Annotated in this window: 50 protein-coding genes (1 of these 50 running past the window's edge); 30 read left to right on the top strand and 20 right to left on the bottom strand. The window is 54.9% G+C overall.

The genetic code is table 11. The features are described 5' to 3' along the window. Positions 1-3,935 carry the 5' portion of a malto-oligosyltrehalose synthase gene (gene treY, locus ACO2Q8_RS14935; RefSeq protein WP_423345633.1) on the bottom strand. 289 nt of this gene lie to the left of the window's left edge, so the window shows 3,935 of its 4,224 coding nt (coding positions 1-3,935); the start codon lies at positions 3,933-3,935; its stop codon lies off the left edge, out of view. Between the two features lie 249 nt (positions 3,936-4,184). Further along, positions 4,185-4,703: a ferritin-like domain-containing protein gene (locus ACO2Q8_RS14930; RefSeq protein WP_423345632.1), complete on the bottom strand. Its 519-nt coding sequence runs from the start codon at positions 4,701-4,703 to the stop codon at positions 4,185-4,187. A gap of 215 nt (positions 4,704-4,918) precedes the next feature. On the opposite strand from ACO2Q8_RS14930, the gene ACO2Q8_RS14925 reads away from it, so the two are divergent. After that, on the top strand, positions 4,919-5,521 hold the full coding sequence (locus ACO2Q8_RS14925; protein WP_423345631.1) for a cysteine hydrolase family protein: 603 nt from the start codon (positions 4,919-4,921) through the stop codon (positions 5,519-5,521). Positions 5,522-5,616: 95 nt separating this feature from the next. On the opposite strand, the gene ACO2Q8_RS14920 is transcribed toward ACO2Q8_RS14925, so the two are convergent. Further along, positions 5,617-6,864 (bottom strand): glycosyltransferase family 1 protein, encoded by a 1,248-nt coding sequence (locus tag ACO2Q8_RS14920; RefSeq protein WP_423345630.1) that lies wholly within the window; start codon positions 6,862-6,864, stop codon positions 5,617-5,619. Between the two features lie 376 nt (positions 6,865-7,240). On the opposite strand from ACO2Q8_RS14920, the gene ACO2Q8_RS14915 reads away from it, so the two are divergent. Genes ACO2Q8_RS14915 through ACO2Q8_RS14905 form a run of 3 tightly spaced genes read left to right on the top strand, consistent with a single transcriptional unit; the run spans position 7,241 to position 12,153 of the window. Further along, the gene (locus tag ACO2Q8_RS14915) at positions 7,241-10,282 is read left to right on the top strand and encodes a SusC/RagA family TonB-linked outer membrane protein (protein ID WP_423345629.1); all 3,042 of its coding nucleotides are present in this window, start codon (positions 7,241-7,243) and stop codon (positions 10,280-10,282) included. Positions 10,283-10,293: 11 nt separating this feature from the next. After that, on the top strand, positions 10,294-11,745 hold the full coding sequence (locus tag ACO2Q8_RS14910; RefSeq protein ID WP_423345628.1) for a RagB/SusD family nutrient uptake outer membrane protein: 1,452 nt from the start codon (positions 10,294-10,296) through the stop codon (positions 11,743-11,745). A 48-nt stretch (positions 11,746-11,793) separates the two neighbouring features. Then, on the top strand, positions 11,794-12,153 hold the full coding sequence (locus tag ACO2Q8_RS14905; RefSeq protein ID WP_423345627.1) for a four-helix bundle copper-binding protein: 360 nt from the start codon (positions 11,794-11,796) through the stop codon (positions 12,151-12,153). Between the two features lie 188 nt (positions 12,154-12,341). Here the strand turns inward: ACO2Q8_RS14905 and ACO2Q8_RS14900 are convergent, their stop codons facing one another. The 4 genes from ACO2Q8_RS14900 to ACO2Q8_RS14885 form a co-directional block, all read right to left on the bottom strand. Next, positions 12,342-12,818, bottom strand: a complete 477-nt coding sequence (locus ACO2Q8_RS14900) for a response regulator (protein WP_423345626.1) — start codon at positions 12,816-12,818, stop codon at positions 12,342-12,344. A 132-nt stretch (positions 12,819-12,950) separates the two neighbouring features. Next, positions 12,951-13,721: a LytTR family transcriptional regulator DNA-binding domain-containing protein gene (locus ACO2Q8_RS14895; protein WP_423345625.1), complete on the bottom strand. Its 771-nt coding sequence runs from the start codon at positions 13,719-13,721 to the stop codon at positions 12,951-12,953. Positions 13,722-13,808: 87 nt separating this feature from the next. Beyond that, positions 13,809-14,120: a hypothetical protein gene (locus ACO2Q8_RS14890; RefSeq protein WP_423345624.1), complete on the bottom strand. Its 312-nt coding sequence runs from the start codon at positions 14,118-14,120 to the stop codon at positions 13,809-13,811. A 163-nt stretch (positions 14,121-14,283) separates the two neighbouring features. Continuing rightward, positions 14,284-14,928, bottom strand: a complete 645-nt coding sequence (locus ACO2Q8_RS14885; protein WP_423345623.1) for a hypothetical protein — start codon at positions 14,926-14,928, stop codon at positions 14,284-14,286. Positions 14,929-15,269: 341 nt separating this feature from the next. Between ACO2Q8_RS14885 and ACO2Q8_RS14880 the strand changes: the two genes are divergently transcribed. Then, on the top strand, positions 15,270-16,244 hold the full coding sequence (locus tag ACO2Q8_RS14880) for a glycosyltransferase family 4 protein (protein WP_423345622.1): 975 nt from the start codon (positions 15,270-15,272) through the stop codon (positions 16,242-16,244). Here the strand turns inward: ACO2Q8_RS14880 and ACO2Q8_RS14875 are convergent. The 6 genes from ACO2Q8_RS14875 to ACO2Q8_RS14850 all read right to left on the bottom strand — a co-directional run bounded on the left by ACO2Q8_RS14875 (position 16,210) and on the right by ACO2Q8_RS14850 (position 23,158). After that, entirely contained in the window at positions 16,210-17,211 is a 1,002-nt protein-coding gene (locus ACO2Q8_RS14875; protein ID WP_423345621.1) for a glycosyltransferase family 9 protein, read from the bottom strand. The genes ACO2Q8_RS14880 and ACO2Q8_RS14875 overlap by 35 nt on opposite strands. A 113-nt stretch (positions 17,212-17,324) precedes the next feature. Then, positions 17,325-18,293 carry a glycosyltransferase family 2 protein gene (locus ACO2Q8_RS14870; RefSeq protein WP_423345620.1) on the bottom strand — a complete coding sequence of 323 codons (969 nt, stop codon included), beginning with the start codon at positions 18,291-18,293 and terminating at the stop codon, positions 17,325-17,327. Between the two features lie 2 nt (positions 18,294-18,295). Beyond that, positions 18,296-20,095 (bottom strand): carbamoyltransferase, encoded by a 1,800-nt coding sequence (locus ACO2Q8_RS14865; RefSeq protein WP_423345619.1) that lies wholly within the window; start codon positions 20,093-20,095, stop codon positions 18,296-18,298. A gap of 11 nt (positions 20,096-20,106) precedes the next feature. Further along, a complete protein-coding gene (gene waaF, locus ACO2Q8_RS14860; protein WP_423345618.1) occupies positions 20,107-21,243 on the bottom strand; it encodes a lipopolysaccharide heptosyltransferase II in 1,137 nt (378 codons plus the stop codon). After that, on the bottom strand, positions 21,221-21,832 hold the full coding sequence (locus ACO2Q8_RS14855; RefSeq protein WP_423345617.1) for a D-glycero-alpha-D-manno-heptose-1,7-bisphosphate 7-phosphatase: 612 nt from the start codon (positions 21,830-21,832) through the stop codon (positions 21,221-21,223). Before ACO2Q8_RS14855 ends, waaF begins: the two co-directional genes overlap by 23 nt. Positions 21,833-21,835: 3 nt before the next feature. Then, positions 21,836-23,158: a glycosyltransferase family 4 protein gene (locus ACO2Q8_RS14850; RefSeq protein ID WP_423345616.1), complete on the bottom strand. Its 1,323-nt coding sequence runs from the start codon at positions 23,156-23,158 to the stop codon at positions 21,836-21,838. Between the two features lie 384 nt (positions 23,159-23,542). On the opposite strand from ACO2Q8_RS14850, the gene ACO2Q8_RS14845 reads away from it, so the two are divergent. From ACO2Q8_RS14845 to ACO2Q8_RS14805, 9 genes are all read left to right on the top strand, one after another. Further along, the gene (locus ACO2Q8_RS14845) at positions 23,543-25,906 is read left to right on the top strand and encodes a hypothetical protein (RefSeq protein ID WP_423345615.1); all 2,364 of its coding nucleotides are present in this window, start codon (positions 23,543-23,545) and stop codon (positions 25,904-25,906) included. Further along, the gene (locus ACO2Q8_RS14840; RefSeq protein WP_423345614.1) at positions 25,849-26,604 is read left to right on the top strand and encodes an SDR family oxidoreductase; all 756 of its coding nucleotides are present in this window, start codon (positions 25,849-25,851) and stop codon (positions 26,602-26,604) included. Before ACO2Q8_RS14845 ends, ACO2Q8_RS14840 begins: the two co-directional genes overlap by 58 nt. Positions 26,605-26,617: 13 nt before the next feature. Further along, positions 26,618-27,745 carry a glycosidase gene (locus ACO2Q8_RS14835; RefSeq protein WP_423345613.1) on the top strand — a complete coding sequence of 376 codons (1,128 nt, stop codon included), beginning with the start codon at positions 26,618-26,620 and terminating at the stop codon, positions 27,743-27,745. 211 nt (positions 27,746-27,956) lie between these two features. Beyond that, positions 27,957-28,460: a DUF2231 domain-containing protein gene (locus ACO2Q8_RS14830; protein WP_423345612.1), complete on the top strand. Its 504-nt coding sequence runs from the start codon at positions 27,957-27,959 to the stop codon at positions 28,458-28,460. Positions 28,461-28,511: 51 nt separating this feature from the next. Continuing rightward, the gene (locus ACO2Q8_RS14825) at positions 28,512-29,666 is read left to right on the top strand and encodes a zinc-dependent alcohol dehydrogenase (protein ID WP_423345611.1); all 1,155 of its coding nucleotides are present in this window, start codon (positions 28,512-28,514) and stop codon (positions 29,664-29,666) included. Positions 29,667-29,798: 132 nt separating this feature from the next. Continuing rightward, positions 29,799-30,299 carry a hypothetical protein gene (locus ACO2Q8_RS14820; RefSeq protein WP_423345610.1) on the top strand — a complete coding sequence of 167 codons (501 nt, stop codon included), beginning with the start codon at positions 29,799-29,801 and terminating at the stop codon, positions 30,297-30,299. A gap of 513 nt (positions 30,300-30,812) precedes the next feature. Next, positions 30,813-32,720: a malto-oligosyltrehalose trehalohydrolase gene (gene treZ / locus ACO2Q8_RS14815; protein ID WP_423345609.1), complete on the top strand. Its 1,908-nt coding sequence runs from the start codon at positions 30,813-30,815 to the stop codon at positions 32,718-32,720. Between the two features lie 81 nt (positions 32,721-32,801). After that, positions 32,802-33,767 carry a TIGR03885 family FMN-dependent LLM class oxidoreductase gene (locus ACO2Q8_RS14810; RefSeq protein ID WP_423345608.1) on the top strand — a complete coding sequence of 322 codons (966 nt, stop codon included), beginning with the start codon at positions 32,802-32,804 and terminating at the stop codon, positions 33,765-33,767. A 98-nt stretch (positions 33,768-33,865) separates the two neighbouring features. Then, entirely contained in the window at positions 33,866-34,117 is a 252-nt protein-coding gene (locus ACO2Q8_RS14805; RefSeq protein ID WP_423345607.1) for a hypothetical protein, read from the top strand. A 29-nt stretch (positions 34,118-34,146) separates the two neighbouring features. Here the strand turns inward: ACO2Q8_RS14805 and ACO2Q8_RS14800 are convergent, their stop codons facing one another. Then, positions 34,147-34,395 carry a hypothetical protein gene (locus ACO2Q8_RS14800; protein WP_423345606.1) on the bottom strand — a complete coding sequence of 83 codons (249 nt, stop codon included), beginning with the start codon at positions 34,393-34,395 and terminating at the stop codon, positions 34,147-34,149. A gap of 564 nt (positions 34,396-34,959) precedes the next feature. Between ACO2Q8_RS14800 and ACO2Q8_RS14795 the strand changes: the two genes are divergently transcribed. Next, positions 34,960-35,868: an LEA type 2 family protein gene (locus tag ACO2Q8_RS14795; RefSeq protein ID WP_423345605.1), complete on the top strand. Its 909-nt coding sequence runs from the start codon at positions 34,960-34,962 to the stop codon at positions 35,866-35,868. A 10-nt stretch (positions 35,869-35,878) separates the two neighbouring features. Then, positions 35,879-36,355 (top strand): isoaspartyl peptidase/L-asparaginase, encoded by a 477-nt coding sequence (locus tag ACO2Q8_RS14790; RefSeq protein WP_423345604.1) that lies wholly within the window; start codon positions 35,879-35,881, stop codon positions 36,353-36,355. A gap of 221 nt (positions 36,356-36,576) precedes the next feature. Here the strand turns inward: ACO2Q8_RS14790 and ACO2Q8_RS14785 are convergent, their stop codons facing one another. After that, positions 36,577-37,032 carry a hypothetical protein gene (locus ACO2Q8_RS14785; RefSeq protein WP_423345603.1) on the bottom strand — a complete coding sequence of 152 codons (456 nt, stop codon included), beginning with the start codon at positions 37,030-37,032 and terminating at the stop codon, positions 36,577-36,579. A gap of 258 nt (positions 37,033-37,290) precedes the next feature. Here ACO2Q8_RS14785 and ACO2Q8_RS14780 point away from each other — a divergent pair, with 258 nt between their 5' ends. The 5 genes from ACO2Q8_RS14780 to ACO2Q8_RS14760 all read left to right on the top strand — a co-directional run bounded on the left by ACO2Q8_RS14780 (position 37,291) and on the right by ACO2Q8_RS14760 (position 40,501). Further along, positions 37,291-37,455, top strand: coding sequence for a hypothetical protein (locus ACO2Q8_RS14780; protein ID WP_423345602.1), 165 nt, complete (start codon positions 37,291-37,293; stop codon positions 37,453-37,455). 3 nt (positions 37,456-37,458) lie between these two features. Next, complete coding sequence (locus ACO2Q8_RS14775) at positions 37,459-37,749, top strand: hypothetical protein (protein WP_423345601.1); 291 nt, start codon at positions 37,459-37,461, stop codon at positions 37,747-37,749. A gap of 149 nt (positions 37,750-37,898) precedes the next feature. Continuing rightward, entirely contained in the window at positions 37,899-38,504 is a 606-nt protein-coding gene (locus tag ACO2Q8_RS14770) for a DUF4136 domain-containing protein (RefSeq protein ID WP_423345600.1), read from the top strand. A 145-nt stretch (positions 38,505-38,649) separates the two neighbouring features. Beyond that, positions 38,650-39,510, top strand: a complete 861-nt coding sequence (locus ACO2Q8_RS14765; protein WP_423345599.1) for a manganese catalase family protein — start codon at positions 38,650-38,652, stop codon at positions 39,508-39,510. 160 nt (positions 39,511-39,670) lie between these two features. Next, a complete protein-coding gene (locus tag ACO2Q8_RS14760; protein ID WP_423345598.1) occupies positions 39,671-40,501 on the top strand; it encodes a hypothetical protein in 831 nt (276 codons plus the stop codon). 107 nt (positions 40,502-40,608) lie between these two features. Here ACO2Q8_RS14760 and ACO2Q8_RS14755 read toward each other — a convergent pair whose 3' ends face one another. The 4 genes from ACO2Q8_RS14755 to ACO2Q8_RS14740 all read right to left on the bottom strand — a co-directional run bounded on the left by ACO2Q8_RS14755 (position 40,609) and on the right by ACO2Q8_RS14740 (position 47,134). Then, positions 40,609-41,838 (bottom strand): sialidase family protein, encoded by a 1,230-nt coding sequence (locus ACO2Q8_RS14755; RefSeq protein WP_423345597.1) that lies wholly within the window; start codon positions 41,836-41,838, stop codon positions 40,609-40,611. A gap of 190 nt (positions 41,839-42,028) precedes the next feature. Then, positions 42,029-43,552: a RagB/SusD family nutrient uptake outer membrane protein gene (locus ACO2Q8_RS14750; RefSeq protein ID WP_423345596.1), complete on the bottom strand. Its 1,524-nt coding sequence runs from the start codon at positions 43,550-43,552 to the stop codon at positions 42,029-42,031. Positions 43,553-43,577: 25 nt separating this feature from the next. Beyond that, the gene (locus tag ACO2Q8_RS14745; RefSeq protein ID WP_423345595.1) at positions 43,578-46,697 is read right to left on the bottom strand and encodes a SusC/RagA family TonB-linked outer membrane protein; all 3,120 of its coding nucleotides are present in this window, start codon (positions 46,695-46,697) and stop codon (positions 43,578-43,580) included. Positions 46,698-46,987: 290 nt separating this feature from the next. After that, positions 46,988-47,134: a hypothetical protein gene (locus ACO2Q8_RS14740; RefSeq protein ID WP_423345594.1), complete on the bottom strand. Its 147-nt coding sequence runs from the start codon at positions 47,132-47,134 to the stop codon at positions 46,988-46,990. Positions 47,135-47,220: 86 nt separating this feature from the next. Between ACO2Q8_RS14740 and ACO2Q8_RS14735 the strand changes: the two genes are divergently transcribed. Beyond that, a complete protein-coding gene (locus ACO2Q8_RS14735) occupies positions 47,221-47,565 on the top strand; it encodes a DUF892 family protein (RefSeq protein WP_423345593.1) in 345 nt (114 codons plus the stop codon). Positions 47,566-47,664: 99 nt separating this feature from the next. After that, complete coding sequence (locus ACO2Q8_RS14730) at positions 47,665-48,042, top strand: SPW repeat protein (protein WP_423345592.1); 378 nt, start codon at positions 47,665-47,667, stop codon at positions 48,040-48,042. A 66-nt stretch (positions 48,043-48,108) separates the two neighbouring features. Here ACO2Q8_RS14730 and ACO2Q8_RS14725 read toward each other — a convergent pair whose 3' ends face one another. After that, positions 48,109-49,299, bottom strand: coding sequence for an amine oxidase (locus ACO2Q8_RS14725; protein ID WP_423345591.1), 1,191 nt, complete (start codon positions 49,297-49,299; stop codon positions 48,109-48,111). 230 nt (positions 49,300-49,529) lie between these two features. On the opposite strand from ACO2Q8_RS14725, the gene tkt reads away from it, so the two are divergent. The 7 genes from tkt to ACO2Q8_RS14690 all read left to right on the top strand — a co-directional run bounded on the left by tkt (position 49,530) and on the right by ACO2Q8_RS14690 (position 57,610). Continuing rightward, the gene (tkt, locus tag ACO2Q8_RS14720) at positions 49,530-51,539 is read left to right on the top strand and encodes a transketolase (RefSeq protein ID WP_423345590.1); all 2,010 of its coding nucleotides are present in this window, start codon (positions 49,530-49,532) and stop codon (positions 51,537-51,539) included. A 105-nt stretch (positions 51,540-51,644) separates the two neighbouring features. Further along, positions 51,645-52,091, top strand: coding sequence for an RpiB/LacA/LacB family sugar-phosphate isomerase (locus ACO2Q8_RS14715; protein WP_423345589.1), 447 nt, complete (start codon positions 51,645-51,647; stop codon positions 52,089-52,091). Between the two features lie 108 nt (positions 52,092-52,199). Next, entirely contained in the window at positions 52,200-53,303 is a 1,104-nt protein-coding gene (tal, locus tag ACO2Q8_RS14710; RefSeq protein WP_423345588.1) for a transaldolase, read from the top strand. Positions 53,304-53,384: 81 nt separating this feature from the next. Beyond that, the gene (gene gndA, locus ACO2Q8_RS14705) at positions 53,385-54,812 is read left to right on the top strand and encodes an NADP-dependent phosphogluconate dehydrogenase (RefSeq protein WP_423345587.1); all 1,428 of its coding nucleotides are present in this window, start codon (positions 53,385-53,387) and stop codon (positions 54,810-54,812) included. Further along, positions 54,809-56,323, top strand: a complete 1,515-nt coding sequence (gene zwf / locus ACO2Q8_RS14700) for a glucose-6-phosphate dehydrogenase (protein WP_423345586.1) — start codon at positions 54,809-54,811, stop codon at positions 56,321-56,323. Before gndA ends, zwf begins: the two co-directional genes overlap by 4 nt. Then, positions 56,323-57,063 carry a 6-phosphogluconolactonase gene (gene pgl, locus ACO2Q8_RS14695; RefSeq protein ID WP_423345585.1) on the top strand — a complete coding sequence of 247 codons (741 nt, stop codon included), beginning with the start codon at positions 56,323-56,325 and terminating at the stop codon, positions 57,061-57,063. The genes zwf and pgl overlap by 1 nt, the downstream gene beginning before the upstream one ends. Positions 57,064-57,130: 67 nt before the next feature. Then, entirely contained in the window at positions 57,131-57,610 is a 480-nt protein-coding gene (locus tag ACO2Q8_RS14690) for a hypothetical protein (protein ID WP_423345584.1), read from the top strand. Positions 57,611-57,671 lie beyond the last annotated feature (61 nt).

The raw sequence follows: 57,671 nt of genomic DNA, 5'->3' as shown, positions 1-57,671 counted from the left end.
CCCCGGGTCGTGTTGTTGTCGTGCGTACCCGTGTAGGCGACGAAATTAGGACTGTAATTGTGCGGACTGTGGGGTGAACGCGCCAGGTCGGACGTGGCAAACTGAATGACTTTCATGCCCGGCAGACTGAACTGATCCCGGAGTTCATACACATCTTCCGTAATGTCGCCCAGGTCCTCGGCCACGAACGGTAAGTTGCCCAGTTCTTTTTGAACTTCCCGGAAAAAATCCGCGCCCGGCCCGGTTTGCCACTGGCCGTTGATGGCGGTTTTTTCGTCGGCCGGTACTTCCCAGTACGACGACAGCGCCCTGAAATGATCGATCCGGACGAGATCGTAGAACTCGACATTTTTCCGGATGCGCTGAATCCACCACTCGTAGTTTTGCTCTTTCAGGCGGTCCCAGCTAAAAACCGGCATGCCCCATAATTGCCCGTTGGCGTTGAAGTAGTCGGGAGGAACTCCGGCAACTGTAGTTAGACGCCCTTTGTCATCCAGGCTGAATAAATCCGGGTGCGCCCAGACATCGGCCGAGTCGTAGCCGACGTAGAACGGAATATCCCCCAGTAAATGAATATCGACGTTGTTGCAGTACGATTTAAGCCGGTGCCATTGCCGGGCGAAGATGAACTGCAGCCAGCGGACTTTTTCCAGCGCGTCGGCCTGTTGCTCCGAAAACCGGGCCAAGGCATCCGGATTTCGCAGCCGGAACGGTTCCGGCCACTGGTGCCAGGGCTGGCCGTTGTGGTTCTGTTTGAGGACTACAAAAAGGGCAAAGTCGTTGAGCCAGTGGTCCTCCCGTTGGCAAAATACCTGAAAACCGGTTTTTAATTCTGGAAAATCACCCAGCGAAAAAGTTCGAAACGCCTGCTCGAATAATTCCGTCCGGATGCGTTCGGCTTCGTCATAATCGACCCGATGGGAGGCCGGAAGAGCGTATTTTTGAACGGCTTCCGGGTCCAGTAAACCGTCTTGTGCCAGGGCTTCCGGACTGATCAGGAGTGTGCTTCCCGCCAGGCTGGCGTACGTGCTGTAGGGCGAATGCCCGGCCCCGGCTTCGGTCGGATTGAGCGGCAGCAACTGCCAGTATTTCTGTCGACTCCGGCTCAGAAAATCGGCAAACGCATACGCTTCCGGCCCCAGATCGCCGATGCCAAAGGCCGACGGCAGCGAACTGACGGCCAACAGTACACCCGCGCTGCGGTCGGTGGTGGATCGCTGGAGCTTCAACACCGCCAGCGGCAGGTGCTTAAACAGGTCGTTGACAGCAATCGTATGTTCGTGCTGACCGCTGGTTTTGAGCAGCACATGGTTCCAGTCGTCCGGTGCATTGGCGGGCAACACGATGCGCGTATCTTTCCAGTCGAGGTCGACCGGGCTCCGTTTCTGCTGTTGGCTCATGACGGCCAGGTGCAGCGGAACCGCCACCACGGCCCACGACTGCCGGTAGCGCCGGGCAAACGCCAGCACATGGTCCTGATAACGACCTTCCACCGACAAGGGAAGGTAGTCGCCTTCGGCAAACAGATCGGGTTGCTGTTTGCGCTCGTTCAGCAGCGTGTGTGTCAGCCAGAGTTTGATGCGGGCGTCGTAGCGGTTTTCCCACAGGTGTTGCAAAAGCGTTTCCACCGGCTCGGATTCGGCGCTGAGCAGTTCGTCGAGCCACTGCTGCCGTTGTTCGTAATCGACCGGTCGGCGGTTGTCGGGATCGACCAGGCTCAAATCCCACAGTTCGCAGCCCTGGTAGATGTCGGGAACGCCGGGGCAGGTAGTTTTCAACACCAATTGCGCCAACGAATTGATGATGCCAAAGTCGGCCAGTTCGCGGTGGAATTTTTGGAAGCTTTTCCAGAACGGTCGTTTCTTGTCCAGCAAACCAGTCGCGAAGGCTTTGGCGGCTTCCTCGTAATTGGTGTTGGGCGAGTTCCAATCCGAATGCCGTTTGGCTTCCCGCAAGGCTTTTTCGAGGTATTGCGCCAGCCGGTTTTCAAAATCATCTTCCGGCTGACCGGGCATTGGAAAGGCTCCGGTTAATGTCTGGTAAATAAAGTATTCGTCGTTCGGGTCGGGCGCGCCGTTTTGCTTTAGATCGATGTTCATCCGCTGCCATTCCCGCACGGTTTCGATCCAGCGTTCGGGCCGGTCGGTCAGCGCATTCAGCCGAGCTCGCACATCTTCTCCGCGCTTGGTGTCATGGGTCGAGGTGCCGTTGAGGGCCAGCGGCCAGTGGCGCTGGCGTTCCTGCATGGCCCGGTGGAAATCCGAGGGCGTAAACCCAAACACGTCCGGTGAATCACCCACCTCGTTGTGACCGATAAACCGGTTGTAGGTATACATCAGCGTATCTTCCACGCCTTTTGCCATCAGCGGACCCGTAAACTGCATACACCGCTGGTAAAACCGTGTAACGCGCTGGTTGTAGGTTTCGTCGCCGTTCTGCGGTTTTTGCAGAAAAATAGTTTTCAGGAGGTTGGCCGCCGTGGAAAGCTCTTTGTGGGCTTTGATGACATTATCCAGAATAGTTGCAACCGCCTGGGCTTCGGGTTCATTCAGCGGAAAGCAGTTACCGTAAAACCGGTACACCGGACATTGAATCAGGAACGCGCCAATGGCCGCTTGCAACGTATCCGGGGGTAACAACGCCAGTTCATTTTCATCGACCAGATTCAGCTCCAGAAAAAGATGGTAGAGGTTGTCCAGTTCACCCCGCATGTGCTGGTTCAGAATGTGCGCTTTCTTGGTTAGAATCTGCTCCGGAACAGGCGTGTTGTCGCCGACGAGTTGGTCGTAAAACCGGGTGAACGGTTCCTCACTGGCCGGTTGGGTAAACACATTGTTTACCTGCGCCAGGTAGTCGTACCCGCTCGTGCCGTGCACCGGCCAGTCGGTGGGCAGCGGTTCGCCGGGTTCCAGAATTTTTTCAACTACGATGTAAGTTTGCTCTCCGGCCAGTTCGCGAAGTTGTTCCAAATACCGGGTTGGGTCGTAGAGCCCGTCGATGTGGTCGATGCGCAGCCCGCTGAAAAGGCCTTCGTCGAGCAGCGTTTTTATATAGGCGTGAAAATGGCTGAATACCGCTTCATTCTGCATGTTCAGGCCCATCAAACTACTGACCGTGAAAAACCGCCGGAAATTGATCCGCTGGTCGGTTTCGGCGTAGTGCGCCAGCCGGTACACCTGCTCGTCGGCCAGTTGCTGCAACAAATCCGGTTTTCGGTTGAGGGTTTTCAGCGTTTGATCAACGTACTTTTTAATACCATCGTTTTGCAACAAAGACTTCAGTTGCTGCCGGAATTCGTCCATCGCCAGGGCGTAAGCTTTGGGGTCTTCGACCTGGTGAATAAGGTGTGTGTGGTCCAGCAATTGCCGGATGGCTTCCGGAACCGGGTCCGCCCCGGCCTGCAAAACCGTTGCGTACGAGCGGAGGTGCAGCGGATACCGGGCGTCAAAATACCTCAACATCAGTCGCCCGTCCTGGATAATTACCTGTAGTTCAGTACTCTGAATTACTTCTTGCAGGGAAGCACCCAGAAACGGAACCATCAGTCGCCCGTGGAAAAGCTCACTTGTCCAGGCCGAATCAAAAAACGAAATATACTGCGACAATGGGCCTTTTTCGAGCACATCCATCAACCAAGGATTGTTGGTGTGAAAGGCCATGTGGTTTGGCACAATGTCCTGAAGCCAGCCTATACCCAGTTTATTCAATCGCTTACTGAGCGTTCGAAACTGTTTTTCCGTGCCGATTTCGGGGTTGATGCGGTGGGGGTTGATGCCATCATACCCATGCAGACTGCCCGGTACCGATTCGAAAATTGGCGATGCATAGAGTGTGACAACACCCAGTGTGTGCAGGTATTGAATTATTTTTTCAAAATCCCGGAAGGTAAACTCATGGTGGAACTGAATGCGGTACGTGGTAACGGGATTCATCATGTTCAATTGATTCGTGCTAGCTTGTGGATAGTTTCTATGAAAACGATGTCCGATTGATTCGAGTGATGTGGCTTTTACAAATCATCCCCCGGTAATCGACGAGCCGTTTACAGTAATAAGCCAAATAGAGGGTCAAAGGTTTTGGCGTTTCAAACCGGGAATGAGCAAGTGGTCCGTTGGCACTATTCGAAAAACAATCGGCCAGCCCCCGGAAAGAGAACTGGCCGATCCGTGCTATTCCTGATTGATTTACTCGTCTTTGGCTCCTTCGTTGATGGAACTTTCGGCGATGTCGGTCAGGAGGGAATCCGTTTTTTTCTCTTCGCCCAGTGTAGCTTCCAGCAGTTTGACGGCTTCGGGATAGCCCAGCACCCCAGCCAGCGTTTTCAGCGTTCCGTACGAGGCAATTTCATAGTGTTCCACTTTCTGGGCCGCCGAAATGAGGGCCACATCGCGGGTCAGGCCGCCGTCTTCGGTGTCTTTGATGAGTTCTTCGGCTTCCTCAATCAACCCTTCCATTGCTTCACACTTTTTGGCCGAGGCTTTTTCCCCCACGGCTTCAAACACCTGCTCCAGTCGTTTGACCTGGTTTTCGGTTTCGGCCAGGTGGGTTTCGAATGCTCCCCGTAACTGATCCGAGGTAGCTGATTTCGCCATCTTGGTCAGGGCTTTGGTCAAATGTTTTTCCGCCCAATAAATGTCCTTCAACTCGTCCACGAACAATTCTTTCAATTCACTCTGATCGGTCGTTTCTTTTGACTTTGCCATGACTTTTTTGCTAGTTGGTTTACGGTTTTTCCAACCGTGAAGCCGTTTTTTTGTTTCTAACGAAGCAAAATCGGTTAGCTTTTGGGGCAGCAGTTGGTGAATGCCCCAATGGTGTCTGCGACTCTTTTTGCCGATAACCCGCTGATTACCGGCCGAATCGGCGTAAGCGTAGTTCCAGGGCGTCGGTTTTGCATCGGATCTATTTTTTTACGACAATGAGCGAAGACCTGCACGGCAACGTTCCGGATTCCTTTCCGGTCGCGCTGCTGATTATCGACATGATTAATGACCTGGATTTTCCGGATGGAGAAAGGTTTCTAAAACCGGCTTTGGCGGCAGCCGAACGAATTGCTGCCCTGAAAAAACGGGCCCAGAAACAGAATATCCCGGTGGTGTATGTCAACGACAATTTTGGCCGATGGCGGTCGGATTTCAGCGAAGTAGTCGAGCATGTGCTGAAGGATGGGGTGCGCGGGCAACGGCTGGCCGAGTTGCTGCATCCAGCCCAGGATGATTATTTTGTGCTGAAACCCAAGCACTCGGCGTTTTATGCCACCACGTTGGCAACACTGTTGGAATACCTGAAACCCAGTCAGTTGATCATTACCGGCCTGAGCGCCGATGTCTGCGTATTGTTTACGGCCAGCGACGCCTACATGCGGGAGTTCAAGCTGTTCATTCCCGCCGACTGCGTGGCCTCCGGCTCGGACGAACACACGAAAACCGCCCTGGCGTACATGGAGCGTGTGCTGAGCGCCGATGTCAGGCCTTCGGAAGAGCTGGATTTGGGGGCGCTGTGCGCGGTGAATAAATCGTAAAAAGCAAAAATGGCACCCGCAAACTGCGGGTGCCAACCAAAATGATCGGGCAGCGCCAGGCCTTTGCTCGGTCGTAGAACCTGACAGTGATTAAATTAGTGGACAATGGCAGCGGAAGCGGACGGACCCAGCCGGGTCCCGGGCACCGAAACCAGTTTAAGTTGATTTTGAATCAATTCGTGCATGCACTGCCAGGTTTGCGTCCAGGAATGCTGCGTCAACCAGGCATCCAGTTCATCCCAGTTCAGTTCATTCCGATTTTGCAGAAAGGTGTCGATCGCTGTTTCGAAGGTTTGGGCGGAGTCGCCAATCGCTACCGGTTCCCAGTCTCCGTACACCGCCACAACATCCCGGATGGGCGTCGAGACGACCGGCAGACCGGCCGCCAGGTACTCGGGCGTTTTGGTTGGGCTGATAAACCGGGTAGCTTCATTGATAGCAAAGGGCAACAGGCCAACCTGCCAGTTGCTGAAATAGGCGGGCAGATCTTCGTACCGCTTCATGCCCAGGTAATGCAAATTGGGGCCCTGGGGTAACGTGGCCGGGTCGATTTTGACAACCGGTCCCAGCAGAATAAACTGCCAGTCGGGACGACGCTGGGCGAGTTCGCCGAGCAGTTCGGTATCAAACCGCTCATCGATGACTCCGCAGAAGCCCAGCCGCGGGCCGGCCAGATGGCGTTGATCATCGGGATCAGGAAGGCCGGTACGGGCCTGCACAAAAAACTCGTAATCAATGCTGCTGGGAAACGCGTGAGCTGCTGAATGATGCTTTCGCTTGGATTCGTACAAGCTGTGCCCTCCGGTGAACACCAGTTCGGCCCGCTGCAGCAATCGGGCTTCACGCTCCCGCAATTGCGGGGGGGCTCCGCGGAACGCCGAGAGTTCGTCCATGCAATCGTAAACGGTAACCTGGGGTTGTAAATGCTGCGTAAACGGTAAGGCCATCGGAGTATAATACCAGGAAAGGTACTGATTGATTGCGTATTGGCTCATCAATTCGTCGAGCCAAAGCCGCTGCTGGGTGTTGGCACGGGCTTCGTCGGTGCCGGGACGAAGATGAGGAATAATAATGTGCAGTTGCTCCGAAATGGCCCGAATTTCCAGCCGTTCATTGTCATCCCAGAGCGGTTCCTCCCAAAACCAGACCCGCCAGTGACGGCTGGCCCGGGTTAACAAGTGTTGCGGACGTTGGTACACGAACGCCCAGCGCAAGTGAGAAAAACACAGCAGATCGGTCGGTTGGTCCGTGTTTTTTCGAGTGTTTCCTGCCCGTCCGGAGCTTACTTTTTTAGGAAGTTCGGCGGGCAATGCCGATTCAATGCCGGTGTGATAATGACGCATGGGAGGAGTTGATTAAGTCAATTTGTGTTTTCTATTCCATGAAAGAGACCAGGGCCGGGAAGGTTAGATCTGGTTGGATGGAACTTAGGATTTGGTCCGCCAGGGGCTTGAAACGCGTTTTTTGCCTTCCCATAGCCGGTCCATACACTCTTTTTTCTTTTCTGAAGTCAACTTTTCTCCCAGGGTGGGGTTTCAAGTTGCATACGCGTCCGGTTCAGCATACTCCCTGGCAAACCGGATGGAGAACAGACAGCAGCGAAGGGCTACGGATCGTATAACCGATTGACTCAAAGAATTAACATCTATGAAAAACCAGCTACTCAGGCGCAGGGTGGTAACTAACCTTGCGCGCATCAGCCTATTTTCTGGCTTTTGGATGGTTTGGGCCGTTGGCAGTGCCCTGGCCCAAACCGTGTCAGGAAAGGTGACGAGCGAAAACGGCGAAACCCTGCCGGGGGTCAGCATCCTCGTTCGGGGCACCACCACCGGTACAACCACCGACGTAAACGGGAATTTCAGTCTGACCGTACCCAATACCGATGAAACGCTGGTTTTCAGCTTTATCGGTTTTCAGACACAAGAGGTTCCCATCAGCGGACGGTCTACTATCAACGTTACCTTGGCAACCGATATTCAGGCCTTGCAGGAGGTCGTGGTGGTCGGCTACGGAACTCAGCGTCGGCAGGAGTTGACAAACGCGGTTTCGTCGGTCGGGGCACGGGCCATCGAGCGGCAACCCGTGGCGGGTTTTGATCAGGCCTTGCAGGGACAGGCACCCGGTATTCAGGTCACGGCCCCAACCGGCGCGCCCGGCGCGGGCATCAACATCCGGATTCGGGGCAACAACTCGATCAGCCTGACCAATTCGCCCCTGTATGTCATCGACGGCGTCCAGATCTTACCGACTTATGATCAGGAGCTTGGCATTGGCAACCAGCGCCCCAACCCGCTCAACACGCTGAATCCGAACGATATTGAAAGCATCGACGTGCTGAAAGACGGTGCGGCAGCGGCCATCTACGGACTTCGGGCGTCCAACGGCGTGGTGGTGATTACGACCAAACGGGGCAAAACCGGCAAACCGCAGGTCAGTTTCAACGCCTACTATGGCAGCCAGCGGTTGCGCCGGAAAATCGAGATGCTCAATGCCCGGCAGTTTGCCGAGTATTTCAACGAGGCCAATGTGGCTGCCGGAAATCCGCCTGCTTTCACGAACCTGGACAACCTGCCCTACGATACCGACTGGCAGGATGCCGTCTACCGCACCGGACCGATTCAGAACTACCAGATCAGCCTGAGTGGTGGTACCGACCGAACGAAATATTACGTTTCGGGCGGTTATTTCAAGCAAAACGGGATTCTGCTAAACTCCGGTTTTGATCGCTACAATTTCAAACTGAACCTCGATCAGCAGATGGGCGACCGGTTTCGGATGGGGGCCAGCCTTAACCTGAGCCGGACCAATAACAACACCAGCGTGCGGAGTGAACTCGGTTTGCAAAACTCCGGAACGGTGTTGGGCGCGCTGGCCCAGATCCCAACCATTCCGGTTCGGAACCCCAACGGCAGCTACGGGACCAACCCGTTCCAGCAACTCGACAACCCGGTGGGCAACCTGCTCGAAACCAACAACCGGGCCATCATTTACCAGGTCATCGGTAACGTCTACGGCGAACTCGACATTCGTTCGAACCTGTCGCTGCGGAGTTCCCTGGGCATCGATTTCCGGACCCAGTTGGAAAACCAGTTCATCACCCGCGATTATCCGGGTTCGCAGAATGCCAGCCCGGCCACCCGGGGGAGCGCCAGTACGGCCACCAATCAACAGGTGGTCTGGCTTTGGGAAAACACGCTGACTTACGACCCGAATCTGGGAAACGACCACACCCTGACGTTGCTGGCCGGTCAGTCGGTTCAGGCGTCGGACCGGTTTACGTCGCAGGCGTCGGTGACCGGTTTTCCGTCGAATGCCGTGCCGTATCTAAGCGCCGGGACGCAGTTTACGGCCCCGTCGAGTTACCAGGATCAATGGGGTTTGCTGAGCTTTTTTGCCCGGGCCATTTACAATTACCAGGAACGGTATCTGGCGACCCTGAGTTTGCGGGCCGATGGCTCCAGTCGGTTTGCCGAAGGCAACCGGTTTGGGTACTTCCCGGCTATTTCAGTGGGCTGGCGGGTTTCCCGGGAGGATTTTTTTCCGGAATCAAACGTGGTCAACGACCTGAAGTTGCGGCTAAGCTACGGGGCCAACGGCAACCAGGAAATTGGGGCCTATCAGCGGTTTAGCACCTACGGATCGGGCTTCAATTACGCTGGAATCGGCGGGATTCAGGGCGGCATTGCTCCCCAACAGATCGGCAATACCGGCTTGCAGTGGGAAACGACGAAACAATTCAACATTGGGGTGGATGCGGGTTTGTTCAATAACCGTCTGACAGCTACGCTGGATGCCTACCTGAAACGAACCACCAACTTGCTGACGAACGTGCCGTTGCCACTCAATGCCGGGGCGCAGAATCCGCAGATTATTCAGAATATCGGCGATGTTCAGAACAAAGGGCTGGAATTCTCGATCAACAGCACCAACATCCAGCGCGAGGGGGCCGGGTTGAACTGGACGACCAACTTCAACATCAGCCTCAACCGGAACGAGGTGCTCGACATCGGTACGCTGCGCAACGAACAGGGGCAGGAGGTCGACCGAGAAATCATCGGCGCCTACACGATCACGCGCAAAGGCCAGCCGCTAGGCGCTTTTTATGGTTACGTGACCCAGGGCATTTTTCAGTCGGCCAGCGAAATTGCCGATGCTCCCACCCAGCCCAACAACCCGCAACCGGGCGATATCCGGTTTGCCGACCTTAACAACGACGGCGTGATCGACGCCAACGACCGCACGGTGATTGGCAATCCGAACCCGGATTTCTTCGCCGGTCTGACCAATACGTTTACGTACAAGGGTTTTGAACTGAGCTTTTTGTTCCAGGGAAGTTTTGGGAACGACATTTACAACCAGAACCGCCAGAGCATCGAAGGCATGGCCGATCCGTTCAATCAGACGACGCGGGTGCTAAACCGCTGGCGGCCCGACAACACCAATACCAATATGCCCCGGGCGGTTCGCTACGACCCCAACCAGAATAACCGGTTTTCGACGCGGTTTGTCGAAAGCGGGACGTATACCCGCCTGAAAAACCTGACGCTGGCCTACAACCTTCCGGCCAAACCCTTGCAGCGGGCTAAAATCAGCAACGCCCGGGTGTATCTGACGGGCCAGAACCTGCTGACCTTCACGAACTACACCGGGTATGATCCGGAGGTGAGCGCCGATCCTTTCTCGTCCGTCGGTTTTGGCCGCGACTATGGCGTTTACCCCCAGGCCCGAACGTTCACCGCCGGAATCACCCTCAATTTTTAATCGAAGCCCTCATGAAAAATAGTCTTATTGTTTTGCTGGCGTTCGGGTTCGTGGCGGGTTGTCAGGTGCTCGACAAAACGCCCCTGCCGAGCATTACGCCCGAAAACTTTTTTCAAAATGCCGACGATGCCGAATCGGCCCTGACGGCGGCTTACGACGCCCTGCAACAAACCGGGTCCTACGGCCAGGATTTGAACGTGGTGGGGGAGATGCCGTCCGACAACGTAACGAGCACGAACGGGGATGTAAACGCGATGGAACGCATTCTCTGGACTCCGCAGACGAGCCAGGTCAACAACGTGTTTCAGGCGGCTTACATCGGAATCAACCGGGCCAACGTAGTGCTGAATTACGTACCCAACATTCAGATGGATACCGTGCGCCGGAACCAGATTTTGGGCGAAGCCAGCTTTCTGCGCGCTTTGCATTATTTCAATCTGGTGCGGTTATACGGCGCGATACCGCTACGGCTGCAACCGACCGAGTCGGGGGAGAACAGCGTGGTCAATTTGGCGCAATCGCCGGTTGATCAGGTGTATGCGCAGATTGTGAGCGATTTGCAACAGGCCGAGCAGTGGACGGCCGCCGGGGCTAGCAGTCCGGTGCGGGTGACCAAAACCGCTGTGAATGCCTTACAGACCCGGGTTTTCCTGACGCAGCGGCAGTGGGCGCAGGCTCTGACGGCTGCTGGAAACGTGATCGACAGCGATGGGTATCAACTAGTGCCGAACTTCAATGCGCTTTTTCCGCCGGAGAACAAACCGGAGTCGATTTTCGAGGTGCAATTTGCGGGAAATGCCGATGGCGGTTTTATCCTGCCCGACCTGATGCTGCCTTCTCCTCCGGCCACGTATTCCTTTCCCAAATTCAATATTCCGACGAATGAACTGATTCAATCGGCGGACACCAATCGGGATCTGCGCTGGAAATTCACCGGCGAGGTGACGTCGGCGGGCCGGAATCACGCCAGCTTTGTGGTATCAACGTCGACCAATGCGAACGACAACGGTTTTTTTGTCTACAAATGGCGCAGTAACCCCAATGCTTTCAACAGCCCGGACAACTACTACGTCCTGCGGCTGGCCGATGTCATGCTGATGTACGCCGAAGCCTCGAACGAACTGAACGGGCCAACCCAGGCGGCCCTGGCTCCGCTGAATGCGGTTCGGACCCGGGCGGGTTTACCGGTCCTAACGCTGGCAAACGTGGCAACCCAACAGGCTTTTCGGGTGGAGGTAGACCGGCAACGGCGGCTCGAGCTGGCCTTTGAAGGGGAACGCTGGTTCGATCTGCTCCGGTACGCCCGGCACGAACAGGCCAGCCCGAACGTCGATCATCCGGTCACGGCGCTCGATCTCATTCAGCAACAGCGGGGTTCGCGGGATGTGAATTACCTGCTGTTCCCGTTTCCGCAAACCGAAATCAACAACAACGCCTTGCTGCAGCAGAATCCGGGGTATTGAAAGAGAATGATTTAGTTAAGTATGTTCCACTCGTTAAACTTTTCTGACATGATGAATCAACATCCGTACCAGGCTTGTCTGGAAGCCTGTCAGGCCTGTGTCGTTGCCTGCGACCAGTGTGCCGAAGCCTGTTTGTATGAACCGGAAGTTTCTATGCTGACCGATTGCATTCGGCTGGACCGGGAGTGCGCCCGCATCTGCTCCATGGCCGTTCATTTCATGGCGTCGAACAGCCGCTATACCGGTTCGGTCTGTGAGTTATGTGCCAGAATCTGCGAAGACTGTGCGGCTGAGTGTGAGAAACACGCGGATAAGCATGAACATTGCCGACTGTGCGCCGAAGCCTGCCGCCGGTGCGCCGATGAATGCCGGGCGATGGTGGATTTAACGGACGTGGCCCATTCGTAAACGGATGGTAACCAGCGTCAAGCAAAACCCGGTCCGTTTCCCGATTAAATGGAGTAACGGGCCGGGTTTCTGCAAGAAGTAAAGTCAGCTTTATGCACGGCTATCCACACACTTTTGAACGAGGAATTTTGGGGCATGGGTAGCCAATCCATTATGAGAATATTATCATGAAACTGAATTGAGTGAAATCAAAAAATGTAGCGGACGGAAGGCAGGTTGACTGTATCCCACCAGTATTCCCGCAAAGCCTTGAAGCTCTCCAGCCATTGTTCGAATTTGAGCGGTTTGACCAGGTAACAGGAACTTCCCCGTTGGTAGGCCTCCAAAATATCATCCGGCTGACTCGACGCGCTTAGCATTATCACCGGAATGGAAGAAACCGGAAGCTTAAATTGCCGGATACATTCCAGCGTCTGCCAGCCATCTTCCCGCTCTGGTAAATACAAGTCCAGAATAATCAGTTGGGGAAGTTGCCATTCGCAACTTTCCGACGATTGCAGGAAGTCGATGGCTTGTTGTGAGGAAGAGGCCTGGATTAATTGTACATCCGGAAAGCTTTGCTGAATGACGTTTTCCATGATCAGAGCCTGATCAGGATTGTCTTCGATGACCAGGATGCGGGCCTGGCGAAGACTACGGCTTCGGGTGATCGGTTTTCTGTTCATTACACGTTTCGGTTAGAGTGTTAGTAAGTCGCGCGGATGCAGGCGTTCCATACCGGTTTGAATTGAACGTTGGCTAGGACGAAGGGGTGGGGCCGGATTAGTAAGAATCCAGCTCGATCGATCGGCTGAAAATCAGCCTTTATTTCGGGTGGGCAAAGCCGCCTGATTAAACCAGAAACGGCTCAGTCGGTAAATGGTTTGGGAAAAAAGCGAAGGGTCATCCGGGATCGTAACGACTGAATTTGCCCAGCCTGCGTAGCCCTGATGCACCATTTCGGACTCATTCTGGGCGACCAGCAACAACGTCGGGATTGCCGCCATCCGGGGTTCATGCTTGAGCAGTTGAAGCGCCTTCATCCGGTCCTGCACCGACGTACTCGCATCGAGCAAAATAAGCATTGGCAATTCATCGTCCGACAATTGATTCAGCAAAGACGGTAACAGCTTGCCCTGACTGACATGGCTGACGAGACAGTCGGCATGCTGGCTTTTCAGGGTTTTCCGAACCCATGTTGCTTTGGGCTGGCTGTCGGAGACAAAAACCACGGAACGGTCAATTTTTTTATCCACAGATGGCGTCGATTCCTGGAGGGTGTCCGGAAACAGTCGGGCGATCTGGGGCCAGCGTCGTCGGCCAACCGGCAAGACTGTCCCGCAACCCATTTGTACCGATCCGGCCATTTTGGCACGTGGAGGAGCCTCCCAGACGACCGCGTACTCCGGATTGATCAGGGCGGTTTTGTGAATGCGAATAAACCTGGGTAAACGGGATTCGAAAAAACTCAGCGGCTTACTGATCAACTCCTTTTTTCCGTTCGTAGCGGTCAGCCAGGTATAATTACTGGCACCCGTCAGAAAGCTGATCATTGCCGGAGATTCAATCAAATCATTTATAAAACTCATACGTTTCCGTTGCTAAAAGTGAAAACTGTTAAACCAGAGCAGGAACAGAGGGTTTGGTGCGGTGAGGTAACGGTCCGAACCATACGTTTATTGAGGTTCCTGTTCATCACCGGCACCCGGCTCGTTTTCGCCCTTGCCAACGTTATCCAGGGACGAATCTTCGTGCGTATTTTTGTCCATGCGGTTTTGTTGTTCACTGCAAAATTCCAGGGTCAGGGCAATGGCAACGATCAACGCGACAGCCGCCGTTATGGTCGCTACCCGCAGTGGCCCTGACCCGGGGCGGGTAAAGTCAGAGCGCCGGAGCCGGGATTTGCCCCGGAAGCCCATCCGGTAAATAATAAAACCGCCTGCAGCCAGCAGAAGGACGAAAAAGATCATTTCAATACCAACTCCCATAAGCATATCCGTTTTGAACTTTTTGAATGAACGCAATGCTTTTTGGAGATTGGCAGGAAGGAACTGAAAAATGAGGATTTGGCCCCAGTCTTTCAGGATCGATTGGCAACGGTTTTGGTACCGCCGGATCGGGTAAGATCAACGCAGGGCTGTTGAAAAACGCCTACAATGGTTTGAAGGACCAATCGTAGATCATGGCTTCACCCGATGCGGGTCCGTTGCCAAAAAAGAGCAGACTGACGCGTCGGTTGGCCCGCGGGCCCGAACCGTACAACTCCTTCCGGGCGAAGGCGGTGGTGTCTGCTGCCTCAAAAACGGCCTGGTTCAGGTTGTCGACAAAAATGGTCGTGACAAGCCCCGATTCAGACTGGTTTCTAACCTGAATCCGTACGGTGTGCTTCTTACCGTCGAACAGGGAAGGCATCAAGGAGTCTGTCTTGATGTTGGTTTGTGTGTGACCGACATTGAACACATTCTGATCAAAAGCCGTGCTGATGCCGTACGGATTATACAATGAACCATCCTGGGCAAAGAGCCGGATCTGCAGGTAATACGGAGCCTTTCCGGAAAAGGTAAACGTGCTTTCAAATCCTTTGTCAATTTTAAAATGTTCCGTAGTGCCAATCTCCGCTTCGGGCTGGTCGACCGAATAGCTCATCCGCATAGCCGCGCCATCTTGCTGGCTGTTTTTGCGGATGGTCAGGATCGGGGACTTCGAGAAGTTAGTCACCGAAAAACCGGCATCCAGGTCCGGAATTGGTGGGTTATCACGCTCCCGCTTGCAGTTGGTTAATATCACGGACAGCATAAGTAAAAAGTACAGGAAGCAAGCCCGTAGATGACCGAAAGTTTCCATGATTTTTGGTAGGACAGTGTTAATTTTTTCCATCGCGAAAAGCCAATTTCTAGGCTTGGTTATCCCGGGAAACGAGACAGATGGAGTGAGAAGGTACCGAAAATTCTTACAGGAAAAATACGGGATAATTTAAGTTTTCGGCTTGTTCTAGGAGAAAACTTATTAAACAGCCGGTTTCCGGGGGGCATGGGTTATGTTGCCTGTCTGATAATGCCGGACCGTTACCTTACTTTGGTTTTTTCTGAATGATGATTCCGGGGCCAGGAAGTTCTTCTGGTAGTCATCATCACGTCATGCAAAAATTGAATATTCTCATCTGGCACATTCACGGAGCCTACCTGACGGCCATTGCCCAAACGGAACACAACTGGTTTTTACCTACCAAACCGGGCCATCCGGAAGGATACGCCGGGCGGGGTGTCGATTCGTCACTGCCGGACTATGTTCGGGAAATCCCGGCGGATGAAATCCGCAAGCTCGACCTGGATTTAATTATTTTTCAAACCCCGCAAAACTACCAAACCGATCAGTACGAAATTCTGTCGCCGAAGCAGCAACAATTGCCCAAAATTTACCTGGAACACAACACGCCGGAGCCACACCCGACTTTTTCGCGCCACCCGGTGGCCGACGACCCCGACGTGTTTCTCGTTCATGTGACCCATTACAATCGGCTGATGTGGGACAACGGACAGGCTCCCAGTGCCGTCATCGAACACAGCGTCGCCATCGACCCGGCGGTGCGCTACCGGGGCCATCGGGCGGAAGGGATCGTTGTCGTGAATGAGTTGCAACGGCGGGGGCGCATGGCCGGGTTCGATTTGTTCGAAATGCTCCGGGAGAGGGTGCCACTGACGGTCGCGGGCATGAAATCGGCCGAAATCGGCGGGATTGGTGAAATTCACTACCGGTATCTGCACGAACGCGTGGCGGAATACCGGTTTTTGTTCAGCCCGATGCGCTACAGCAGCCTGCCGCTGGCCGTGATCGAAGCCATGACGATCGGGATGCCGATTGTGGCCCTGGCCACGACGGAACTGCCAACGGTGATCGAGAATGGAGTTCACGGCTTCGTGTCCGGCAACCCCGACGAACTGGCCGACCGGATGCAGTGGCTCTTGGACCACCCCGACGAAGCCCGGTGCATGGGCGACAACGCCCGCGAACTGGCCCAGAGCCGCTTTGGGCTGGACCGGTTTGTACGCGATTGGAACCGGGTGATGAACGAAGTCGTCAGCGCGACAGTACCGACATTGCTTCGTCAATAACCCGCCGGGCGTCGTCGGCTTCGCCGACGGCCCGGTGCAACTGCCGGTTAAGCGGTCCCCACTCGTCGGGTCGGGAGGTGGAATAGATGATCACGCTGGGCGTTCTGAGGGCCGAAGCGATGTGCGAAACGCCCGTGTCGTTGCTGACCAGAAGCGCCGTGCGACTCAGTACCCAGCCCACCATGCCAAGGTCGGTTTTGCCGGCCAGGCTGATGGCGGGGGTGCGCAGTTGGCGCTGAACCCGCTCGATGATGGGGGCTTCGGTGGCCGTTCCGGTTATGACGATGGAATAGCCTTGTTCGGCCAGGGCGTTGGCCACCTGCGCGAAGTGGGATTCGGGCCAGCGCCGGGCCGAAATGCCACCGGGATGGATGCACACATACCGTCGGGGTTCCAGACCTGCGACTTCATCCACCTGAGAGGCCCGTTCCGTGTCTGTTTCGGTCAGCGGAAACTCCAGCTCTTCGCCCTGCGCCGGAAGGCCCAGATAGTCCATCAGTTGCAAATGCCGCCGGATTTCGTGCTGGTTTTCGGGATAAGCCCTATAAAAATTCTCATCAAACCGGTATTGGGGTAATCCGGCTGGATAATAACCGGCCGTCAGCCGCGCACCGAGCAGCGGCATCATGGGGTTCACACAGGTGCCATTGCCCTGCATCTGAATGACTAAATCGAAGGCCCGCTGCTGCATCATCCGCAGAAATTCCGTCGTTTTCGCCGGGTCAACCGGCTGTTCGGGCAAACCCGGCCAACCCGGAAAGGAGATAAATTCGTCCAGATACGCCGGAAACCGGTTCACAAAATCCTGCGCCCAGGGCAGGCTGATGAGGGCAATGTGCGCCTTCGGAAACGCCCGACGCAAGGCCCGCAGGGCCGGAACAGTCACCAGCAAATCTCCCAGTTTGATGGCCCGAAAAACGGCGATGTTTTGGGGCACTTCGCCGAGCGCATTCTCGATTTTGTTCATAATTGAGTGCAGTTTTTAAGGTTGATGGGAACACGGATTGAACGGATGAAACGGATATAAAAACAGATCTATCGGTTTCAATCCATTTTATCCGTTCAATCCGTGTTCCCATCCTAAAAGAACAACGTCCGGTATTTCACCGCCCCATACAGCCGCCAGTAGACCGATAGAAACGGCGTCAAAACCGCGGCCAATAGGTTTTGTCCAAGCTGTTTAAGCGTCCAGCTCGTACCCCGCAACCGGCGAATGACCAGCGTCAGTAACGCAACCGCCCAGAGACTCAGAAACAGGGTTGCCGCCGGTTTTTGACCGAACAACCACAAGCCAAGCCCCAGCCCAAAACTGCCGACAAACAGGTAATACACGGTGACCAACCCCCGGTATTGGGGAATCCGGTCGCGGAATAACCGGGTGTGCTCCTTGTACAATAGGGCGTCGTAGGCATTTTTTCGCTCGTCTTTCAGGCAGGCCCACCAGGGCGCTTCCCGGCAGGGATGCACAATGATGGCCTCCCGGTTTTTGACAATAGGAATGCCTTTCTCCAGAAATTTAAACTGCAACTCACTGTCTTCCCGCCAGGCAATGTCGAACCGCTCGTCCAGCCCACCGACCTGTTCCAGCACCGATCGTCGGCAGAAACAATTGGCCGTCACGAATTCGGCCGTTTCGAGCAGGGCCACGATCTGCTCGGTTTCGGTGGGCGGGTCGTGCCGGGGAACGCGAACCTGCCCCGAAACGACCTGGGCACCGTGGGCAAAATCTTCCCAGGCCGCGCTCAGCCAGTTTTCGTCCGGAAGACAGTCGTCGTCAGTAAACGCAATGACGGTGCCCCGGGCCGATTGCCAGCCCCGGTTTCGGGCGGCAGCGGGGCCGCGTCTTTCGGGCTGGGTCAGGTAGTGAAACGACAAATCGCCCGACTGGCTGGCTTCCTCCACCGTCTGGCGGGTTTCCGCATCGGCTCCGTCATCAACGACAATGACTTCCATCTCAGCGTGATCGAACATTTGGCGTTGCAGGGCATTCAGGCAACGCTTCAGCAGGTGGGGCCGACGATACGTGGGAATAACGACTGAGAATACCATGTTCACTGAATTTCAATACCGGCCCATTCCTGACTTTCCTGCTGAACTTCCCGGCGTTGCCAGCGGCTGGATTCGCTGCGCTTGTCCGATTTGGTCAGCATAAACGACCCAATGACGAGCGCATCCAGTGGGGAAGTCCAGAAGGATTCGATGGCGTCGCGCGGGGTACAGACAATTGGTTCACCCCTCGTATTGAACGAGGTATTGATCAAAACCGGAACGCCGGTTTTTTCGTAAAAAGCCTTAATCAGCTCGTAATAGATGCCATTCTGCTGCCGGTTGACGGTCTGAATCCGGGCGGTTCCGTCGGTATGCCGGACGGCCGGGATCAGATCGGCTTTTTCGGGCCGGACATCGTTGACAAACAGCATGAACGGCGATGGTCGCGCATTGACAAAAAACGTGTCGGCCAGTTCTTCGAGCACGACCGGAGCTACGGGCCGGAAGTCTTCCCGGTCTTTCAGGTCGTTGAGCCGGTTTTGCATGTCGGCCGGAAACGGAGCCGCCAAAAGGGACCGGGCTCCCAGCGCGCGCGGCCCGAACTCACACCCAAACTGGTACCAGCCAATGACGTTGCCTTCGGCCAGGTAATCCGCCACTTCGTCGGCCACGTTGTCGAGCCGTTTGTAATCCAGCTTCGACCAGTTCAGAAAGGCTTCGATGTCGGCATCCGTGAAGGCCGGGCCGAGGTAAACATGCTCCATGACATACCGGCGTTCGTTGGACTGGCGGCTTTGGGCATCGATCCAAAGGGCAGCCCCGAGGGCGGTTCCGGCATCCCCGGCTGCGGGTTGCGCCCAGATGTTTTTGAACGGCCCCCGGTCGCGCAGTCGGGCGTTCATGACGCAGTTGAGCGCCACTCCACCCGCCATGCACAGGTTTTCAGCCCCGGTTTTTTCGTGCAGCCAGGAGATGAGTTGCAGGACGGTTTCTTCCAAAACCGTCTGCACCGAGCTGGCAATGTCGAAATGCCGCGCTTCGAGCGGGCCGCCTTTATCGCGGGTCGGACCAAACCGCCCTTCCAGATCAAGGGGATCGATGGTGTACTGGCCGTTGTCCTGCACGGTAATCAGGTTGCGGAAATAATCGGCGTAGACCGGTTTTCCGAACGACGCCAGCGCCATCACTTTATATTCATCCGACGAATGCAGAAAACCGAGGTAGGTGGTCATCTGTTCGTAGAGCAGGCCCAGGGAATGGGGGAGGGCTACTTCGCCCAGTAACTCCAGGCGGTTGCCTTCGCCCAGCCAGTAACTCGTCGAAACGGTTTCGCCCCGGCCGTCGAGCACCAAAACCGCGGCTTTTTCGTGCGGACTGGGCAGAAAGGCGCTGGCTGCGTGGGCGCGGTGATGGTTGACAAAATGCCACTGGTACGGCCCGTCGTGCCGAGCCTCCGTAAACCGCTTCGACAGGTGCAGCGGCACGCCATCCACCAGATGCCCTGGCGCGTTCAGAATGGAGGACAGAAACAACCCGTCGTAGGGATTCGACCAGCCATTGAGCGACTCGATGCCCGGATGCAACGGAATCTCGACCGTAAGCCGGTCGCGGTGGCCGTCGAGCAAGAGTTCAGGGTCGAACGAATAGGCAATGTGATCGAGTTCCGTCAGCCGGATACCCGCTTTTTTCAGGCAGAAATCAATGGCGTTGTACGGCAGTTCGTACGTCGAAAACGGAATCGGGCGTTTGCCGTGCTTGACGTGCGTAAACCGTTCTTCTTCGGCAGCGGCCAGCACGACGCCGTCTTTCACCAGAACAGCCGCCGGATCGTGGAAGGCGGCATTGATACCTAACGTGTACATGAGAAATGAGATTATACCGTGGAATGGTCTAAAACCGCTTTTTTAGTTTGGATTAATTCGTTGACAGCCTGAACGATGGCTTCCGGCGATGCCCGGGGTTCGGCTGGTTCCGGAAACTGCTGGAGCAACCGGTTCCGGGAACGCAACTCGGCTGGTACCTCGAAATAAAGTACACGGTTTGGAACCAGCCAGGGCGTATGCTGCGGGTTGGTCATGGCGTAGAGCACCACCACGGGCGTTCCGACGGCCGAGGCCATGTGAACCGGTCCGGTGTTGTTCGAGATCAGCAGTGGTGCTTCGGCAATGAGTCCGGCGAAGGTTTCCAGCGAAAACCGCCCAGCCGCATTGAAGGCTTTTTCGCCCAGCGCCTGCCGAATGGTTTCGGCGTAGTCGCGTTCGGATGCACTGCCGGTCAACACGAGCTGAAAACCGTCTTTAGCGATGAGTTGCCGGGCCGCCCGGATGTACTGATCGGCCGGATAGCGCCGTTTGGCTTCGCTGACGCCCGGATGGAGCAGCAGCCAGGGCGCGTCGGCCCGAATCCCGGCCTGGGCCAATTGGGTCAGCGCCTGTTGACGCGCTTCGGAACTGACAGTCAAGGACAAACGTTTGTTGGAAGTTGTGCAACCCACGGTGCTGACCAGGGCCAATTGCCGCTCTACTTCGTGTTGGGTAGCGACTAAAATTTCGGGATCGGGTACCCAATCGGTCATTAGTTGATAGGGATTTTCCCGGCAGAAGCCCAGCATCCGGGGAATTCCGGCGAGGTAACAAAGTAGGGCCGAGGGCAACGGATTCTGGCTCTGTACATTGAAAATAACGGCTGCGTCGAACTGCTTCTCCTGCAAGGTTCGGGCTAAAATCGGTATGGCAGCGGGGCCGTTGCCACTAGCGGTCTGCACCCAGGGCAGGTCGAACGTCAGCACGTCATCAATTTCGGGAATCAATCGCGCAATCCCGGCTCCGGCGGACGACGTAAGCAGGGTCAGCTTCCGGTCGGGTACCGATTCCTTCAGGGCGCGAAATGCCGGGGTGGTCATTAGCACATCGCCCAGGTTGTCGGGCCTGACGCAGAGAATATTTCTGAACGTCTGCCAATCCGATCCGGCCGGTTGGATGATCCCCTCACGATGATTGATTGGTTTCATACAGAGCCTGTTCGGCGTTGGGTGGTTGTTTATCGCTGGCTTGTCCCAGAATCAGGTTTGGAATGTCGTCCCAATCCCGAACGGTTTGGGTTGGCTGGCGGTAGGGGCCTGAAAGCCACTCCGTTTCATGGCCATTATCGAGCAGGATGGTCCGGCATCCGGCCCGGTTTCCGGCTTCGGCATCGTTCAGAATGTCCCCGATCATCCAGGAATTTAACAGGTCGATTCCGTGATCGCGGGCGGCCTGCTGTAGCAGCCCCGGAGCCGGTTTTCGGCAGTTGCAGGTGATCGCGTAGTTCAAAACCGTTCCTGCCGGGTGATGAGGGCAATAGTAAAAACCGGTCAGCCGAACGCCGTAAGGTTCGAGCAGGGTCGTCAGCCGGTTTCTGACCCCTTCCAGTGAAAGCTCCGGAAAATAACCGAGTGCAATTCCCGACTGGTTCGAAATCACGATGAGCGCGTATCCTGCTTCCTGAAGCCGTTGCAAAGCAAGTCCTGTTCCGGCGTATAGCGTAATGCGTTCGGGCTCAACGTTGTACGGGATATCAGGAATAAGCGTGCCGTCCTTGTCGATAAAAACCGCCTTCATGCCTTACGCCGTTCGGCTGAGTTGGGTGGCTGGTAAGGGGTTTCGCAGACTTTTCTCAATGCCCCGGACGGACGTCCCCCGGTTGGCCGGACTGGCTACACCCAGCTTCTCGTAAAGAGCCGCCGTTTTGTGAGCCACATTCAGCCAGGTGAATTCGCGGTAAACGTGCCGCAAGGCGCGCGCCCGCAGCGCATGGGCAATGCGGGGGTGCTGAATCAGTAGCTTCAGTTTTTCGGCCAGCAGGTCGGGTGCCTTGGGCGGAACCAGCAACCCGGTTTGCCCATCGACAATGGTGTACTGAATGCCGCCGACCCGGGCACCCACCACGGGCGTTCCGCAGGCCATCGCTTCCAGGGGCGTAATCCCGAAGGGTTCGTACCAGGGTGTGGTGACAAACACATTGGCCGCGCTGTAATAGTACCGCAGCAGGTTCCGGTCGCGACGACCTACGAAGGTCACCCGGTCGGCAATGCCTTCCTGTTCGGCCAGGTGTTGCAACCGGCCGATTTCGGGCGTGGTCACTGGGTCGGCGCAGTCCGATTCGCCCCCAACGACTAGTAAGCGGGTTTTGATACCGTATTTTTTCTTCAAACAGCTAACGGCCTGAACCACATTGTCGATGCCTTTGCGGGGCACAATCCGGCCCAGTTGCAGAATGATGGTTTCGTCGGGGTCGAGTTTCAGCAGGGTTCGGGCCAGCGTGCGGTCGATGGCGTAAAATTCGTAGGGATTAAACCCGTTAGGGATGATTGTAACTTTCTCAGGGTCAGCGTCGTATAGGGTGATTAGATCGTCGCGGTCCTGCGGGCACAGGGCCACCAGGTGATCGGCCTCCCGGATGACGCGTTCTTCAATCGCAAACCGGTCGGCCGGAAATTTGTCGGAATCGCCCTGGCTGATGCGCCGGACCTTGCCCAGCGCGTGAAAGGTAATGACATACGGAATATGCAGGACTTTTCGGGCATCGGCGGCTACCAGCGCCGACATAAAAAAGTGGGCGTGGATGAGTTGGTAAGGTTCATCCTGACAGCGGACAAACGCGATGAAGTTGTCCGTAAACTCAGGCATATGGGGTAATAGTTCTTCTTTGGGCAGGCATTCGATCGGCCCGGCTTTGAGGTGGATGACCCGGATGTTGGGCTTCCAGTGGACCAGTAGAGCTACATCGGCGTGCTCCCATCGGGTAAAAATGTCGATCTCATAGCCCAGTTTTGCCAGGTGTTGGGCCAGTTCGGCAACGGCAATGTTTTGCCCGCCGGCATCAACCCCACCCGCGGTAGCCAGGGGAGATGCGTGTTCGCTGATTAAGGCTAATCTTCTATTCATTGCGTGACAGTCCACCAGGAAGTGCTGCCCGAGTTTGTTCGGTTCGTCGCTGTTGGATGCCATTTTGAACGGCTTCTGTTTTCAAAGGTTTCATGAAGAAACGTTTATGTTCCGGGTAGTGAGGCAACGGACCCCTGGTAAAATGGGCGGTTTGCAGCCTCGTTGGATTCCTATTTTTCGAAGCAATAGATTGCGTAGGGAAGTATCCGTTTAAGTGCAATCCGGAACAGAAAGACTGAATCGATAGCTGGTCTGGATGGATTTCGGCAACCCAATCGGCCCACTGCCTTACTTTTTGATGCTATAAAACAGCGTGAGTTTCATTTAGGTAGTTTGTCAACCAGGAAGTCGTGATGACTCATTCTGTTCAAATTTGCGTGAACCATGCGTACCAAAACCTACAACAGCGCAACCTACTGGCAACCCTTTACAGAATCCAACGACAGCTCCCAATGGGTAGCCGGTCTCGATGAACAGTTGAAACATCTCTCTCTCCGCACTAAACTTCCCTTTGAGTTGCCCGGAGGGGTACCGGAGTTGGGGTTGACCGCCAACTCGTTCTGGTTGATCGGTCCGCTGGGAGGAAGTGCCCGGCTGGCGATCCGAACCTGCTTCGACCCGCAGGGCCTGAAAAGCTGCAAACGAATCCGGGGGGATGAAAAAACCGTTGAATACACCATCGAAGGAACGCTGGGGACTTTTTGGGTGACCATTGAGCGACCCAAGGAGGACAAACCAATGATCCGGTACACCACCTCACTGGTTCCCCGACAGAACTTTACCCTACAGGCTTTCCCCCGTGATTTATACATCCTTGACCAAAATTGGAACCCGTTTAGGACCAAAGGCATCACCTACGTGACCCAGAGCGGCCCGACCTCCGGGCTGGCGTACCTGTCGGTGATTGAACCCACGGAAGCATCGGTCATTTATTTTCAGAACTTTACGGCGCTGAATCCGTATTTTGAAGCCACAAAGACCGAACCCTCCGATACCGTCAGTGTGCAGTGGCCGGAAGCCGGTTTTGCCCTCCCCGCATCGGATCAACCTTTGGAAGCGGGCAAAGAACTGGTGCTTTCGGATGCGTTTGTTTACCTCAGCGAATCGATCCCCCAAAGCGAATTTGAAGCCGCCGACGAATTCCTGGAAGCCATCAGTTGTGTCTACCGGTATATACCCCGGCCCGAGACCGGCTATTACGACTGGCCGAAAGCCGCCGAAAAAAGCATTCAGGCCTTAACCGAATCTTCGCACTGCGGCCGGACGATCCAGAAAAAGTACTACGTCAATGCGTACGTCGATGCAACCCAAAAACCGCCCGAGAGCATGGTGCAGCTCGCCATTCTGGTTCCGCTGTGGGAATACCAGGAGTGGCTGGGAAAGCCTGTCGATCTGGTGGCACAATTGCAAAAAAACCTGCCCTCGTTTTACGACGATAAGCACGAGACATTCATGCGCTGGCTACCGGGGGGTACCTTCAAAGAGGAAGACCGCAGTGAAGAACAGGACCCGAACAAAATCGACTCCTGGTACTTGCTGCACACGTTGATGAATCTCGGGCGACTGGCCGAAAAAGGCGATACGGAATCGAAAGACCTCTTGTTCCGGTCGCTGGAGTTCGTAATCCGGGCGGCTCACCACTTTGATTATGACTGGCCGGTTTTTTACGATATCCGAACACTGGAGGTTGTCAAGGCCGAAACCACCGAGGGCAAGGGCGGAGAACTGGATGTGGCCGGTCTCTACACCCACGTCCTGCTTCAGACTTATGAACTGACGCGGGAATCCCGTTACCTGGAGGAGGCAATTCGATCCGCCGAGCGGTTGCGGGGCAAGGGCTTCGAACTCCTCTACCAGACCAATAATACCGTCATGAGCGCCCTGACGCTGGCCAAGCTCTGGAAAATTACCGGCAATCGGTTCTACTTTGACCTGAGTCGGCTGTGTATCGCCAACGTTGTGGCCCGCATGTGGATGTGGGAGTGTAATTTTGGCTATGGGCTAGCCCGCAGCACGTTTCTGGGTGTTGCGCCCCTCAAAGACGCCCCCTACCTGGCGGCCTACGAAGAAGCGGAGATTTTGGCGACGATGCTGAATTACCTGAAAGAAGTAGGCTACGACGTTCCGGAACCGGTTCGGCTTATTTTTTCGGAATACTTTAAATACGTCCTGCACCGGGGGCGGTTTTATTACCCTTCGGAATTACCGGAAGAAATGCTCTGTCAGGAACCCCGGGAAGGGCGGTTGATCCGGGATCTGCCCATTCCGGTCGAAGATATTTCGGTCGGCTGGAAACAGGCCGGTGAGGTGGGGCAGGAAGTATACGGTGGGGCGCTGGCCTACATTCTGACCACCTACGCATATAAGTCGTTTCAGGGTATTCCGGTCGTTGTTTTTTCGGATTATCCCATTTACCATGCCGAGTACGAACTGCTTGACAAGGAAAGCGGCTACGTGGTGATCCGACTGGCCGGAACGGCAGATTTCACTTGTCGGGTCCGGTTGCTGGCAAAAGGAAAAACGTTACCGACCGTTTCGCTTTTCGAAGAAGACAAACCGGATAGCCCGGCGCTCAAACCGGTTGAGAAGACCAAAAAATATGTGGATTACCGGGTGCAGGGGCATCAGCAACTCCGGATGGAATGGTCGGCGGGGAAACCAACTAACAAACTCAACAAAAACGCAACGTTATGGAACAGTCAAATGGGCATACCGCCTTCGAAACGCTGGAGGGGAAACGAATTGTGATCACGGGAGGAACGACCGGAATCGGGCGCGCTATTGCACTACTGCTAGGCTCCTCCGGGGCGCATATTTTCACCTTCGGGCGGCATCAGGAACAACTGGACGAAACGCTGACCGCCATCCGCCAGGCGGGCGGACTGGTCGACGGCACCGTGGCTGACAGTGCCAGTGGGGACGATATCCGCCGGGTTTTTCAGGAAGCCGACGAAAAGCTGGGGGGGCTCGACATTCTCATAAACTGTGCCGCTCTGGCAGCAGGTTCCTTGAGTGAGATGGAAGATGCCGACTGGCGGTATGTGCTTCAAACCAATCTGGGCGGTTATCTGGCTGCCACAAAAGAAGCTCTCAGCCGACTGCAACCCCAGAAACGCGGACACATTGTGCTGGTCGGGTCGATGAGCGCCGATGTCCGGGAGGAGGGAAGTTCGGTGTATGTCGCGACCAAGGCCGCCATTCAGGGCTTTGCCGAAAGTCTGCGAAAAGAAGTAAACCCCGACGGAATCAAGGTTAGTCTGGTGGAACCGGGGGCCGTTGGCTCCGACATGCAGAACACGGCTCCCGACGAAGAACGGGCGAAACAAAAAACCGGCGAAATGCTGAAAGCCGAGGATATTGCCGTCTGCGTGTATTACATTCTGACGCAACCGCTGCGTTGCGATGTGGTCGCCGTTCAGATTCGGCCCCACCTTCAGTTGATTTAAGAACGGACGCACGATGGAGTACGCAACCGATCGGCGGGTTTTCTCGCCGAATGATATTGACTTGCGGTTTTCGCCCTTGCGCGGATCGATCCAGGTTGAAACCTACGTGCTGGGGGCGTTCAATCCGGGTCTGGCGCGGTTGCCCAACGGGAACCTGCTGATCATCGTTCGGGTGGCCGAAGCGCTTCAGCAACCCATTGTCGGGGAACAGATTCACGCCATTCGGTGGGACGATACGCGGGGCTACGTGCTCGATTCGTATCCGCTGGCGGGTGTCAACGCGGCCGATCCCCGCAAATTTCAGGTGCTGGGCCATCCCTACAAGGTGATGGCCCTCACGTCGCTTTCCTGGCTGCTGCCCGTCGAACTGACGCCGGATGGGACGGAGGTCGTCAGAGTGCATTATGACAAAATCATTGCGCCCGAACGAAGCTATCAGGAGTATGGCGTGGAAGATGCCCGGATTACACAGATTGGGGATACCTACTACATGACAACCTGCTCGGTCGGTTCGGAGCGGCATTGCACGACGCTGTATACCTCGACGGATGGACTGAACTACCGCTTGCAGGGCATCATCCTGGACCACCAGAACAAGGACATGGTTTTTTTTGAGGGCAAAATCGGCGGGCGGTTTTATGCCCTCACCCGCCCGCTGGGCGATCTGTACTTTGCCGCCCGGCCCGATAGTGAGTTTTACCCCGGTCCGTCGATCAACCTGGCCACGTCGCCCGATGGGCTGCACTGGAAACCAGTCGATGAACCCCTGATCCGCGCCCGGAGAGGCTCGGCTTCGACCCTGAAAATCGGCGGAGGAACGCAACCCATTCTGACCGATCAGGGTTGGTTGTTGCTGTATCACGGTGTCGAACTACGCGGGCTGGTGGGTATTTACCGGACATTCTGGGCGTTGCTCGATGCGGCCGATCCCCGCAGAATTCTCCGATGGGAAGACCAAAAGCCAATTCTGGAAGCCAATCCGGTCATCACGGAACCCGTCAAAGATCAGCTTTATTTGACCGATGTGGTGTTCACGACCGGGATCCTCGATGCGGGCGATCACTACATCGTGGCTTCGGGCGAAGCCGATCTGGTGTGCCGGATCACTCACCTGCCCAAAACCGTGTTTGCAACGCCCTGACCGCACCGGGCCATTTTTGGATTGCCCCGTTCCCTAACTATTCCTCGGGCTCATCAGACCCCTTCCTGAAAAAGCCAGTTAAAACAGCAAACATAAACTTCCGCAGTATTGAGGTTTCCAAGATGTAGGAAGGGTTTAGCCGATCCAGCACGTTTGATGGTTGCTGAAGCCGCTTCAGTTCGCCATTCTCCGCTGTAAACAAAACCTGAATATGGAAAGCAAAGCTAAGTTACTGGGCCACCCGGCTCATCAGATTCTTGTGGTATTCCCGCTGGGATTGCTGTTCACCTCTTTCATCTTCATGCTCGTGTATTTGTTCAACGATAATCCTACAATGTCTGTCGTATCGTACTGGATGACGGTTTCGGGCATCATTGGCGGATTTGTCGCGGCTGTACCGGGCGTTATCGACTGGGCCGCTATCCCGTCGAATACCCGCGCTAGGCGCGTTGGAGCCATTCACGGGATCGGGAATGTCGTTGTCCTGGCGCTTTTTATTCTGAGTTGGCTCTTCCGGCGAAACGAACCGGATTATATGCCGTCGGCAGCCGCCGTGGTGGTGTCACTGCTGGGTTTTCTGCTCTCGGGCGTAACGGGTTGGCTCGGGGGTGAACTCGTTGATCGCCTGGGTGTTGGTGTCGATCATCAAGCGCATTTGAATGCCCCCAATTCTTTGTCGGTTCGGTCAACGGTTAATCCTGGACCGATCCGTTAATAGACCATTTTGGTCTGACTTTTCACGAATAAACACGAAAGGAAAACACCTATGTTAGCCATGAATTACCGGGGGCCGTTTCGGGTCCGGGTCGACCGGAAACCGTATCCCGAAATCCTTCACCCCAACGACGCCATCGTGCGCGTTACCCGTTCCTGCATCTGCGGTTCTGATCTTCACCTGTACCACGGGCTCGTCCCCGACACCCGGGTGGGCATGACGTTCGGGCACGAATTTACCGGCATCGTCGAAGCGGTAGGACCGTCGGTGCAAAATGTGAAAGTGGGCGATCATGTACTGGTTCCCTTCAACATTGCCTGCGGCCAATGTGCATTTTGCAAACAGGGCCTGTTTGGAAATTGCCACGAATCGAACCCCCAGGCAACGGCCGTTGGCGGTATTTATGGGTATTCGCACACGGCGGGCGGTTATGACGGCGGGCAGGCCGAATACGTCCGGGTGCCGTATGCCGATGTAGGCCCAACGGTGATTCCCGACGATATGGACCCCGACGATGCCGTGTTGCTGACGGATGTCGTACCGACCGGCTACCAGGCGGCCGAAATGGGCGGCATCAAAACCGGCGATACAGTGGTTGTGTTCGGAGCCGGACCGGTCGGGATCATGGCGGCTAAATCGGCCTGGTTGTTTGGGGCCGGGCGGGTCATCGTGATCGATCACCTCGAATACCGGCTGGAGTTTGTCCGGCGCTATGCCCAGTGTGAAGCTTACAACTTCCGGTCACTGGAAGACCCGGTTTTGTTCCTGAAGAAAACCACCGACTGGTTCGGTGCGGATGTCTGTATTGATGCCGTCGGGGGCGATGCCGCCGGAAACGCCATGCAGACGATTACTGGCCGGAAAATGATGCTTCAGGCGGGTTCGGCGACAGCCTTGCACTGGGCAATCAACTCGGTCAAAAAAGGCGGAATCGTGTCCATCGTAGGCGTCTACGGCCCGACCGACAACCTGGTGCCCATCGGCAACGTTGTCAACAAAGGCATCACGATTCGGGCCAACCAGGCGTCCGTGAAGCGTTTGCTACCCCGATTGATTGAGCACGTTCGGGCGGGTCGGATCGATCCCAAAGGCATCATTACACACCGGGTGCCGCTGGAGGAAGCCGCCGATGCGTACCATATTTTTTCGGCCAAACGCGATAATTGCATCAAACCGGTGCTGATTCCGCCCATGGCCCGAAGCTAAAATAGTTTACGGTTTATAGTTTACAGTTTATGGATTTTTGGAATAAGGTGCTAATGATCAATAGGTTGTTGTTGATCAGGAACTATAAACTATAAACCGTAAACTATAAACTGTAAAAACGAATCATACTTCATGGAAAATAAACCCAACGATTATTCGCACATCAACGGCTGGGGCATTGACGCCGATCCGCGCAATGAACCCACCTACCCGATCAAACACTATACCGGCGACGATCACCAGCGCATTCGGTGGGATCGCCCCCCGCAGCAGCCGGAAACCGTCGAGGTATTGCATTCCAACGAACGCCCGTACGTCACGGCGGTTTTCGGAACTTCGGTGCCGCCGATGGGCCTGAGCGGAGCCATTCGCCGGTATGCCTTCAAGTACAGTGAGTCCAGCTACGGCCACTGGCTGCCGTTGTTGCTGGCCGACCGGGTCAACGTGGTGGAAGGCATCATCGATGACCTGAAGCACGGCCATGTTCCGAATATTTTCGCTGAAAAAGGCTGGAAAGCGGAGTGGAAACACAACCGGGGAGGGCTGATTCAGAAAGTAGCCGTAGGGGCGCTGGCAGCTACGGTCGTGATCGCCTGGCTGAGCCGGGATACCAAAAAGCTGGCAAGACGGTGAAAAAAGGAAATGTAAAATAATAAATGTAAAACGCTAAATGTAAAAGGAAAGCGCTGCCGCTACATAATCCACGGTTTTACTTTCAGCATTTTACATTTATTATTTTACATTCCAAGACACGGTCTCCCATTTGTTGGAGTAAACAAAAGTAACCGCACTATCCCCAGGAGGAACTTGACCGGCCCGGCTGGCGATGGGCCGACAGCTGAATGGCTTTCCTGCAAGACTTGGGCAACCAACTCATTGCCGGACTGCTCCACTCGGCTGTGGCCCCCTTTTAGCCCCCTTACCGAACGGCCGCTGGTATCCGCATTTGCCTGATCGGAATCGACGTGCTTTTATCAGTGTCTCAATACCCGGCCGCTTCCTAAATTTGTTTGCGGAAAGTGTCTTCCCGGTGCCGATGATCCAGTTATACTTTTCCGAAGGAAATTTTTGAAAAAATCGATGCTGGATCAAAAATGAGGTTCAGCTTATCAAACTTCTTCCCCAAACGGAAGGTTATTTAATCATATGAATACGACGAATTCTACATTGACACAGCAATTTACACCCGAACTGGACGTACACCGACGGTCACTCGGTGTCACATTTACCGGAGACGGGATGGCAGAGGTGGTCGTCTGGGCTCCGTTAGCCGAATCGGTCGATTTGCTTCTGATTGACCCATCGGATTGTCTGCCGCTGGAAAAGCAAACGCAGGGGTATTGGACACTGAGCACCGCACGGCTCCAGCCCGGCGATCGGTACCAGTTCCGGCTGAACGGTGAAAAAGTGCGGCCCGATCCGGCGTCACTGGCGCAACCGGAAGGGGTTCATGGGCCGTCAGGAGCCGTGGATACCACCCGGTTTTCCTGGAACGATCCGGACTGGCCAAATCTGCCCTTGGAAGAGTATGTGATCTACGAGCTTCACGTCGGGACGTTTACCCCCGAAGGAACCTTTGAAGGCATTGCCCGGAAGCTGGATTACCTGAAGTCTCTGGGCGTCAACGCCATCGAAATCATGCCCATTGCCCAATTCCCCGGCGACCGCAACTGGGGCTATGACGGGGTGTTGCCTTACGCGGCCCAGGATTCGTACGGGGGGGCGGCTGGGTTGCAGCAATTGGTCGATACCTGCCACCAGAAGGGTATGGCCGTCATTCTTGATGTGGTGTACAACCATTTCGGCCCCGAAGGAAATTACTTCACCGACTTCGGGCCGTACCTGACCAGCAAATACTGCACGCCCTGGGGTGACGCCATTAACTTCGACGATGTTTGGTCTGACGGCATCCGGCGGTTTTTTATCGAAAACGTCCTGATGTGGCTCCGGGATTTCCACATCGATGCCCTGCGGTTGGATGCGGTTCACGCCATCAAGGACTTTAGCCCGGTGCATATTCTTCAGGAAATCCGGGAGCAGGTCGACCGGCTGATGGAAACCACGGGTCGGCAGCACTACCTGATTGTGGAAAATGACCTGAACGACCCCCGGTTTATCAATCCGCTGACCGAGCAGGGTTTTGGCATGGATGCACAGTGGATGGACGAATTTCACCACGCGTTACGGGTAGCCTCCGGGGAGGAGCGACGGGGCTATTACTCGGATTTTGAAGGAATTGCCCATGTCGCCAAATCGTATCGGGATGCCTACGTGTACGATGGGCAGTTTTCGGCACACCGCAAACGGCACTTCGGCCGGAAAGCCCCGGAGCGTTCGGGTGCGCAGTTTGTAGTGTTCTCCCAAAATCATGACCAGATCGGCAACCGGATGCTCGGCGAACGAACCAGCCAGTTGGTCAGTTTCGAAATGCAGAAACTGCTGGCGGGGGCCGTGCTGGTGAGTCCGTTTCTGCCGCTGCTATTCATGGGCGAAGAGTGGGGCGAATCGAACCCGTTTCTTTACTTCGTGAGCCATACCGACCCCGAACTCGTCGAAGCGGTCCGGAAGGGCCGAAAGCAGGAATTTGCTTGTTTCCACGACGAAGGCGAGGTGCCCGACCCGGTGGCAGTCACTACGTTTCAGCAATCCAAATTACAGTGGGAGCTATTGTCGCAAGAACCGCACCAGACGCTGTTTCGGTATTACCAGACACTCATTGCCCTTCGGAAACAACATCCTGCTCTGCGGCACTTGAGTCGCCTGCAACTCGACGTGCGTGTGGATGAAGACCGGCAAACCATCCGGCTGCACCGCTGGCATGGCGATCAGCAGGTGTTTTGTCTGTTAAATTTTTCGACGGAACCGCAGGAGGTGGCCCGGCCGGAGAAGAGCGAAGGCTGGCAAACCTTGTTCGACTCGGCGGACCCGCAATGGACACCGGGTGGATCAGGCAGTCAACCACCGACTCGCCCGGACTCCCACTCGGGACAATCGCCGGACGACAGAGCCTGGCTGCTGGCACCGGAGTCGATCCGGATTCTTTCGATACAATGACCCAATAGGATTTACCAGTCAGATCACCAACACGAAGACCGGGATTGGGCAACCGAAACTGCTTCCGGCGTCAAAACAACTATGCTCAAGATTGGGTATCATTCATCGCACGAACAGTTTAAGCCCAGCACCTTGCTGAGCAATGTACAACGGGCCGAGCAGGCCGGTTTTACGGCCGCTTCCTGCTCGGATCATTTTCATCCGTGGACCGAAGAGCAGGGTGAAAGCGGGTTTGCCTGGTCGTGGCTCGGAGCGGCTCTGCAGGCGACACAGGTTCCGTTTGGGGTGGTCAATGCCCCCGGACAGCGGTATCATCCCGCCATCATTGCTCAGGCAGCGGCTACGCTGGCCGAGCTTTTTCCGGAACGGTTCTGGATTGCCGTGGGTTCGGGACAGGCCCTCAACGAACACATTACCGGTGAACGATGGCCTAACAAAGCCGAGCGGAATGCCCGCTTGAAGGAGTGCGTGGACGTGATCCGGGCGCTTTGGAAGGGCGAAACCGTCACGCACAAGGGCCTGGTCACGGTGGATGAAGCCCGGTTGTATACGCTACCTGCCATAAAACCGCTGCTGATTGGGGCCGCTGTAACCGCCAAAACCGCCGAGTGGGTAGGCGGTTGGGCCGACGGTTTACTGACGATCTCGCAGCCGCCCGATGCGTTGCGGAAGGTGGTGGAAGCGTTTCGCCGGGGTGGGGGCGAGGGAAAACCGATGTACCTGAAAGTCCAGCTTTCGTATGATCGAACGGAGGAGCGGGCGCGTCAGGGAGCTTACGACCAATGGCGGGCCAACATTTTTCCAAACAATATGCTGACGGAACTGCGGATGCCGGAGCAGTTCGATGCGGCTGGTCAGTTCGTCAATCTGAAGGAAGTCGACCGGATGGTGCGGATTTCGGCCGACCTTCGTCAGCATCTGGACTGGCTCCGGCAGGACCTGGACCTGGGCTTCGAGCGGCTGATGCTGCACAACGTCAACCGGGAACAGGAGCGGTTTATCGATGATTTTGGTCAACACGTGCTGCCGGATCTGCTGCCAAGCTAAATCACGGATCAACAACTACACGTATGGACCACGCGGAAACAGTTCAGGACTCTTTTAAAGTGACCGCCTGGCAACGAATCAGATTCAGCCCCAATCGGTTGAGAACCTGTACAGCCGACGCGGCAAGGACGGAACGGTGCTGTATTCGCTGGTCAAACTCGCTGCCCGGACATCCCGAAGGCGGCACGCTGGCACCTTTGTGTTTTCTCAAAGGCCATGCGGTTTCGATGGTGGTGGTGCTGATCAACGCCGAAACCTTTCCGGAGGCCCACCAACTTGTGAGCAACCTGCACGGAATCATGGGACATTTCCTGTACCTGCAAGCTAACGCCCGACATACGAAACGATGAAAATTTTACCGTTCTAGGAGCGTTTGCCGTCAAACTTTCCCTTTGTAATCCCAGTGGTCTTTGATGAAGGCTCCGGAAGTATCTTTCACCAGCCGCCGGGTGAACTGATCGCCCCGGATGATGCCCTGCTCGTTGGCTTGTCCGACAAAAGCCAGTACCGCATTGCCTTCCTCATCCGTTTTCAGGGCGACGTCATAGCGGCCAAATCTGAACGACACCAGTTTCGATGGTTCGTATTTTTTGGTTAGGTGTTTCAGTAAGCGGTTTCCGATTTTCATGGGCTTGCGGGGTAAGTTCGTGAATTCTGGTGCTACAACGAACCGGCAAATCCGGTTCACTTCTGTGAAACCAAAAGCAACGTTTGGGCCGGATAGTTTTGGGGGGAGAGCCGAAATGAGGCTGCGGTCGTCTGGCCGAATCCTCATTTCAGGCCGGAACCAGGCGGTTACTTGTACACCATAAAATTGTAGCTGGTACTGCCCGGATGCGAGAGATTCAGATACCCACCCGGAATGATCTGATGGAATGCCTGTACGAAGATGTCTGGATGTCAGCGCCTAGGCGATTCCGCTAACCTTTTGTATACCGGGGCCGACCTGAAGTGGGAGATTCGGAATAAGCTCGATCAGCCCAGTAGCAACGAATAGGTCTTGTGCCCTGGGCTGGCCGGTCTGAATCGCTAGTTACGGCGGCAATTTGTTCCCTGAAGATCACGGTACGGTTGTAAACATCTAAAAGCAATCCTGGTTTTGTGAAAAGAACTGTGGTGCAGCCGATGAAACGGATTGAAAACGAATTTCTTCCGCTCAAACTCCTGACGACGAACTGTAAAAGAGAACGATATGAAAAAGGGATGGCTTATTGCGCTCGGAATTCTGTTCATTGGCTTTATCGGTGCGTATGTCTGGTATAGCCGACTGAAAAACCGGGCGGAGGACGAAGGGGGCGCTTACAACGGAACGCTCAAACCCCGGCTGGAAATGAGTACGCTCCAGATTACGAGCATTGATGACGACCGGATCCGGATGAATGTCAAACTGCTGATTGATAATCCCTTGCCGGTGGGCTTCAAAGCAAAAGGGCTGAAGTACACTATTCTGATGGCCGATACGCCGATCGCGGAAGACGCTTACGAGAAGCCGATCGAAGTAAAATCCGGTGATAGTACCCTGGTAACATTGCCGGTCGAGCTGATCAATCAAAAGCTGCTTACCGTACTTAAGACGCTGGAACAAAACGATGTCGACAGCACGACGTACACCGTTCGAAGTACATTTGATCTGGATGTGCCGATTCTGGGCAACCGGACGTTTGAACAGACCATTACAAAGCGTTTGCCGACGTTTTTTCTGCCCAAAATCAACGTGGAAGATCTGGACCTGGCCAAACTGGGCCTGAAAGAAACCGAGGTAGCCGCTAAAGTCAGCATTACGAATAAAAACCGGTTTCCGTTCAATTTTACCGATACCCACTACACGGTAATGATTGAAGGGAAAGAAATCGCCGAGAGCGATCAACCCGAACCGATTCTGATCAAAAAGCAGGCGACAACCCCGGTGGTGTTTCCAATGACGGTGAAACCCGGCCAAACCCTGGGGCTGTTGCCCAAGATGGTGTTTGACAAAAAGGACACGCCTTTTCTGGTGACATTCCGGTGCAAGATCATCGACAAAGGAGGGAATTCCATGTTTCAGAACAGCCAGCTAAACACCGTCATCCGGGGCACCCTGGCCGATTTCAAGAAAGATTGACGAAACACCTATGTACACCATTGCGATCCACGGTGGTTCGGGGACCATCAACCGGACCGTGATGGAACAGTCGGAAAACGTCTTTCTGCTGGGAACGGGGGCCGAAGTTTTTGCCCGCGAACACCAGTTACCGTTCGAACCAGACGATTATTTTTCCACCGAACACCAGTTTCAGCAAGTAAAGGAAGCACAGGCCGAAAACCGCACCCGGTTGGATCACAGCCGTAAAAACACCGGAAGGGGAACCGTCGGGGCCGTGGCTCTCGACAGCCGGGGCAACCTGGCTTCGGCAACCTCGACGGGTGGGCTGACTAACATGCAATACGGCCTTTGCCCACTCCGGCGCTGGTCCCGGCGATCACCAGTGGTTCGGCCAGGTAGCGTTCGTGCAGGAGTGGGCAAAGGCCGTATTATTAAAAACGTCATCAATTGTTGCTCCAGGTCCAACTTTATCACGATTAACTTGTGCCAGCGCGTGGGCCAGTAGTTGGGTCCTCTCAGGGCGCGAATGTCGATCATTTTCATGTTCACAAATTCCTAGGTGCAAGGGAAAACTCATGAAACCGGAAATGTTCCCGGTTTTATAGGAAATGAGACTGCGATTCGAAGAACTTTAACATTTGATGGAGAGCCGGGGGTATAAAAGAATGAACGTAGCCACTTGGTCGGCTACGTTCATTACTTTTTACCAATCATTACACCTCATACTTACCGTTGTGAACCGTTCTGGTTCGGAGAGTTTGCAGAATCCGATGAGCTACCGGTTTTCTGTGAACGTTTCGCTTTTTTGTTGCCTGAACCGCTACCGGACATCCCCTGCGCACCTGAACCGCTGGCAGATGGAGATTCGACTCCCGCCGAAGACTGGTCGCTCGACCGACGGCTCCGGCTTTGTTGTCCCGTGGTGCCCTGCGTGTTGCTGCCCGCCCCCTGCCGACCGCTGGTGCCGGAAGTTTGGCCATTGGCCCCGGTTACAGTACGTCCTGAATTCCCGGATTGTTCGCTGGCACCGGAAGTAACCCCGGTTGAACCGCTGGTTTGACCGCTCCCGCTGGCACCGGTCTGTTCCTGGCTGGAAGAACTGCTGCTGGAAGTCGATTGGGCCTGCGATCCGATTGTAGTCGCTGCTATGAGCATCACTGCCACGATTAATACTTTTTTCATCGCTGAGTTTTTCTAATTTTTTGGTGACTTTATCCGTAAACCGACTGCATCAGACATACGATGTGAAAAAAAGAAAAGAGTTAGGATTCGGTCTAGTATTAAATGAAACGATAGATGTAGTACTCTTTTTGAGAGGAGGTTGGGTGATTATGCCACTTATTTTATTCGTTGGTCCAAATACTCATTGGATAATGGGTTGGAAATGTATGCCGAGTTCAAGATAGTTCTATTGGTTCAAATCCTAACCCGGTTGAATCAATGGAAGAGATCAAAACTTTATTTTACCCGTTGCTGGGATTGCTACTCGCAGCAGGCTTACTCCTGCTTTATGTGTTGTCGACGGAAAAAAAACGTGCTCCCAAAAAAACACGGAAGAAAAAGCGCAAGCGAGTAGCCGCCTATCCGTTTGACCCTACTCCTTGACGTGTGAAAGAGACTACTTTGGTGAATGATCCAATGCAGCAACGGATCCGCCGGATTGTTCTGGAGTACTACGGATCGATGCCATTTGAACCGGTTCAGGCTGATTTAGAAGCCTGGCTGCAAACACTTTGTCCGACCGAACAGGAAATCTATCGCTGGATGGGGCTCGGTACCTGTCGGGACATGCTGGCATTCCGACAGTTCTGTTTTCGGAAGCAGGGATACCGTTTGGAATCGTACCTGGCTGAACGACTAACGATGGAAGAGTTTCGGTATTGGCTGAACCGGATGTGAGGGGCGAAAACACAAAACCGCAGGTCCGGAACCTCACCATCTGGGTGGAAACCTCTTTGTTACGAACCAATTGTAGTTTAAAACCGGTATGCCCGGGTCCGAACAATTGATTCGACTACCCGGGACTGAACAAAAAATCGGACTGCCTTATGAAAAATATGAAAAACTGGCAAAAACCTGGAATTCTGGTGATGGGCCTGTTTATGGGTCTGATGAGTTGCGCGCCCAAGGTACGGGTCGACACCGCACAGAACGTTGATTTTTCCCGGTACAGATCCTATGCCTGGATGGAACCGGATGTGAAAGCAGGTGAAAATCCGCTTTATTATAATCACATTGCCACCCAGAACGTCGAGCAAACCATCGAGCGGGCGCTGAATCAGCGTGGCTTGCGAGCCTCGAAACGACGTCCTGACCTGCTTGTCGGCTACCATTTTTTCGTCGAACAGAAAACCCGGACGGTTGCTCAGCAGGCCGGGCCGGTTGGACTTTACGGACCTTTTTATGGTTGGGGCCGCTGGGGATGGCGGGGATGGGGGCCATCTTGGTGGGGCTGGCGTAGCTGGGGCCCAATGTATACCCAGGAGAAATACGAAGCCGGAACGGTGGTAGTCGATATGGTCGACGCCCGGACCAAACAGCTTATCTGGCGGGGCTGGGTCGAGAACGCCATCGGAAATCCGTCGCGTATCAACGATCAACTTACCCGGGAGGTGGCCCGAATTGCCGAGCAGTTCCCGCAAAACCGCTCGTAACGAACCCGATACAGGGGCGCCGGTTCAGGGAATTGTCGAAAAGAATGACAGGGCCGGTTCCTCATTTTTAATGCCTCTTGTTCGCCAGACGCGCCAGCGCCGGGTTCTCCCCAAAGTAAATAGTATCTAAACAGACGATTGCCTTATGTTTTATCACGACAAAAAGTTGCAGTACAAAGTGCGGGTCGAAAAACCGGACCCGACCTTTGCCCGGGCGCTTCAGCAAGCCATCGGGGGGATCGAAGGAGAGATTCGGGTATGTTTGCAATACCTCTTCCAGGCCTGGAATTCGCGGGGGCCGGTTCGGTATCGCGATATGCTGCTCGATACCGGAACCGAGGAGATTTCCCACATTGAAATGCTGGCGACGGCCGTAGCCCTGAACCTGGAAGGCGCTTCCAACGACCTGATCGACGATCTGGTGGGAAAAAACCCGGTCGTGGAAGCCATTATGGGGGGGATGGACCCCCGGCACTACCTCTCGGGAGGATTGGGTGCGATGGCTGCCGATGCCAACGGCGTTCCCTTCAATGGCTCCTGGGTGGTTAGCTCGGGCAATACGGCCGCCGATATGTACGCCAATGTAATGGCCGAATCGACGGGACGGCTGCTGGCAACGCGTCTGTATAGCCTAACCAACGATGCGGGGATGAAAGATATGCTGTCCTTTCTGATTGCCCGCGATACCATGCACCAGAACCAGTGGCTGGCGGTTCTGGAAGAACTTGGACACGGCGATTTGCGCAACGTCCACCCGATTCCGAACAGTTTCCCGCAAGCCAATGAACAGCAGGAGTTTAGCTACGCTTTTGTGAACACTAACCTGGACAAGGAAGCCTCCGTAGGTACAAACCGGCGCTGGACTGAAGGGCCCTCGATCGACGGAAGGTCGACTTTTCGCGAAGAACCGGCCCGGCCTTACGGCAACGAACCGATGCTGGGACCTCCCGCGAAGGAAGCCTTCGCCCAGACCGAACAAATGCAGGATGCCGGTGAGAAGCGGTGAACGAATCATGGCTAAATTTTGGATATCAATGCATGAAACAATCTCCCGGGGATGCCCCCGGGAGATTGTTTTTGAAGGGGTAGCCCAACTCTTCTGCAACTTCGTAGTTACGCTCGCGAGGGATGTCCCTAAATTTTAGCAACGTTAATCTTTAAATCAGATGAAAAGCTATTGGACCGTGTTACCGCTGTCGGCGCTGCTGGCTTGCGGAGGTGGAAATTCGGGTGCAGATGGTCGGGATGAAGGTGGTCGTCGTGTCGAAGATCTGGGCCGTTTTGTGAGTGGAAGCCGACAGTTGAGCGAATATTACCAGTACGATCAGCCCTGTAATTACATCAGTGAATCGGCTATTTCAACAATGTTTGACCTCCCGGAAGGCACTGTGTTAACCTGGATGGAAACGGAAAGCACCTGTGATATTGTGCTGAATAATAAGAAAGTAGTGTCGCTTTCGACAACGGCCCGACGGCCCTTCGAATCGATTTTTCATGCTGAATATTATTTCGACCGGCTTTTTAAACCCGAAGATCTGACCGACCGGGGTCGTAAACAATATTACACCGGTCCGGATCCGATGGGTACGGGAGCTGAGGGACCGGCCGACGGTTTGGCTAAAACCCTTGAACCCGCGCCTGGAGCGACGGCAGAAAGCGGAGCCGCCAATAATCCATCGCCCGGCAACGGAGCCCCGGCCGGTGCGCCCAACGACTCCGCAGCCCGACACAGCGAACCCGGTGGAATCCGGGCGCAACTGGACGACAATGAGGAACAGCGCAATAGTCCGAAAAGTGTTCCGGGAGTAGCGGAAAAAGCAGTTTGGGACGCAAAAAACCGCACGTTGCATATCCTGAATCTGCAACATGTATTTCACATCATGGTCAAGCACGGCCCGACGGTGGCTGCCGACAGTGCCCATGCCGCCCACCTGGCCAGTCTGCTGATTAGCCAGGTGGATGAAGAGACAAACGTCGGAAGTGATCCGATTTATTAGCGATTGGTAAAAAAACTGTCAGAAATGGGTAAGACCTATTTTCTGACAGTCTCTTAAAACTTCAACGGCATTTCGTTTTCGGGGCAACATGGCAAACCGGATATTGATCAATAGTTTAGTTGCCCTTCTTTCCAATAAATTTCACTGTGGCCGTCCGCAAAATTTCGGGTTGTGATCAACACCAGTGTCGTGGGGTTTTTCAAAAACAGAGAGCTGTAATAGGCCCCTTCCGTCACCGGCAAATCCGGCCAGGGGTAAGAAATGGAACCGAAGTTTTTGGCAACGCTATTGCCGACCAGTACCAGCATGGTGTTCTTACGCCAGTCGCTGCTGATGGATCGCCCACCCGCATCCTGGGTGGAGAGCAGTGTCTGGCCGGTGGGTAGTTGAATCAGATCGGGCGCTCCGCCCCAAATCCGTTGTGTGGTCGCCAGCCACCGGCGGTTATTGGCCGGAGTCCCTAACCCGGCATACCGCCACCGGGCTGAAACCGACGACCATAGCACCCAGGGCGATTGCGTATTGTTGACCGATTCGATGGCGAATACCAGGCCTTTGTTATCGTGCAGTAGCAGCGGACTTGGCATGCCGTCGCGCATTCCGTTGGTGTAAGCGACATGCTCGGGCGTCGTCCATGATTGACCACTGTCGGTGGAGCGCGCCAGCAAAATTTCCTGTTGCGGATTGTTGCTCGGCCACCAGACCGCTTCACTTGAATAAAAAAGCTCAATTTCGCCATCGGGAAGCTGGATCATGGCGGGTTCCCAGGAACGGCCCGAGGCCACGATGCGGGGCGCCCCGAATGTCCAGCCCCGGTCCTGACTAATGCGAATCTGGATGTTTCCGTGGGTGTTGTCATCCGGTTTTCCCCGACCGGTGTAGGCCAGCATGACTGTGCCATTTTGCAGAACCAAAAGTTCCGGATTGGCAAAACCGTAGTAATTCGGATCGTTGTCGGGCACCAGAATTTCGGCTGGTGACCAGGTAGTGCCTCCGTCCGTGCTGCGCCGGATCGCAATGTTGTCCCAGTAATTTTCGACATCCCCGCAATGGTACGTCAGTAGCAAGGTATCGCCCATGATCCGGTGAATGCGACCATATTCCGCAAAATAGACCTCATGCGAGAGCTTCCGGGCGGTTTTATCCCAGGTAATGGACAGCGAAGGGTTGGTGTTGTCAACCGGGGGCTGATCGTCCGGGGCAACCGCCGACGAGTCAGTGGGCGGTTCGGGTGTGGGCGAGCCACCGGGGTCGGTTTTGCATTGCACTAAAAACACCCAACCGAACAGAACGATCAGGTAATTCACTTTCCGCCTATTCACACGTATTCCAGTCATAAAAAATTGGTTAATCCTTCGTTGACGCCAAACACACGCAGACAACGAATTGTCGATAAAGTCATTCGGGGCAAATTATAGAGAACGAAAAAAAACGAATAAAGAATGCAGCCGCACGTTGTGTGCAGTTCAGGATATCCTGTCTACAATCCACATCCAGTATCCAGCAACTAGTATCCATCCCAAACCGTCAATACCCCGGATTTTGGGTCAGGCCGGGGTTCAAATCCCGGTCGGTTTGCGGAATTGGCAGCAACTCACTGCGCCCCCGAACGAAGGTTGAAAAGGCCGGATCGCGGTTGGCAAGCTGCGGGCCGAGGTCGCCCCAACGGGCCAGGTCGTTCCAGCGCCAGCCTTCCCCCGACAGTTCTGTTACCCGTTCGTGCTTCAATTGACCCAGAAACTGCTCCGCCGTCAACCCCGGTCTTACCGTCGAAAGCCGGGGCAATCCGGCGCGCTGCCGCACCTGATCCACAAATGAATAAGCCTGGGCGGTTTTTCCCGTTGCGTTCAGCGCTTCGGCGTACATCAGCAGGACATCAGCGTAGCGGATATAGCGCCAGTTGTTGGGCGAGCGGTAACCTTCCTCGTTTTTCCAGTGGTCGTTCTGAAACTTCCGGAACCAGACACGCTGGTTATTCGTACCATACCGTTGGAGAAACGTTTGACCGTAAATCTGGGTGAAGGCCGGGCCACGCACATCGGTGGAGTCGAACAGAAACGAAGCTTCCAGCCGGGGATCGCGGGCACCCGTCGTCGTTCGTTCGTTGAATTCACGAACCACCCAGCGCCGGGCTTCGCCGTCGGACCATCCGATGCCGCTTGGACCGAAAAACTGTGCAATGGAGGTGCCGTAGTTCTGATTGGGCGTTTCGGTATCGTCGTCCGTGTACTCGGCAGGATTTAGTTCAAATTGCCACTCAAAAACCGATTCCCGGTTATTTTCGGTTGTCACCAGAAAGTTGTCGCGGTAATTGGGCATCAGGCTGTAAATGCCTTTGCCTTCGCCTTCGGTCAGCCATTGCAGGGGCGTGATGGCTTCTGCGTATTTCCGTTGTTGCAAATAGGTGCGGGCCAGCAAGGCGAAGGCGGCTCCTTTAGTCGCCCGGCCCAGGTCATTCGGTCCATAGGTTGTCGGCAAACCGGTGGCAGCTTCGGTCAGGTCTTTCTCGATTTGCGCCCAGACCTGCGCCTGGGTCGCGCTGGCAGGCTGATCACCCACGACCGAGGGTTCCAGAATCAGCGGGACATTGCCCCAGAGCGTGGCCAGGTGAAAGTAGAACATGGCCCGTAGAAACTTGGCTTCGCCGACGTACCGCTGCTTCAAGGTTTCGTCCATCGGAATGGCCGGGACGTTGGCAATGACTTGATTCGCCCGGTTGATGCCAATGTAATTATCATTCCAGACACCGTAGGCATTGCCGTAATTGTAGTCGGTGATCAGAAACTGATCCATGTTATTGACTATATCCGTGGCCGGGCTCAGGCTTTGGCCTTCATCGGAGCGGATGATGTAGTAAAACGGCATCCAGCGCGAAATACCGCCCCGGTGCGTCGTGCTGTAAACGGCATTCACGCCCGCCAGCGCATCATCTGCGGTTTTCCAGAACGACTGCGTCGTCACCTGGTTGGGATTGACAATGTCCAGATTCCGGTCGCAACCGGTAAAGGCGATCGTCGTTGCGACTGCCAGTAAAATCAGACGATTCTTCATGGAGTTTTTATAGCAGAGGTTGGTCTTAAAAATCGAAGTTAACGCCAAGGGATACGACGCGCGGGGTGGGCCAGTGGCCGTTGTCGACACCCCGTTCCTGAATGTTGGCCCCGGTAACGTCCGGATCGAGACCGCTGTAGCCTGTGATCGTGAACAGGTTCTGGCCGCTGACATACACCCGCGCTCCCCGGATTTTGGCCCGGTTCAGGACGTTGGCCGGTAAGGAATAGCCGATTTCAATATTCCGCAGCCGGACGTACGATGCGTTTTCCAGCCACCGATCGGTATACCCCAGGTTGTTCGAAATGATGCCCTGATCACCAGCTTCCAGCCCCAGGCGCGGGTCGCTGGTGTTGGTATTTTCCGGAGTCCACGGGTTGATATCGGCCCGGAAGTTGGTGAGCTGGTAGGTATCCAATGTCCGGCGCACGTCATTATAGACCGTATAGCCAAACACGCCCACAAACTGAATATTCAGCGAGAACTGTTTGTACGACGCGTTGGCTTGCGCGCCGGCCTGTAATTTGGGCCAGGGTGATGACACAAACTGGCGATCGTTCACGTCGATCCGTCCGTCGTTGTTGGTGTCCTCGTACCGCACATCGCCCGGTTTGGCAAACGGTTGTACCAGTTGTCCATCCGGTCCCCGGTAATTGTTGATCTCTTCCTGGTTCTGGAAAAGCCCGTTCGTTTTCAGGACATACCACTGCCCGACGGGATTGCCGACCTGCGAGCGGGTGTTGCCACTGAGGATGTAATTGATGTTCTGGCCCTGGTTCCCAACGTTTTCAACCCGGTTTTTGATGGTCGTAAAGTTGCCCGATACATCCCATTTGATGGCGTGTTCGTTGTTGCGGTAGGTGGCCGAAAATTCAACGCCCCGGTTGCGGATCGACGCCGTGTTGACGTACGGATTCCCGCGCAGGTTGCCCAGGTAACCCGGCACTGTCAGGTTCAGAATCGCATCCGACGACAGCGAGTTGTAGACATTGATCTCGGCCGTCAGGCGGTTGCGCCAGAAACTGGCCGTCAGCCCATAATTCTGCTGCGTCCGTTCCTCCCAGCGCAAATCCGGGTTGGCAAGCTGGGCCTGGTAAGCACCCACATTTTCGTTTTGATCAACACCAAAAATCGCCCGGGGGTTGTTGTTGATAAACGCCGTGTAGGGGAAAGATCCCAGCGTGGGTACCACAATACCCAGCTTCCCGTAGGATACATTCAGTTTCAGATCGGTCACCCAATCCACCTTGAAAAAATCTTCCTGACTAATGCGCCAGGCTGCGGCCACCGAAGGGAAAAAACCGGTCCGGTTGTTGGCTCCGAAGCGCGAATCCTGATCGACCCGGCCGGTCAGCGTCAGCAGGTATTTGTCTTTGTAGGTGTAATTGATCCGGCCGAGGTAACCCAGAATCCGGTAGAAGTCCGGAATGCCCCCGGCCGAGGTCGAAACGCCGGTGGCGGCTCCGATGGTGTTGAAGTATTGCCCCCCGGCAAAGGCCAGATTGGTCCGTCCGCCCGTCGTAATTTCGCGTCGGGTGGTTTGCTGGCTGATTCCGACGACGCCGTTGAGGTTGTGCGGGCCGAATGTCCGGTTGAAGTTCAGGGTATGTTCAAACAGCAGGCTCGAATACCGGGAGCGATCTTCCGAAACCGAACTCGGCACCACGGCGGCATTGTACTGATATACCCCGATCCGGCGCAGGCTCTGGATGTAATCAAAGCTGACCTCCAGCCCCGCGTTGAAGCGGTAACTCAACCAGTCGGCAAATTTGAACTCCAGATAGCCGTTACCGACCAGTTTGGCAAAATTGCTTTTATTCGAGGCCAGGTTGCGGGCGGCTACCGGGTTGAAGGCATACGTAACCGCATCGGGATACGAACCGATTCCCCAGCCTTCGGGATTGGTGGCGCTGACGTAGCGAGGGTCCTGCACCGGAATAACCGGCAGGTTGCTGGCCATGTCGTAAATCGGGTTACCCGCCGGGAAGTTTCGGGTATTCGAATTGGTCAGGACCAGATTTTCGCCGATCGTAAACCGGCCAAATTCGCTCCGGGTGTTGATCCGCAGGCTGGCCCGGTTGAAACCGGTTCCCCGGACATAGCCGGTATTGTCGAAATAGCTGCCCGAGATCAGGTAGTTGCCGGTTTTGGTCCCACCCGAAAGGCTCAGGTTGTAATCCTGAAGGTTGCCGGTCTGAAGCACCTCGTTTTGCCAGTCGGTATCGATGTTTGGGTTGAAGGTGCCGGTGGCGACGCTGGCCGGAGGTGTCTGACCCGCATTCTGGTACTGGGTGCGTTGCAGGGCGGCAAACCCGGCAGCATCGGTCAGATCCCAGCGTTTGGCCACCTGTTGAATCCCATATTTACCCGAAAACGAAATCCGGACCGGACCTTCCTTGCCCTGCTTGGTCGTGATGATGATGACGCCGTTGGCCGCCCGTGACCCGTAAATTGCAGCCGCCGATGCATCTTTCAGTACCTGAATCGACTCAATGTCGTTGGTGTTGATGGTCGGGTTGGCATCGGCAATCATGCCGTCGATGATGTAGAGCGGATCGGTGTTCAGGAAGCTGGCGACCCCCCGAATCTGGATGGATGCCTGCTGGCCGGGAACGCCGGTATTCCGAACTGTCACGCCCGGTGACAACCCCTGAATGGACTCAGCCAGTGACTGTGCCGTAACCTTACTGGCATCGGTCGGGCTGATCACGGCATTGGCCCCGGTAACATCCCGCTTCCGGACCGCCTGATACCCAATCACGACAACCTCGTCCAGCGCTGTGGCCGTGGGCGACATCGTCACATCGACCGTGCTGCGGTTGTTGATCGGTACATCCTGCGACGCATAGCCGATGAACGAAAACGTCAGCACGCTGCTGCCCTCCGGGACATTGATCGTGTAAATGCCTTCGCCGTTGGTGGTGGTTCCGTTGGTTGTTCCTTTGATTAAAACCGTGACTCCGGGCAGCGGTTGCCCGGTTTCGTCGACCACACGCCCCGTAATCGGTTGCAGCGTTGCGCGGGTTTGGGCGTACAGGATAGCATTCGGGCCAAAGCACGGAAGAATTACCAGCATAACCGCCAGCCCGCAGCAAAAAAGCGATGAATAAACTCGCCGAGTGCGAAACAATATAGTCTTTCTCATAGAAGGTGTGCTAAACGGGTTACAGATTGAAACTGGTTATCGAGGTTGAATCGGGCCATAAATTGAAACCTTTGGTAATACTTCATGAATAAGTGTTTTTACGCTCAATGAAAGGGGTTTGAATACTCAGGGTGCCTGGTTATCAGGAAGTGGAGTACCGAATAGTCTAATTTTGAACAGACATAAGCATGATGTTCAGTCTTGGCTGGTAAATGATTGAACAAAACATAGTTTTTTTTGAAAATTTAGAGTAATGTCCCAAGCACGTAACCTGAAAAAGAAGGTAGGGTTTAAGCAAACAAGGGAATGGGGCAGGGGACGCTGGGCATGTTGTTCGGGTGGGCCGAAAGCTTACTTTGCAGGATACTCGTTTCTCCTTCTTTACGCTGGCGGGTTGTCAGGCTGGAAGTCATGTAGCCAAACCGAACAGCAGCCACGAGTGGCTTTGGGCTTCCCGTTTTGAAACCGCCGTGGTAAATCCGGAAGCGTTAAAAACCATGTAAACCAGTAAAAGCGATTTGTGATGAAGACGATGGAAGAATTTATGGAGCCGATTGCCATGCAAGTGGGCATCGATCCGGACGGTGAGGTGTGCGTAGCCAGGGAGGGGTTGATTGAGGAACCGCAGGATTTGCTTGACCAGTTGGAAGACGCCCAACCGGCGGATGCCGCCATCATTGGGGTGGCTCAGAAAATGGAACATTACGAGATCGCGGCCTACGGAACCGCCCGGACGCTGGCGCAGCAGGCTGGTCAGGACCAGGTGGTCGAACTGCTTCAGCAAACGCTGCAAAAAGAGAAAGCAACCGATGAGAAGCTGACCGTCATTGCGACCAGTCAGGTGAATCAGATGGCACTGAATTCTTAAGCATCCAAAACCGGTATATCGACGGTGGCTAACCGATTGATATACGGTTACGTACAGGCGGGCCGGACTTCAAGGTTGCCGAACAGGAACAGACTACTTATGAATATCATTTCAACCAAAGTTCACGGTGTAATCGATTATGTCGCCGGGTCTTTTTTCGTTATATCCCCCTGGATTTTTGGCTTTGCCGATCGCGATGCCGCTCAGTGGGTGCCGATTATTCTGGGGGTAATGGCAATCATTTATTCCATTTTTACTGACTACGAATTAGGGCTGATTCGGCGGCTACCGATGCCGATGCATTTAACGATGGACGTTTTGAGTGGAATCGTGATGGTGGCTTCGCCCTGGCTTTTCGATTTCGCCAATCGAGTGTACCTGCCGCATGTCATTTTTGGCGCTTTCGAGATCGGGGCCGGACTCCTGACGCAGCGGAAGCCCTATGTAAACAAGAGTACCACACCATTTCATGAGTAGGATCAATAGAGTTTTTCTCTGGTAAACTCTGATGCCCTCTGATTAACTCTGTGTAATAACAAATCCCTATAACTCAGGCTGCTTCACCACGACCGATTCAACCCGGCTACGGACAAATTCCACCCCGGCCTGTGCCCGCACCAACGCTTCGGCATACGGCTCATACAGGACATGTCCGGGCGGGTTGGTCGACAGGTCGGCGTCCCAAAGCCCAGAATGGTGCCATCGGTCAGGATGATCCCAGTCCGGGCGGTCGATGATGGGGTAGAGGCAAGCGCCCCAAAGGGGGATCCCGGTCTGAAGCACGGCCGCACATTCGCGCCCAATCATCTCGATCCAAAGCGGCCGGTCGATGCCCGGATGGCTGGTTTCGGTCAGCACAATGGGAAGATTATAACGCCGGTAGGCTTTGAGCAACAGCTTTCGGAGTGGCACCCAGCGCGGGTCCGGAACCGGGTCGTTCCAGCCCAGAAACGTCTCCGTTCCCTCAATCCACTGGTTATTGTAATAATAATTCAACCCGAGCAAATCCAGGTACGCGGGCGACCCGCCGAGGTCCGGAGCCAGGTAGCCCGCCAGCATATCGATAGCCTGGAACTGATCCTCGTCGGCCCGGGCAGCCCGAAGAACCTGCTCGTCGGAGGCATCGAGAGGAGGAACCATTTGAACCAGCGGCTCCGTCGTCAAAATCCGGATTGACGGGTCTAGTTCACGCAGGGCGGCCACCCCTTCGATGTAGGCCCGCATGAGCCCCCGCTTCACTTCCCAGCCCTGACCGATGCAGTAGGGGGTGGTGCCCCGCACTTCGCCACCTAGCCACGACATAAAGCTTACTTCGTTGATCGGTGTGACAATCAGCGTGTCGTCGGGATAACGATCGCGGTAGAAGTGTACAAATGATCGGCAGAGCGCTGCAAACCGCCGGGCAAACTGGGGGTGGAGGGGCGTCAGATCGTCGGGGTAGCCAAAGTGACACAAGTCCCAGATTTGTTGAATACCCTCGCGGTGGCCAACCGTAAGCATGTGTTCAACGACACGCCAGTCGTATTGTCCGGCGGTTTTTTCCACCTGGCTCCAGCGGATGCCTTCCCGAACGGTTCGGATCTGAAACGGGTTCAATTGCCGATAATCTGCTTCGAGCATGGCCAAATGCCCGGTCTGAGGCAAAAAATCAACCCGGTTTCCAAAACAGTTGAGTTGGTCGGTGCATTCAAACCCCGCCCACCAGAACGAATAAAACGGGTTTTGGTTCGACATGGAAAAAGGGTAAGTCGTCAATACAAATAGATTTTAGAATAAATCAAAGGTGGAAAAAAAGATTGCAAAATCCGGGGTGCTGACGGTTTTCCGAGCGAAAGGGAATGGCTCTGGCAGAAGCGACGCATGCTGGAAGTGGTAAGCACAGAAGAAACCCCGGCGTACGAACAAACCGTTGACCAGCGGGTTACTTTATTGAATACGATCTTGTATGTTAATCCCCTGTTTCGATGAAAACCACAACGCAGTCGATTGAGCAATTGAGCATCAATACCGTGCGGGTATTAGCCGCCGATGCGGTTCAGAAAGCCAATTCCGGCCATCCCGGTTTACCGATGGGAGCCGCCCCGATTGGGCATATCCTCTGGACGGAAGCCATGAACTACAACCCGCAGAATCCCGACTGGCCCAACCGCGACCGGTTTATTCTGTCGGCGGGGCATGGCTGTATGTTGCAGTATTGCTTCATGTACCTGACGGGTTACGAACTAAGTCTGGATGACCTGAAGCAGTTTCGGCAACTCGATAGCCTGACGCCCGGCCACCCGGAATACGGCTTATCGCGGGGGGTAGAAATCACGACGGGGCCCTTGGGACAGGGTTTTGCCAACGGCGTTGGATTTGCCATCGGGCAGTATCACCTGGCCGCCCGTTACAACAAGCCGGAATTCCCCCTATTCGACTATAAAATTTACGCCTTGTGCAGCGATGGCGATATGATGGAGGGCATTACGTCCGAAGCGGCTTCGCTGGCGGCCCATCTGCAACTGGGCAACCTGATTTATTTCTACGACGATAACCACATTTCCATTGAAGGCAGCACCGACCTGACCTTCACGGAAGACGTCGCTCAGCGGTTTCAGGCCTACGGCTGGCATGTGCAGGTGGTACCGGACGGTAACGACCTGGAAGCGCTTTATCAGGCCGTGAAAGCCGCTCAGGAGGAAACCACCCGTCCGTCGCTGATCAAAGTCCGGACGCATATCGGTTATGGTAGTCCCAACAAAATGGACACCGCTGAAGCCCACGGTTCTCCATTGGGAGAAGATGAACTCCGGCTGGTGAAAGAAAATTTCGGTTTTAATCCCGACGAATCGTTTGTGGTACCAGAAGATGTGCTTCATTTTTACCGGGAAATCGGCAAGGAGCGGGGGAAGAAAGAAGAAAAATGGAATGATCTGTTCAACGCCTACAAAGCGAAATACCCCGATCTGGCGCAGGAGTTTGAGTGGGTTACCAACGGGAAACTGCCGGATGGGTGGGAGCAGAAGATACCGGTATTTCCGGCCGGGGACGAAAAAATAGCGACCCGCAAAGCCTCCGGCAAAGTTCTGAACGCCATTGCCGACGACTTGCCGCATCTGATCGGCGGCTCGGCGGATTTGTCGCCTTCGACCGATACGGATTTGAAGAACTATCAATCCTTCTCGGCCGAAAACCGGGCCGGACGGATTTTTCATTTCGGGATTCGGGAACACGCGATGGGTGCCGTTCTGAACGGGCTGGCCGTCACGAAAGGCATTATTCCTTATGGCGCGACCTTTCTGGTGTTTTCCGACTACCTGCGTCCGACAATCCGGCTGGCGGCCATCATGAAAATCCGGCCGGTGTTTATCTTTACGCACGACAGCATCGGGCTGGGCGAAGACGGCACCACGCACCAGCCCATCGAGCACCTGATGGCGCTGCGGGCGATTCCGAACCTGATCGTGATCCGACCCGCCGATGCCAACGAAACCGCCCAGGCCTGGCGGGTGGCTATCCAGCACCCCGGTGGCCCCGTTGCCCTCATCCTGACCCGACAGGGCTTGCCCGTCATCGATCAGGAAAAATATACCAAAGCCGACGCGCTGGAAAAAGGTGCCTACATTCTGTCCGATTCAGACAAAAAACCGGATGTTATTTTGATTGGGACCGGCTCGGAAGTGTCGTTGTTGTTGCAGGCGCAGGAGCAACTGAAAGCCGAATCGATTGCCGCCCGCGTGGTTAGTATGCCCTCCTGGGAACTGTTTGACCGTCAAGATGCTTCATACAAAGAGACGGTTTTTCCGAAAGCCATCAAAAAACGGCTGGCCGTCGAAGCCGGGGCGGTGTTGGGCTGGTACAAATATGTCACCGACGAAGGCGATATCCTGGGTATGACCTCCTTCGGCGAATCGGCTCCGGCGGGTGATCTGTTCAAGAAGTTCGGTTTTACGGTGGAAAATGTTGTCAGCCGGGCGAAGAAATTACTCTCTTGAATTTCATTATTCGGTGTTCGTTATTCAATATTCGATATTTAATGATCGGTTAATATCGAATATTGAATAACGAACACCGAATAGCGAAGTAAAAACCAAAAACTCATGAAAATAGGCATTGCCGCCGATCATGGCGGCTTCGAACTGAAAGAAACCCTTCACACGTACCTGACCGACCTGGGCTATGAGGTCGTCGATTTTGGGGCCCATACCTACGAAAGCACCGACGATTATCCCGACAAAATCATCCCGCTGGCGCAGGCGGTTTCGCGCCGGGAAGTCGAACGCGGGGTGGCGGTTTGCGGGAGCGGAGTGGGGGCTGCCATTGTCGCCAACAAGATTCCGGGCGTTCGGGCGGCTTTGATCAACGATCATTTTTCGGCCCACCAGGGTGTAGAAGACGACGATATGAACTTAATTTGCCTCGGCGGACGGATCACCGGCAACCGGGTAGCCGAAGAATTCATCCGCGCCTTCCTCGAAGCCCGCTTCAGCGGAGCCGAGCGACACCTCCGGCGACTGAACAAAGTGATTGAATTAGAACAGAAGTGATTTCGTTATTCGATGTTCGCTATTCAATATTCGATATTAACCGATCATTAAATATCGAATAGCGAACACAGAATAACGAAGGGAATAACGTTAAACCTCAAACGAAAAATGGCAAATCGCGTAAAACAGATTCACGAGTTCGGGCAGAGTATCTGGCTGGATTTCATCGACCGGAAAATCATGGATTCCGGCCAACTGCAACAGCTCATCGACGAAGACGGTGTCCGGGGCATTACGTCCAATCCGGCTATTTTCGAAAAAGCCATCAGCAGCAGTTCAGATTACGACGAGGACATCAAACGGCTGGCGAAGGAAGGCAAAAGTGACGAAGATATTTTTTACGGACTGGCGGTCAGCGACATTCAGCGCGCGGCCGATTTGTTCAAACCGGTGTATGAAGAGGAAATTCGGGGTGCGGATGGCTACGTGAGTCTGGAAGTGTCGCCGTTTCTGGCGCTTGATACGGAAGGCACCATCAACCAGGCCCGCCAACTCTGGAAAGCCGTGGATCGCGAAAACGTCATGATCAAAATCCCCGGCACGGCCCCCGGTTTGCCCGCTATTCAAACGGCCATTCGCGAAGGCATCAACGTGAACGTGACGCTGCTGTTCGGGCTGGATCGGTACGAAGCCGTGACCGATGCCTACATTTCGGGCCTGGAAGCCCGGGCTGAAGCCGGTTTACCGATCGACCACATTGCCTCGGTGGCCAGCTTCTTTCTGAGCCGCATCGACGTGATGGTCGACCCGCTGCTCGATGAAAAAGGCGCGCCGGAACTGAAAGCGCAGGTGGCCATTGCCTCGGCCCGCAAGGCCTACGAAATCTACAAGCGCGTGTTCAACAGCGAACGGTTTGCCAAACTAAAAGCCAAAGGGGCCAAACCGCAGCGGTTGCTGTGGGCCAGCACGAGCAGCAAAAACCCGGCGATTCCCGACACGAAATACGTCGAAGAACTGATCGGCCCCGATACGGTGGATACGGTTCCGATGGAAACGCTGGAAGCGTTCCGGGATCACGGCGTGGCCGAAAACCGGCTGGAAAATGACCTGGAGAAATCGACCGAGATTCTGGAGAAGCTGAAAACCGTCGGCATCGATATTGACGAAATCACCCAGAAACTTGAAGATGAAGGCATCGAGAAGTTCAACAAGCCGTACGAAAAACTCCTCGCGGCCATTAATACCCAAAAGAAAACGCTCGAACACGCTTGATCTGCCGTTTAAGGTTTGAGGTTTAACGTTTGACGTTGCCAAAAACCTTAAACGTTATACCTCAAACCTTAAACGACTCAAATGGCTGAAACGAAGTATAATTTTGGCATGATTGGCCTCGGTACGATGGGCCGGAATCTGCTGCTTAACATGGCCGATCACGGTGTTCCCGTGGCGGGGTATGACATCAACCCCGATCAGGTGGCCGGTTTTGAAAAAGAAGGTGAAGGCAAACCCGTCAAAGGGTTTACCGATCTGGCGGCCATGACGCAAAGCCTGTCCAAACCCCGGGCGATCATGATGCTGGTGCCCGCCGGAAAACCGGTCGACAATGTGATTGAAAACCTGCTCCCGTTGCTCGAACCCGGCGACATCATGATCGACGGGGGAAACTCGCATTTTACGGATACAGTCATCCGGGATAAATACCTCGATCAGAAAGGATTGCACTTTTTTGGGATGGGGATTTCGGGCGGGGAAGAAGGCGCCCGCAAAGGCCCGAGCATGATGCCGGGTGGCGATAAACAGGCGTATTTGACACTGAAACCCATTTTTGAAGCCATTGCCGCCAAAGTCGATGGCGCGCCGTGCGTGACCCACATCGGCCCGGGCGCTTCGGGTCATTTTGTAAAGATGGTCCACAACGGCATCGAATACGGTCTGATGCAATTGATTGCCGAAACCTACGAAGTGCTGCGCAAGGGTCTGCAACTCGGCAACGAAGAGCTTTACCAGCTTTTCAAACAATGGAATGAAGGCCGATTGCAATCGTTTTTGATCGAAGTAACCCGCGATATTTTCAATTTCCGGGAAAATGGTTCCGACCAATACTTGGTTGATCGAATCAAGGACCAGGCCAAGTCGAAGGGAACCGGCAAGTGGACCTCGCAAGTCGCGATGGACCTGGAGGTGCCAATTCCGACCATCGACACGGCGGTGGCGATGCGTGATTTGTCGAAATACAAAACGCTGCGGACCAAAGCGGCCACGGTGTACGGCGACCTACCAGCTGCGCTGACGGTCGACAAAGCCGAATTTCTGGAACAGGTGGAACAGGCGCTGTATTTCAGCACCATCATGACCTACGCCCAGGGGCTGGATTTGCTGTATCGGTCGTCGATTGCGTACGGCTACAACCTGAATCTGGCCGAAATTGCCAAAATCTGGCGAGGTGGGTGCATCATTCGGGCTACGCTGTTGAACGACATTTTCAATGCCTACGAAAAAGCGCCGAGTCTGGAGCACCTGCTGCTGGATGAATCGGTGGCGGGGTTGGTGAAAGAAAGTGAGTCGGGTGCCCGCTCAGTGATTTCGACGGCTATCTCGGCGGGGATTGCTCTTCCGGCTTTTGCCGCTTCGCTAACGTATTTCGATGCGTTCCGGAGCGAACGCATGCCCTCGAACCTGATTCAGGCCCAGCGCGATTACTTTGGCGCTCACACCTACGAACTGATTGACAAAGAAGGCGTTTTCCACACCCACTGGACGCCACTTCCCGGAAAACCATGAAATCAACGCTCACTCCGCAACCCACCGTTTTCGTGATTTTCGGTGGGACCGGCGACCTGGCCTGGCGCAAACTGGCCCCGGCTCTATACAACTTGTACCTCGACGGCTGGATGCCCGAGCATTTTTCGATCATCGGCACCGGCCGGACGCAGCTCAGCGACGACCAGTTTCGGGAAAAACTGCTCGAAGGAATTAACAAATTCTCGCGCAGCGGAAAAGCCAAACCGGAACAGTGGGACACGTTCTGCCGAAACATTTTCTACCAGGTGTCGGATCTGACCAAGGAAAAAACCTACCAGGAACTGGGCGAGCGGTTTGCCGCCTACGAAAGCGAATGGGGGCAGAAAGCCGACATCATTTACTACCTGGCCGTTGCGCCCAACTTCTTCCCGATCATTGCCGATAATATCGCGAAGAAATGCCCGAACACCGGCCTGGACCGCACGCGTATCGTGATCGAAAAACCGTTTGGGCACGATCTGGAGTCGGCCAAAGCCCTGAATGCGCAGTTGCAGGGCATTTTTGACGAGAAGCAGATTTACCGCATTGACCACTATCTCGGCAAGGAAACCGTTCAGAACATCATGGCGTTTCGGTTTGCCAACTCGCTGCTCGAACCGATCTGGAACCGGAATTACATCGACCACGTCCAGATTTCGGTGACCGAACAACTCGGCGTCGAAGACCGGGGTGGTTATTACGACGGCGCCGGGGCCATGCGCGACATGATTCAGAATCACATTCTGCAATTGCTTTGCCTGATTGCGATGGAACCGCCGATTAACCTGGATGCCGACGAGGTTCGGAACCGCCGGGTGGACGTGCTGCGGTCGATGCGCCGATTCGATGCCGACGCCATCCGGTTTTCGGCCGTTCGGGGCCAGTACGCGCACGGCTGGATCGAAGGGAAGGAAGTTCCCGGTTATCGGCAGGAACCGGAGGTCAACCCGGACTCGAACACCGAAACCTTCGCGGCCGTGAAGTTCTTTGTCGACAACTGGCGGTGGCAGAATGTGCCGTTCTACGTCCGTACGGGCAAGCACCTGAGCCAGTCGGCTTCGGTGATCTCGATTCAGTTCAAGAACGTTCCGCACTCCATTTTTCCGCCGGAAGCGGCCGAAAACTGGCAGCAAAACCGCCTGATTTTCAGCATTCAACCCGAAATGAGCATTCGGTTGCAAATGCAGGCCAAGCGGCCCGGCCTGGACATGACGCTGAACCCGGTCGATCTGGTGTTCGATTACAGCGGCACCTATTCCGGCAAACCGCCCGAAGCCTATGAGACGCTGCTGCTCGACACCATGCTGGGTGACCAGACGCTGTTCATGCGCAGCGACCAGGTCGAAGCGGCCTGGGAGTTGATTATGCCGATTCTGCGGGCCTGGGAAAGCAAGAAAAGCCTGAGTTTCCCGAATTACCCGGCCGGTTCATGGGGGCCCGAAAACGCCGAAGCCCTCATTGCCCAGGACGGTTTTCACTGGTTTACGCTTCCGCTAAACGGGAAACATTGATGAGCCAACCCATCCTTCATATTTACGAAACGGCCGACGCTACCCTGGTGGCGTTGGCCGACTTTTTTGTCGAAACTGCCAAAATGGCCATCGCCGAAACCGGGCGGTTTTCCGTCTCGCTCTCGGGCGGCAGTTCGCCCAAGAAACTCTATGAACTGCTTGCCACACCCGAGTATAGCCGTCGGATCGACTGGGACAAAGTCGATTTTTTCTTCGGTGACGAACGCTACGTGCCCGCCGATCATCCGGACAGCAACGCGCTGATGGTCAAAAAAGCCTTGTTCGATCCGCTGCGGATTCCGGCGGAGAACATCTTTGCGGTCGATACGAGCTTACCGCCCGACGAAGCCGCCGAGCAATACGCCCAAACCATCCGAAACCGTTACCAGGCCGAGGCTGTACGGTTCGACCTGATTCTGTTGGGATTAGGCGACAATTCGCACACAGCCTCGTTGTTTCCGCACACGCCGGTGTTGCACGATACCTCCGTTTCGGTGAAAGCGGTTTTTCTGACCGACCAGAACGTGTACCGGATTACGATGACGGCCCCGTTGCTCAACCTTGGGCGTCGGCTGGCGTATCTGGTGTACGGGCAAGGGAAAGCCGAAGCGGTCGAAGCCGTGCTGAATGGCCCGGAAGACATTGAAAATCACCCGGCCCAACTCCTGCGGAAAGCCGAAGGCGAAATCCACTGGTTCCTCGACAAACCGGCGGTCCGTGGGTACAGGTATTCAATTTAATATATAAGATACAATAATATATAATTAATGTTGTTATAGTGGCAGGTAGCTATTCAATCTGACCACTATGCCCTATTCAGGTTTACGACAGCTCTTAATTTGCGCCCTTGGACTTATCCTGTCCCAGGGGCTTGCTGCACAAACAGCCCCAAATCTGCTTCAGCGCGGAGCGGAGACGCTGACACGTGCTGAACACATGCTTTGGCAGGCCACCAAAGCCCCGGGAGTCATTCAACTGAAGAAACAGCGGTTTAAGGCATCAAAAACAGCCGAAACGTCGTTTTACATGCGATTTGACGGAAAGGCAAATCAGAAAACGTTGCACGTGTATTATTTCATTCCGGGCAAATGGCTGATCCGCAATTTCCCACCGAACGTTGCACTGATTGGGCCGGAAAACGTTTCGACAAATCTGACCAAATACGTCTCGGTGCAGGATGGAACGATTATTTATGGCATTTTTCCGCTGGAATTGCCTAATAAACCGTATACAGATGTCGTTCGATTTAAAGCCTCAGTGCCCGGAAAGCTCATTGCTTTTTTGTAAAACCTCCTGTACCCACGGACCGCCGGGCGGCCCCGTTTAGTCCGTGAGTTGCGCGTTACTC

Source organism: Larkinella sp. VNQ87 (genome assembly GCF_049445795.1).
Taxonomy (GTDB): Bacteria; Bacteroidota; Bacteroidia; order Cytophagales; family Spirosomataceae; genus Larkinella.
The sequence above is the reverse complement of the archived record's forward strand: the minus strand, read 5'-3'. Positions and strand labels throughout refer to the sequence as shown.

Bases quoted from the DNA above. Each gene is read 5' to 3' on its own strand.
- ACO2Q8_RS14930 (WP_423345632.1), bottom strand. From the start codon at position 4,703: ATGGCAAAGTCAAAAGAAACGACCGATCAGAGTGAATTGAAAGAATTG.
- ACO2Q8_RS14925 (WP_423345631.1), top strand. From the start codon at position 4,919: ATGAGCGAAGACCTGCACGGCAACGTTCCGGATTCCTTTCCGGTCGCG.
- ACO2Q8_RS14920 (WP_423345630.1), bottom strand. From the start codon at position 6,864: ATGCGTCATTATCACACCGGCATTGAATCGGCATTGCCCGCCGAACTT.
- ACO2Q8_RS14915 (WP_423345629.1), top strand. From the start codon at position 7,241: ATGGTTTGGGCCGTTGGCAGTGCCCTGGCCCAAACCGTGTCAGGAAAG.
- ACO2Q8_RS14910 (WP_423345628.1), top strand. From the start codon at position 10,294: ATGAAAAATAGTCTTATTGTTTTGCTGGCGTTCGGGTTCGTGGCGGGT.
- ACO2Q8_RS14905 (WP_423345627.1), top strand. From the start codon at position 11,794: ATGATGAATCAACATCCGTACCAGGCTTGTCTGGAAGCCTGTCAGGCC.
- ACO2Q8_RS14900 (WP_423345626.1), bottom strand. From the start codon at position 12,818: ATGAACAGAAAACCGATCACCCGAAGCCGTAGTCTTCGCCAGGCCCGC.
- ACO2Q8_RS14895 (WP_423345625.1), bottom strand. From the start codon at position 13,721: ATGAGTTTTATAAATGATTTGATTGAATCTCCGGCAATGATCAGCTTT.
- ACO2Q8_RS14890 (WP_423345624.1), bottom strand. From the start codon at position 14,120: ATGGGAGTTGGTATTGAAATGATCTTTTTCGTCCTTCTGCTGGCTGCA.
- ACO2Q8_RS14885 (WP_423345623.1), bottom strand. From the start codon at position 14,928: ATGCTGTCCGTGATATTAACCAACTGCAAGCGGGAGCGTGATAACCCA.
- ACO2Q8_RS14880 (WP_423345622.1), top strand. From the start codon at position 15,270: ATGCAAAAATTGAATATTCTCATCTGGCACATTCACGGAGCCTACCTG.
- ACO2Q8_RS14875 (WP_423345621.1), bottom strand. From the start codon at position 17,211: ATGAACAAAATCGAGAATGCGCTCGGCGAAGTGCCCCAAAACATCGCC.
- ACO2Q8_RS14870 (WP_423345620.1), bottom strand. From the start codon at position 18,293: ATGGTATTCTCAGTCGTTATTCCCACGTATCGTCGGCCCCACCTGCTG.
- ACO2Q8_RS14865 (WP_423345619.1), bottom strand. From the start codon at position 20,095: ATGTACACGTTAGGTATCAATGCCGCCTTCCACGATCCGGCGGCTGTT.
- waaF (WP_423345618.1), bottom strand. From the start codon at position 21,243: ATGAAACCAATCAATCATCGTGAGGGGATCATCCAACCGGCCGGATCG.
- ACO2Q8_RS14855 (WP_423345617.1), bottom strand. From the start codon at position 21,832: ATGAAGGCGGTTTTTATCGACAAGGACGGCACGCTTATTCCTGATATC.
- ACO2Q8_RS14850 (WP_423345616.1), bottom strand. From the start codon at position 23,158: ATGAATAGAAGATTAGCCTTAATCAGCGAACACGCATCTCCCCTGGCT.
- ACO2Q8_RS14845 (WP_423345615.1), top strand. From the start codon at position 23,543: ATGCGTACCAAAACCTACAACAGCGCAACCTACTGGCAACCCTTTACA.
- ACO2Q8_RS14840 (WP_423345614.1), top strand. From the start codon at position 25,849: ATGGAACAGTCAAATGGGCATACCGCCTTCGAAACGCTGGAGGGGAAA.
- ACO2Q8_RS14835 (WP_423345613.1), top strand. From the start codon at position 26,618: ATGGAGTACGCAACCGATCGGCGGGTTTTCTCGCCGAATGATATTGAC.
- ACO2Q8_RS14830 (WP_423345612.1), top strand. From the start codon at position 27,957: ATGGAAAGCAAAGCTAAGTTACTGGGCCACCCGGCTCATCAGATTCTT.
- ACO2Q8_RS14825 (WP_423345611.1), top strand. From the start codon at position 28,512: ATGTTAGCCATGAATTACCGGGGGCCGTTTCGGGTCCGGGTCGACCGG.
- ACO2Q8_RS14820 (WP_423345610.1), top strand. From the start codon at position 29,799: ATGGAAAATAAACCCAACGATTATTCGCACATCAACGGCTGGGGCATT.
- treZ (WP_423345609.1), top strand. From the start codon at position 30,813: ATGAATACGACGAATTCTACATTGACACAGCAATTTACACCCGAACTG.
- ACO2Q8_RS14810 (WP_423345608.1), top strand. From the start codon at position 32,802: ATGCTCAAGATTGGGTATCATTCATCGCACGAACAGTTTAAGCCCAGC.
- ACO2Q8_RS14800 (WP_423345606.1), bottom strand. From the start codon at position 34,395: ATGAAAATCGGAAACCGCTTACTGAAACACCTAACCAAAAAATACGAA.
- ACO2Q8_RS14795 (WP_423345605.1), top strand. From the start codon at position 34,960: ATGAAAAAGGGATGGCTTATTGCGCTCGGAATTCTGTTCATTGGCTTT.
- ACO2Q8_RS14790 (WP_423345604.1), top strand. From the start codon at position 35,879: ATGTACACCATTGCGATCCACGGTGGTTCGGGGACCATCAACCGGACC.
- ACO2Q8_RS14785 (WP_423345603.1), bottom strand. From the start codon at position 37,032: ATGAAAAAAGTATTAATCGTGGCAGTGATGCTCATAGCAGCGACTACA.
- ACO2Q8_RS14780 (WP_423345602.1), top strand. From the start codon at position 37,291: ATGGAAGAGATCAAAACTTTATTTTACCCGTTGCTGGGATTGCTACTC.
- ACO2Q8_RS14770 (WP_423345600.1), top strand. From the start codon at position 37,899: ATGAAAAATATGAAAAACTGGCAAAAACCTGGAATTCTGGTGATGGGC.
- ACO2Q8_RS14765 (WP_423345599.1), top strand. From the start codon at position 38,650: ATGTTTTATCACGACAAAAAGTTGCAGTACAAAGTGCGGGTCGAAAAA.
- ACO2Q8_RS14760 (WP_423345598.1), top strand. From the start codon at position 39,671: ATGAAAAGCTATTGGACCGTGTTACCGCTGTCGGCGCTGCTGGCTTGC.
- ACO2Q8_RS14755 (WP_423345597.1), bottom strand. From the start codon at position 41,838: ATGACTGGAATACGTGTGAATAGGCGGAAAGTGAATTACCTGATCGTT.
- ACO2Q8_RS14750 (WP_423345596.1), bottom strand. From the start codon at position 43,552: ATGAAGAATCGTCTGATTTTACTGGCAGTCGCAACGACGATCGCCTTT.
- ACO2Q8_RS14745 (WP_423345595.1), bottom strand. From the start codon at position 46,697: ATGAGAAAGACTATATTGTTTCGCACTCGGCGAGTTTATTCATCGCTT.
- ACO2Q8_RS14735 (WP_423345593.1), top strand. From the start codon at position 47,221: ATGAAGACGATGGAAGAATTTATGGAGCCGATTGCCATGCAAGTGGGC.
- ACO2Q8_RS14730 (WP_423345592.1), top strand. From the start codon at position 47,665: ATGAATATCATTTCAACCAAAGTTCACGGTGTAATCGATTATGTCGCC.
- ACO2Q8_RS14725 (WP_423345591.1), bottom strand. From the start codon at position 49,299: ATGTCGAACCAAAACCCGTTTTATTCGTTCTGGTGGGCGGGGTTTGAA.
- tkt (WP_423345590.1), top strand. From the start codon at position 49,530: ATGAAAACCACAACGCAGTCGATTGAGCAATTGAGCATCAATACCGTG.
- ACO2Q8_RS14715 (WP_423345589.1), top strand. From the start codon at position 51,645: ATGAAAATAGGCATTGCCGCCGATCATGGCGGCTTCGAACTGAAAGAA.
- tal (WP_423345588.1), top strand. From the start codon at position 52,200: ATGGCAAATCGCGTAAAACAGATTCACGAGTTCGGGCAGAGTATCTGG.
- gndA (WP_423345587.1), top strand. From the start codon at position 53,385: ATGGCTGAAACGAAGTATAATTTTGGCATGATTGGCCTCGGTACGATG.
- zwf (WP_423345586.1), top strand. From the start codon at position 54,809: ATGAAATCAACGCTCACTCCGCAACCCACCGTTTTCGTGATTTTCGGT.
- pgl (WP_423345585.1), top strand. From the start codon at position 56,323: ATGAGCCAACCCATCCTTCATATTTACGAAACGGCCGACGCTACCCTG.
- ACO2Q8_RS14690 (WP_423345584.1), top strand. From the start codon at position 57,131: ATGCCCTATTCAGGTTTACGACAGCTCTTAATTTGCGCCCTTGGACTT.